We start from the raw sequence: 54,469 nt of genomic DNA on the forward strand, positions 1-54,469 counted from the left end.
TCTGCTCGATGCGGCTGGCGTCGTGTTGCGCCTCGACCTTGACCTCGGCGGGATTGCGCAGGAAACGCGCGCTGAGCTTGCGGATGTTGTCGGGATAGGTGGCCGAAAACAGCAGCGTCTGGCGCTTGGCGGGGCAGTGCGAGGCAATGGCGACGATGTCGTCATAAAAGCCCATGTCCACCATCCGGTCCGCTTCGTCCAGGACCAGCGTGTTCAGGCCCGACAGATCCAGGCTGCCGCGCTCCAGGTGGTCCTGGATGCGGCCGGGCGTGCCGACCACAAGGTGCGTGCCGCGGGCCAGCGACTCGGCCTGCGGCCGCGCCGCGGCGCCGCCGCACAGCGTCAGGATCTTCACATTGGGAATCAGGCGCGCCAGCCGCCGCAGCTCTTGCGCGACCTGGTCGGCCAGTTCGCGGGTGGGGCAGACCACCAGTCCTTGCGGAACCAGGCGATTCACGTCCAGGTTCTGAAGCACGCCCAGCCCGAACGCCGCCGTCTTGCCGCTGCCGGTCTTGGCCTGGGCGATCACGTCGCGCCGGTCCAGGATGAGCGGCAGCGCCTGCGCCTGGATCGGCGTCATCTGTTCGAAACCCAGGGTTTTCAGGTTTTCGAGCAGCGGGGGAAGGAGGGGAAGGGTGGAGAAGGCGGTGTCGGTCACGGGGGGCGGATCCGGTCAGGGATCGGAGAAAAGCTGAGTTGGGCGTAGTGTAAAGCCTGAGTGGGTATGATCTACCGACGGGTTGGCCGGCTGCGGGGCGGGTCTGTCCCGATCATCAACGCCAACTGACGTCAGGGTGGATCATGTTCGACAAGTTCAAGGCGCTGTCCGAAGGCGCGGCCGTCAAGGCGCGCGCGCTGACCAGCCGCACGGCGGGAGCGCTGGAAAATTCAAAAGCCCAGTTGGGCGATGCCGCCGCGAATGCGCGGGCCAAGGGCCTGGCGCTGGCAGGCGCCACGGCGGTGAAAGGCCGCGAGCTGGCCGGGGCCACCGCGGAAAAGGGCCGCGAACTGGCGGGCGCGACCGCCGAAAAGGGCAGCGCGCTGGTGGACCAGCATTGGCAGACCATCGAACGCGTGACGGTAGACGGCTTGCTCAGCGTCTCGGCCGAAAAGCTCAAGGACGACGCGATGGTCAAGGACGTGCTGGAGCGCGCCTACGAGGCGCTGCCGACCGTGGTGCGGCTCGTCCTGCCGCGCGACCGGTATCTGGAAATCGTCATTCAGAAAAAGCAGCCGCTGCTGGCCAAGATCGAAGGCGCGAGAAACCGCCGCCAGGAGCGGGCGCAGGCCGGCGCGGCCAGGAAGGACCCGGACGCGTGAATCGTCCGGACTAGACGGGCGCCTCGTAAGTTCCCGCCAACGCCCGGGCGGCTTCCTGCATGCGCGGCAGCCACGCCCGCGCGCCGTCGATCGACAGCCTTGCCACCGGCGCATGCAGCGCCACCGCCGCAATGGCGCGCGATCCATGCAGGATGGGCACCGCCATGCAGACGATGCCCAGCAGGAATTCCTCGCGGTCGAAGCTGGCGCCTTCTTTCTTGATGGTCCGCAGTTCTTCTTCCAGCGCCGCCGCGTCGCAGAGCGTGTTCGGCGTATAGCGCGGCAACTGGGCCGCCGCCAGCATGCGCTGGCGGGTTTCGCGGCGCATGTACGCCAGGAACAGCTTGCCGCTTGCCGAACAATGCAGCGGCACGCGCGAGCCCGATTGCAGATTGACGCGCAGCGGCCAGGCGGTTTCCACCCGATCCAGGTAGATGACCTCGTCGCCGTCGAGCATGGTGCAGTTGCAGGTCTCGCCGATTTCGTCGACCAGGCTGTCCAGGATGCGGTGGCGCTCGCCGCGTAGCGGTGAATTGAGCAAGGTGTCGCGCGCCAGCGCCCCAAGACGCGGGCCGCTGACGTAGCTTTTGCCGGCCGGTTCGCGCAGCAGCATGCCGGCGTCGACCAGGCGCGACAGGATGCGCAGGACGGACGGTTTGGGCAGGCCGGTGGCCTCGGTCAGTTCGGCCAGCGAGACGGGCTGGGACGAACGGGCAACCTGTTCCAGCAGCGTCAGCGCGCGCAGGGCGGCGGAGGATTCGTCTTTCATCTTTCAATAATTGAAGAATTGGCGATCGGCTGCCCATCGTCGCACAGAAAATGCAGAAAATGGAACGCCCGGGGGTGGGAAGGGAGGGATTTCTGGCGCAGTATCGAATCACACCGGCCAACTAGCAATCGGACGAGCGCCGGCATGCCAGGAGAGAGACCATGAGCAGCAAGCAACACATGACCCCCAGCGAAGCGTTTGTCGAAACGCTGGTCGCGCAGGGCGTCAAGGATGTTTTCGGCATCGTCGGTTCGGCCTTCATGGATGCGCTGGACCTGTTTCCCGCGGCCGGCATCCGCTTCGTGCCGACGGTGCACGAACAGGGCGCGGCGCACATGGCCGACGGCTATTCGCGCGTGACCGGCCGGCACGGCGTGTGCATTGCACAAAACGGCCCCGGCATCACCAACTTCGTGACGGGCGTGGCGGCGGCCTATTGGGCGCACAGCCCGGTGGTGGCGATCACGCCCGAGACCGGCACGTCGGGCATGGGGCTGGGCGGCTTCCAGGAGACCGAGCAGCTGCCGATCTTCTCGCGCATCACGAAGTACCAGGCGCACGTGAACCGCCCGGATCGCATGGCCGAGTTCACGGCCAAGGCGTTCGACAATGCGATGGCCGAACGCGGCCCCGCGCAGCTGAACATTCCGCGCGACTATTTCTACGGCGAAATCGACGTGGCCATCCCCGAGCCGCGCCGCATCCGGCGCGGGCCGGGCTCCGAAGAGGACCTGGAAGCCGCGGCGCGCCTGCTGGCCGAGGCCAGGTTCCCGGTCATCGTGGCGGGCGGCGGCGTGTTGTTCTCGGACGGGCAGGCGGAATGCGTGGCGCTGGCCGAGCTCTTGGGGGCGCCGGTGGTGACCAGCTATCTGCACAACGACGCGTTCCCGGCCAGCCATCCGCTGTGGTGCGGCCCGCTGGGCTACCAGGGCGCCAAGGCCGGCATGAAGCTCTTGTCGCAGGCGGACGTGGTGCTGGCGCTGGGCACCCGGCTGGGACCCTTCGGCACGCTGCCGCAACACGGGCTGGAATACTGGCCGCAGAATGCCCGCATCATCCAGGTCGACGCCGACCATCGCATGCTGGGCCTGGTGCGTCCGGTGTCCGTGGGCATCTGCGGCGACGCCAAGCCGGCGGCCGCCGCGCTGACGGCCAAGCTGCAGGGGCGCGACGTGGCCTGCGTGCGGACCAAGGATCAGCGCGCCAGCGAGATCTCTGCCCAGAAGGCCGAGTGGGAACAGGAACTGGACAGCTGGTCGCACGAGCGCGACGACTGGAGCCTGGACATCATCGAGCAGGGCGGCGGGCGCATGCACCCGCGCCGCATGCTGCGCGAGCTTGAGCGCGCGATGCCCAAGCACGTGATGGTCTCCACCGATATCGGCAACATCTGCTCGGTGTCCAACAGCTACCTGCGTTTCGACGAGCCCAACTCCATGCTGGCGGCGATGAGCTTCGGCAACTGCGGTTACGCGCTGCCGGCGTTGATCGGCGCCAAGCTTGGCCGGCCCGACCGCCCGGCGGTGGCGTATGTGGGCGATGGCGCCTGGTGCATGAGCTTCCAGGAATTGCTGACCTGCGTGCGCGAGCAGATCCCGGTGACCGCGGTGGTGTTCCACAACGGCCAGTGGGGCGCCGAGAAAAAGAACCAGGTCGACTTCTATGGGCGCCGCTTCGTGGGCAGCAACCTGCGCAATCCCAACTTCTCGGAATTGGCGCGCGCCATGGGGGCCGAAGGCATCCGCGTGGAACACGCCGACCAGGTCGGCGCCGCGCTGCAGGCCGCGTGCCAGGCGCAGCTTGAAGGCAAGACCACCGTGCTGGAAATGATGGTCAGCCAGGAGCTGGGCGATCCGTTCCGCCGGGATGCGCTCAAGCAGCCGGTGCGGTTCCTGGACAAGTACCGCAAGTACGTGAACCAGCCGTTCCAGGCCGGCGAGGTGCCGCTGTCGATCGAGCCGGTGGGACGCTGACCGGCGCGCCCGGCGCGGGCAGGGGCAGGCCGTCACGCCCTGGCTCCGCGCCGGTCAATCACCCGGCCGCCGCACGCGCGGCCGCGGCAGGAGCGAAGACATGGCATTCGACCGTTTGTTCGAGCCGCTGCGCGTTGCCGCGCTGGCGGCGGGGCGGCTGCGCACCGCGGTGGCGTATCCGCTGTGCCCCGTCAGCCTGCGCGCCGCCGTAGAGGCGAGCGAGGCAGGCTACATCGAGCCCGTGCTGGTCGGGCCCGCGGACCGCATGGCCACGCTGATGGCGCAGGAAGGCATACGCGCGGGTTCCATGGCAATCGTCGACACGCCAGACGATGAGCTTGCGGCCGCACGCGCGGCCGCGGCGCTGGCGCGTGACGGCGCGGTCCGCATGCTGATGAAGGGCAGCCTGCACACCGATCACTTCATGTCGGCGGTGGTGACGCGCGAATCGGGCCTGCGCACGGGCCGGCGCATCAGCCACGCGTTCGTGATGGCGGTGGCGGCCTACCCGAAGCTGCTGATCCTGACCGACGCGGCCGTCAACATCGCGCCCACCTTGCAGGAAAAGGCGGACATCGCGCAGAACGCCATTGATCTGGCGCGCGCCCTCGGCGTGGAACGGCCCAAGGTTGCGGTGCTGTGCGCCACCGAATCGGTCAACCCGGCGATGCCGGCCACGCTGGATGCGGCCGCGCTGTCCAAGATGGCGGACCGCCAGCAGATCCGGGACGGCGATATCGATGGGCCGCTGGCCTTCGACAACGCCATCTCGCGCGAGGCCGCCGACCAGAAAGGCATCGTGTCGCGCGTGGCAGGCGACGCCGACATCTTGCTGGTGCCCGACATCGAGGCAGGCAACATGCTCTACAAGGAGCTCACGTGGCTGGCGGGCGCCGGCGCGGCGGGCCTGGTGCTGGGCACGCGGGTGCCGGTGCTGTTGACGAGCCGGTCCGATTCGATGGAAGCGCGGGTGAACAGTTGCGCCGTCGCGGCGCTGCACGCGCACGCCATCGGCCGGTGACCGCGGGCAAGCCTGGCACCACCAAGTCTGGCGGTTTGGTACTAAGCGTGCATCCGGGGGATGACTACGCTAGACCGCAAGCCATCCATGAATGGTTCATGCCACAACATCAAAGGGGTAGCACATGCGCAGCGCAAGACTAGGCCTGGCCACGATTCTGTCGGTGTTTGCATTGGCGGGGGGCGCTAGAGCGGCTGACGCGCCCAAGGCCGGCGGCACGCTGGTCATCGGATCCACGCAGGTGCCGCGGCACCTGAACGGCGCGGTTCAATCGGGAACGGCCACCGCGCTGCCCAGCGCGCAGCTCTTTGCCAGCCCGCTGCGCTACGACGCCGACTGGAACCCGCAACCCTACCTGGCTGAGTCGTGGGAACTGGCGCCGGACGGCAAGTCGCTGACGCTGCACCTGCGCGGCGACGCGATCTTTCATGACGGCAAACCGGTGACGTCCGAGGACGTGGCGTTCTCGATCATGGCGGTCAAGCAGAACCATCCCTTCCAGACGATGTTCGCGCCCGTCGAAAGCGTGGACACGCCGGACGCGCGCACCGCCGTGCTGCGCATGAGCAAGCCGCATCCGGCAATCCTGCTGGCGCTGTCGCCAGCGCTGATGCCGGTGCTGCCCAAGCACATCTACGGCGATGGCCAGGACCTGAAGAACCATCCCCGCAACTCGGCGAACGTGGTAGGCTCGGGCCCGTTCGTCTTCAAGGAATTCAAGCCGGGACAGGAGATCGTGCTGGAACGGTTCGACAAGTTCTTCTTGAAGGGCAAGCCGCTGCTGGACCGCGTGGTGGTCAAGATCAACCCCGACGCCACCAATCTGCTGATCGGGCTGGAGCGCGGCGACATCGGCGCGCTGCCGTTCATGACCGAGCCGACCATCCTGCGGCGCGCCAAGGACAATCCGTCCATCGTCATGACGAGCAAGGGCTATGAAGGCATCGGCGCGCTCAGCTGGCTGGCGTTCAACACGGCGCGCAAGCCGCTGGACGACGTGCGGGTGCGCCAGGCCATCGCCTACGCGACGGACAAGGGCTTCATCACGAAGGCGCTGAATGCGGGCTTTGCCGCGCCGGCGCATGGCCCGATCGTGGGCACCAGCCCCTTTGCCAGCGACGACGTGAAGAAGTATCCGCTGGACTTGAAGCGCGCCGAACAGCTGCTGGACGAGGCCGGGTTCAAGAAGGACGGCAAGGGCGAGCGCATGACGCTCACGGTGGACTACATGCCGGGCAGCGACGTGCAGGGCAAGAACGTCGCCGAGTACCTGCGCAGCCAGTTGAAGAAAGTGGGCATCAACGTGCAGGTGCGCGCGTCGCCGGACTTTCCGACGTGGGCCAAGCGCATCGCCGGCAAGGATTTCGACATGACCACCGACATCGTCTTCAACTGGGGCGATCCGGTCATCGGCGTGCACCGCACGTATATGTCGTCCAACATCCGCGACATCATCTGGACCAACACGCAGTCCTACAAGAATCCGAAGGTCGATGCGCTGCTGGAGCAGGCGGGCACCGAGACCGACGCGGACAAGCGCCGCGCGCTGTACGCGGAGTTCCAGCGCCTGGTCACCGAGGACGTGCCCATCGACTTCCTGACCGTCATTCCGTACCACACGCTCTCGTCCAAGAAGGTGCAGGGCCTGCCGTCCGGCATATGGGGACTTCTGTCGCCGCTGGATGAAACGTCCGTGCAGTAGCGGGAGCCGTCATGCTGCGATATCTCTCGCGCCGCCTGGCCTACGCCGCGATCCTGCTGCTGGCCGTGGTGACGCTGAACTTCCTGCTCATCCACATTTCGCCGGGCGACCCCGTGGAGACCATCGCGGGGTCCATGGGGGGCATCAGCGAAGACCTGCGCGCCCAGCTGCGCGCGCAGTACGGGCTGGACAAACCGTTCCTCGCGCAGCTTGGCATCTATCTGGGCCAGGTCGTGCGCGGGGACCTGGGGTATTCCTACTTCTTCAACGTGCCGGTCGCCCAATTGATCTGGGACCGCGTGCCGGCCACGCTGCTGCTGGTGGTGACGTCGGTGACCGTGGCGTTCCTGACGGGCACGCTGCTGGGCACGCTGGCCGCCCGAAAGCCCAACGGCCTGCTGTCGCAGGGCATCACGCTGCTGTCGGTCGTGGGCTATTCGGCGCCCGTGTTCTGGACCGGCATCATCCTCATCATCCTGTTCGCCTCGGTGCTGCCGATCTTTCCGGTGTCGGACATGCGGTCGGCGGGCGGCCCGGAGGACGGCTGGGCGGGTGTGCTGGACGTGCTGCATCACCTGGTGCTGCCCGCGTTCACGCTGGCCTTCGTGTACCTGGCGCAATACAGCCGGCTGGCGCGCGCCAGCGTCATGGACGCGCTGTCGGCCGACTACATCCGCACCGCGCGCGCCAAAGGCCTGCCGGAGAACACGGTGCTGTACAAGCACGCGCTGCGCAACGGCGTGCTGCCGGTGGTGACCATGCTGGGGCTGCAGTTCGGCAACGTGCTGGCCGGGGCGATTCTTGTGGAGACCGTCTTCAATTGGCCGGGGCTGGGACGCCTGGCCTTCGATTCCGTGCTGCGCCGTGATTATCCGACGCTGCTGGGCATCCTGCTCTTTGCCTCGTTGCTGGTCGTGGTGATGAACCAGCTTACCGATCTGGCGTACCGCCTGATCGATCCCCGGATCAAGACATCATGAGACCCGCACCCATCGCGCTGCCCGGGCAGGCCCGCGCCGACGCCCGTCCCAAACCGCCGCCCCGGCCGTCGTACGAGGCGCTGCGCGTGTTCGCGCGCAACCCCAGCGCGCTGGCCGGCGTGCTGCTGCTGGCGGCGATCCTGGCGGTCACGATCTTCGGCCCGATGGTGATGCAGGCCGATCCCTTCGAGATCGCCGCCGCGCCGATGGAACCGCCTGGTGGCGAACTGCTGCTGGGGTCCGACTACCTGGGCCGCGACGTGCTGACCGGCATGATCTACGGCGGCCGCGCAACGCTGCTGGTGGGCGTGGTGGCGGCGGTGCTGTCCATGGCGATCGGCATCACCGTCGGCGCGCTGGCGGGCTATTACGGCGGCTGGGTCGACGAAACCCTCATGCGCATCACGGAATTCTTCCAGGTGCTGCCCACCTTGCTCTTTGCGATGGTGCTGGTGACCCTCTTTAGCCCGTCGCTGGCCACCATCGCAGTCGCCATCGGCGTGGTCAGCTGGACGGGAACCGCGCGGCTGGCCCGCGGCGAGTTCCTGCGGTTAAAGCGCCGCGAATACGTGCTGGCCGAGCGCGTGATCGGCGCAGGGGACGCCCGCATCATCTGGCGCGTCATCCTGCCCAACGCGCTGGCGCCGCTGATCGTGTCGGCCACGCTGGCCATCGGCACGGCGATCCTGTTCGAGGCAGGGTTGTCGTTCCTGGGCCTGGGCGACCCCAACGTGATGAGCTGGGGCCTGATGATCGGCAGCAACCGGCCCTACATCCTGACCGCGTGGTGGGCGGTGACCTTGCCGGGCGCGGCCATCTTCCTGACCGTGCTGGCCGTCAGCCTGATCGGCGATGGCTTGAACGATGCGCTCAATCCGACGTCGCGGGGCCGGGCATGAACGCGGCCGACCTGACTCCCGTGCTGCAAGTGGACGGCCTGAGCCTGGAATTCCGCACGCGCGGCCGCGCGGCCGAAGTGCTGAGCGACGTGAGCTTTGACCTGCGTCCCGGCGAAACGCTGTGCCTGGTCGGCGAGTCCGGCTGCGGCAAGAGCATGACGGCGCTGGCGATCATGCGCCTCATCCCGCCGCTGGCCCGCATCGGCGCGGGGCACGTGCGCCTGCGCGGCGCGGACCTTGCCATGCACGACGACGAGGCCATGCGCCGGGTGCGCGGCAACAACATTTCGATGATCTTCCAGGAGCCCATGACCGCGCTCAATCCGGTCTACACCGTGGGCGACCAGATCGGCGAGCCGTTGCGCCAGCACCAGGGGCTTTCCAAGCGCCAGGCGCGCGAGCGCGCCATCGAGATGCTCAAGTCGGTGGGCATCCCGCTGCCCGAGCGGCGTGTGGACGACTATCCGCACCAGCTGTCCGGCGGCATGCGGCAGCGGGTCATGATCGCCATTGCGCTGGCCTGCGACCCGGACGTGCTCATCGCCGACGAGCCCACGACCGCGCTGGACGTGACGGTGCAGGCGCAGATCTTCGACCTGTTGCGCGAGCAGCAGGCGCGCCGCGGCACCGCCGTGCTGCTGATCACGCATGACATGGGCGCGGTGTCGGAGATGGCGGACCGCGTGGTGGTGATGTATGGCGGGCGCGTGGTGGAGCAGGGCAGCGTCGGCCAGATCCTGGCCCAGCCCCGCCATCCGTACACGCAGGGCCTGATCGCCTGCCTGCCGGAACTGGATCGCGAGCCCGGCGACGACCGGCCTGATCTGCCTGAAATTCCCGGCGTGGTGCCTTCCGTCTGGGAGCGCGGCGCCGGCTGCCCCTTCGTTGACCGCTGCAAGCACGCGATGGCGCGGTGCAGCCGCGAGTTTCCGCCCATGACGCTGCTGGACGGCGGCCAGGGCGTGTCCTGTTGGCTGTATCCGGAGGCATCGCAATGAGTCAGTCGCACGCGTCGTCCCTGCTGTCCGTGCGAGACCTGTCGGTGCATTTCCCGGTGGGCGGGCGCGGGCGCGATGGCAAGCCGGTGGTCGTTCGGGCGGTGGACGGCGTGTCGTTCGAGCTTGAGCGCGGCCGCACCCTGGCCATCGTGGGCGAGTCCGGTTCGGGCAAGACCACCACGGCGCTGTCGGTGCTGCGCCTGGCGGACCCCACGGGCGGCAGCATCCATTTCGACGGCAACGACCTGACCGCGATGCGCGGCGCTGCGCTGCGGCGCATGCGGCGCCGGTTGCAGCTGGTGTTCCAGGATCCTTATTCATCGCTCAACCCGCGCCAGCGCGCCGAGGACATCGTGCGCACGCCGCTGGACCTGATGGGGATCGAACCGCCGGGCGGGCGCGAGGCGCGTGTGGCGTTGATGTTTGAACTGGTGGGCTTGCGGCCCGAACAGCGCCAGCTGTTTCCGCACCAGTTCTCGGGCGGGCAGCGCCAGCGGCTGAACATCGCGCGGGCGCTGGCCAGCGCGCCGGACCTGATCGTCTGCGACGAGCCCGTGTCCGCGCTGGATATCGCCATCCGCGCGCAGATCCTGAACCTGCTGCGCCGGATCCAGCGCGAGCAGGGGCAATCGTTTCTCTTCATCTCGCACGACATGGCGGTGGTGGAGCACGTGTGCGACGACATCGCCGTCATGTATCTGGGCAAGATCATCGAACGGGCCTCGCGACGCGCGTTTTTCTCGCGGCCGCTGCATCCGTACAGCGTGGCGTTGATGTCCGCCGTGCCCACCGTGAAGGGCGGGCGCGAGACGGCGGCGCGGCGGGTCAAGCTGGCCGGCGATCCGCCCAGCCCGGTCAACCCGCCGCCTGGCTGCCGCTTCGCGGGCCGCTGTCCGGCCGCTCAGGCGCTGTGCTCGACCCGGGAACCCGCCTTGCGCGAGGTTGCCCCGGCGCATCACGTGGCCTGCCATTTCGTCGAGACGCGCGGCGGCGTGACGGTGTCGCCGTTGCAGGGCTGATGCGCGCGTGCCGATATTTCCCGACTGACAAGGAATCCCGATGAAACAGCCTTCCGGCGCCACGACCCTCTACGTCGCGCGAACCATCCTCACCATGAACCCCGCGCAGCCGCGCGCGACCCACGTGGCCGTGCGCGATGGCCGCATTCTGGGCGTGGGAACGCGGGAGGATCTGGCCGGCTGGGGGCCGGCGCAGGTCGACGACCGGTACGCGGACAGCGTGCTGATGCCGGGCCTGGTCGAAGGCCATTGCCATCTGCCCGAGGGCGGCATGTGGAAGTTCGTCTACGTGGGCTTTTATGACCGGCGCGGCCCCGACGGCAAGCTGTGGCAAGGCCTGAAAAGCTTTGCGGACGTGGCGGCGCGGCTGCGCGATGCCGAGCGGTCGCTCGCACAGGGCGAGACGCTGATCGGCTGGGGTTTCGATCCCATCTTCTTTGGCGGCGACCGCATGAGCATCCATGACCTGGATGCGGTATCGGCCGAGCGCCCCGTGGTCGTGATGCACGCCAGCATGCACCTCATGAACGTCAATTCGCCCATGTTGGCGCGCGCCGGTATTGACCGCGATACCGACATCGAAGGCGTGACCCGGCTGGCGGACGGGCGGCCCAGCGGTGAACTCTGCGAGTTTGCGGCGATGTTTCCCGTCATGCGGCTGATCGGCAGCCCGTTCCGCACGGTGGGGCTGACCGAAGAAGGGCTGCGGATGTTCGGCAAGGTGGCGCAGTGGGCGGGGGTGACCACCGCGACGGACCTGGTCAACGAGCTGAACGACGAAGGATTGGCGACGCTGGCGCGGGTGACGGCGGAATCCGGCTATCCCGTGCGCATCGTGCCCGCGGCGTCGGCGCTGACCTACGCGGGCAACGCGGCTGGCTGCCTGGAAAAGCTGGCGGCGGCCCGCCGCCTGAACCACGCCAAGCTGCATCTGGGCATGGTCAAGCTGGTGGTGGACGGATCCATTCAGGGCTTCACGGCGCGGGTGCGCTGGCCCGGCTATTACAACGGCGCGCCCAACGGCATCTGGGTCATCGCGCCGTCGGAGCTGGATGCGATGGTGCAGACCTACCACGACGCCGGCGCGCAACTGCACATCCACACCAACGGCGACGAAGCCACGCAGCTGGCCATCGAGGCCGTGGACCGCGCGCTTCGGCGCACGCCGCGGCGCGACCACCGCCACACGCTGCAGCACTGCCAGATGGCCGACGCGGCCCAGTTCCGGCAGATGGCCAGCCTGGGCATGTGCGTGAACCTCTTTGCCAACCACATCTACTACTGGGGCGACGCCCACTATGCGCTGACAATGGGCCCGGACCGCGCCAACCGCATGGACGCTTGCGCGTCGGCGGCGCGGGCGGGCGTGCCCTACGCCATCCATTCCGACGCGCCCATCACGCCGCTCGGGCCGCTCTTTACGGCCTGGTGCGCCGTGAACCGGCAGACGGCCTCGGGTCGCGTGCTGGGCGAGTCCGAGCGCATCGGCGTCGATGCGGCGCTGCATGCCATCACGCTGGGCGCCGCATATACCTTGCACATGGACCATCTGGTCGGTTCGATCGAGGTCGGCAAATACGCGGACTTCTGCGTGCTGGCCGACGATCCGTCCGCTGCGGCGCCGCAGTCGCTGAAGGACCTGAAGGTGCTGGGCACGGTCATCGGCGGGCGTCCGCTGCCGCTGGAGGCGTGACATGGCGCGTATTCCGTTGACAGTCGTCGGCGGCTTCCTGGGCGCGGGCAAGACCACCTTGCTCAATCATGTGCTGACCGCCAGCCCACGCCGCGCGGCGGTGCTGGTCAACGACTTCGGTCCGGTCGACATCGACGCCAGCCTTGTCGCAGGGCGCGCCGACAACGTCATCCGGCTGTCCAATGGCTGCGTCTGCTGCTCGATGGCAGGCGGACTGGACGATGCGCTGGCCCGCGTGCTGGCGCTTGATCCGTTGCCCGAGTGGATCGTCATCGAGGCGAGCGGCGTGTCCGATCCGGGGCGCATTGCGCAGGTCGGCATGGCCGACCCCCTGTTGCAGCTGGAAGCCGTGGTGGTGCTGGCCGATGCAGGCGCGATCCGCGACGTGGCGGCCGATCCGCTGCTGGCCGACACGGTGCTGCGGCAGCTGCGCGCGGCCGATCTGCTGGTGCTGAACAAAACGGATCTGGCGGCGCCGGCTGAGCTGGCGGCGGTGCTTGACTGGCTGCGCGAGGCGAGCGGCGGGGCGCCTGTGGTGCAGACGCGCGAGGGAAAGTTGGACCTGCGGCTGCTTGGGGGCGGGGATGGCGTAACGGCGGCCAGGCACGCGGATGACGAGGCGCACGCCTGCGGACACGGCGAGGGGCAGACCGCTGCCGCCGACTGCGGCCACGGCGGCGCCGTCGACACCGGACACAACCGCCGGCGCGATGCGCCGCCCGATCCCGACCATCCGTTCCACAGCTGGCTGTGGCGCGCACCCGCGCTTGTCGATGCCGACATGCTGGGCGAGCGCCTGAAGCAGCTGCCGCGCCACGTGCTGCGGGCCAAGGGGTGGGTGTGCACCGGCCGGCATGGCTGGGTGCTGGTGCAGTTTGCGGGACGGCGCGTGCGCTTTGACACGCAGGCGCCCCTGCCGGCAGGGCAGCGCGAGCCGTCGCTGGTGGTGATCGGCATGCGCGGCGTCACGGACATGCCGGCCATCGCGGCGCGGCTGGACGGGGCGGCGCTGCCTGGCGCCGACAGCGCGCCGGAACCGTCGTGGGCCGAGCCGCTGCGCTAGTTCTGGTGCAAGCGATTCCCCGGGTCTGGTCCTACCCCCGTGCATGGCCCGCACGTACCTTGAGGGTTCAGCGTGGACGCATCTCGCGCCGCGCCAGAGAAGGAGGGTAGGCAATGCAAAAGTCCGTCACCGTGGAAATGCTGGCCGAGTTTGCGGCCGCCTGGAACCGGCACGATATCGACGCCTTGATGTCGTTCATGAGCGAAGACTGCGTGTTCGAGACCGTGGGCGGCCCGGAGCAATACGGCAGCCGTCACGCGGGTCCGGAGGCGGTGCGCGCGGCCTTTGCCGCGGCCTGGAAGAACTTTCCGGACGCGCAATGGGAAAACGGACGGCACTGGGTGGCCGGCGACCGCGGCGTTTCCGAGTCCACGTTTTGCGGCACGGCGGCGGACGGCTCGCGGGTGCAGGCCGACATGGTCGACGTGTTCACCTTCAAGGACGGCAAGATCCAGGTGAAGAACGCCTTTCGCAAGCAGCGTCCGGCCTTGCCGGCAAAGGCCTAGATTCCGTCATGGATACGCAAATGTCGGTCGGCGTTCCCCGCCCGGCGCCCGCGTCCGGCGCCGCCCTCAACGCCTACAACCCGGCCTACGATCCGCTGGTGTCCCCGCCCGGCCAGGGCCAGGACTACGCGCCGACTTACTGGGTGGCGACAGCCGGCGCGCCGCCCGAGGACGATGGGCCGATCAACGGCGATGTGGACGCCGACGTGGTGATCGTCGGTTCGGGCTTCACCGGGTTGTCGGCCGCGCTGGCGCTGGCGCGCGACTTCGGCGTGAAGGCGGTCGTGCTGGAAGCCAACCGCGCGGTCTGGGGCTGCACCAGCCGCAATGGCGGACAGGGCCAGAACGCGTCCGGACGCCTGTACCGCTCGCAGTGGATCGAACGCTGGGGTCTGGACACGGCCAAGCGCCTGGACGCCGAGATCCGCGAAGGATTCGAGTACTGGAAGAGCCTGGTGGCGCAGGTCGATTGCGATGCGCAACCCGGCGGCCACCTGTACACGGCGCATCGCCAGAAGAAAATGGCCTTCCTGCAAAACGAAGCGCGCGTGATGCGCGATGTTTTCGGCTACGACACCAGGATGCTAAGCAGCGCGGAACTGCGCGAACGTTACGTCGACGACCGCGAGGCCGTGGGCGCCATGCACGAGCCGGATGGCGTCGGCGTGCATCCGCTCAAGCTGGCGTACGGCTATCTGCGGCAGGCGCGGGCGCTGGGCGTGCGCATTCATCCGTCCAGCCCTGTGCTGGGCTGGCACGTGGAAAACGGCGTGTACCGGCTGCAGACCCCCGGCGGCACGGTGCGCGCCCGCCGTGTGGCGTTTGCCACCGGCGGCTACACCGCGCAGGGCGTGAACCGGCTGCTGGACAATCGCATCATGCCGGTGCTGTCCAACTCCATGGTCACGCGCGAGCTCTCGCCGGCCGAACGCGAGGCGGCGGGACTGAAGAGCACGGTGTTCATCACCGACACGCGCACGCTGCGCTTTTACTACCGGCTGCTGCCCGACGGCCGCATGCAGATCGGCAGCCGCAGCGCGCTGCGCGGCGCGGACGCCGAGAACCCCCGGCACCTGGCGCTCCTGCGCGAAGGCCTGGCGCGCAAGTTCCCCGCGCTGCGCGGCGTGGACGTGGCCTACTCGTGGTGGGGCTGGGTGGACGTCAGCCACGACATGATGCCGCGCGTGACGCAGCCCGATCCCGCGCAGCAGGTGTATTACGCCTTCGGCTACGGCGGCAACGGCGTGGCCTTCTCGGCCCACGCCGGCAGGCGGCTGGCGCAACGCATGATGGGCAAGGACGGCATTGCGTGGAACCTGCCGATCTACGACACGCCGTTGCCAGGGCACCTGTTCGCGCCCTTCCGCCGCATCGGACAGGGGTTGCTTTATCGCTGGTACTACCTGCGTGACGAACTGCTCTGATTGTGCGAAGGCGTCAGAGGCCAGCAGATGAGGCAGGTGTCTGACACCCTCTGAGACGGCATCGCAGGATGAAGGCGCCCTCACCAGGGTGTCAGACACCGTCAAGCACGAGAAGCCCGTAGCTGAGGCAGGTGTCTGACACCCTCTGAGACGGCATCGCAGGATGGAGGCGCCCTCACCAGGGTGTCAGACACCGTCAAGCACGAGAAGCCCGTAGCTGAGGCAGGTGTCTGACACCCTCTGAGACGGCATCGCAGGATGAAGGCGCTCTCACCAGGGTGTCAGACACCGTCAAGCACGAGATCCTGCGCCGCGCGGCGCTGTGCGTCGACCACTTTGGCCAACCGGGCGATGCCCGGCTCGATGTGCTCGGGGCGGATCGAAGTGAAGCCCACGCGCAGGAAGTTGCGGGGCGCGTTTGCGCCATCCATGAAGAACACGTCGCCCGGCTCGACCACCACGCCTTCGGCCAGCGCGGCTTCGGACAGCGCCACGGCATTGAGCCACGGCGGGCCTTGCAGCCAGCAGGACGATGATCCCGTGATGGGGATGGCCGTGAAGTCCGGCAGGTGCCGCGCCAGCGCCTGGGCCAGTTCGGCGCCGCGTTTCTGGTAAGCCTGCGACTGGCGCCGCAGCAGCGAATGGTGGTGCCCCAGCGAGATGAACAGCGAGAACGCGCGCTGGATATACGCCGACGGGTGGCGCAGCATCAGGCGGCGCAGCGCGCGCAGTTCGGCCGCCAGCTCGCGCGGCGCGACGATGTAGCCGATGCGCAGCCCCGGCGCGAACGACTTGGCAAGGCTTCCCACATAGATCACGCGCCCGTCGCGGTCCAGGCTCTTTAACGCGGGGATCGCGCCTTCGCCCCAGCGGCTTTCGCTTTCGAAGTCGTCTTCGATGATGAGGCTGTCGGCCTGCCGCGCCAGCGCCAGAAGGGCCGCGCGACGCTCCATCGACAGCGTGACGGTGGTGGGGCACTGATGGCCGGGCGTGACGAACAGGTAGTCGCATCCCAGCAGCTGCGTGCCGGTGCGCAGACCCTGTTCGTCCACGGGTAGCGGCAGCAGGTGGCGGGTGTGGCTGGCAAAGATATTGCGCGCGTCCGGATAGCCCGGGTCTTCCATGCCGACCACCGTGTCTTCGTTTACCAGCAGATCGGCAAGCAGATAAAGCGCGTGCTGCGCGCCAACCGTGATGACGATCTCTTCGGCGTCCGCCCACACGCCGCGGCGCGGCAGCACCTGCGTGCGGATCTGTTCGATGAGCGCCGGGTCGTCGTGCGTGATGAGGTCTGGCGCCCAACTGCGGATATCCAGCACCGACAGCGCCTTGATGCAGCACTCGCGCCATTCGGCGGTGGGGAACAGGTCCTGGTCGAACTGGCCGTAGACAAAAGGGTAGGGCTGCTTTTGCCAGTCGCGCGGCTTGGTGATGTTGCGTTGCCGCGTGGGGCGAAAGCGCAGGCGTTCGTCCCAGCGCACGCCGCCGGCGTGGGCGGGTTGCGCGGGCGTGGCGTCGGCGGCGGGGCCCGAGTGGCCCTCCATGACGGTATCGCTGACGAAATGGCCGCTGCGTTCGCGCGAGACAAGATAGCCTTCGCACACCAGCTGCTGGTACGCAAACACGACGGTGTTGCGTGCGATGCGCAACTGGTCTGCCAGGTAGCGGCTGGAAGGCACGGGCATGCCGGGCGGCAGGTGGCCGCTCAGGATCGCCGACACCAGCATCTGGCGCACGCGCCCCTGCAGGCTGAGGTTCGGCGCGCTGGCTTTTTCGAACAGGCGTTCCCACAACACAGGCTTGAGCATCGAGGCCTGGCTGGACATGGCTGGCTCCTTTTGACTCTCGGCACGGCCGGGCGCGGCGCTGCGGCGCCCGGTGGGTCCGAGTCTCAGAATAAAGGAGCCGGATGGGGGAAGGAATGCGGGATTGCCCTGTTAGATGCGTCCCTTCCACGGGATGGCGAAACGTTCAAGGTAGCGCACCAGCAGGTCGAACGCGAAGGCAAAAAGGCCGATCACGATGATGCCCATGATGACCGTGTCGCTTGCCAGGAACTGCGCGGCGTTCAGCACCATGAAGCCCAGGCCCCGGTCGGCCGCCACCATTTCGGCGGCCACCAGCGTCGTCCAGCCCACGCCGATGCCGATGCGCATGCCCGTGAAGATCTCGGGCATCGCCGCCTTCAGGATCACGTGCCAGACGATCTGGCGGCTGGTCCCGCCCATGGCGTAGGCCGCGTGGATCTGTTCGATGGACACCGAGCGCACCCCCGCGCGCGCGGCGATCGCCATGGGCGCGAAGATCGCCAGATAGATCAAGAGGATCTTCGGAAACTCGCCGATGCCGAACCAGATGATGATGAGCGGCAGGTAGGCCAGTGGCGGCAGCGGCCGGTAGAACTCGATGGGCGGGTCGAAGACGCCGCGCGCGTACCGGTTCACGCCCATCAGGATGCCGACCGGGATCGCGGTTACGCACGCCAGGAAGAACGCGCCGAACACGCGGCCCAGGCTGGCAAGCGCATGCTCGGTCAGCGTGGAGTTGGCCACGCCCTCGGTCATGGCGAAGACGAACTTGTCGTACACGGCAATGGGCGAGGGCAGGAACAGCGGCCGCACCCAGCCGGCGCTGGTGACCAGGAACCACAGCGCGATCAGCGCCAGGCTGGTCAGGAGGCTGATGTGGCCGCTGTAGCCCGCGCCCGGCGCGCCGTAGACCTTGCCCGGCGCGGCGGGCGTGTGGCCGGTGCGCCGCTTAGGCATGGAGGGCGTGCGGGGCGGCGGCGCGCTCGTCCCCGTAGATGATGCCGAGGACTTGTTCGCGCATGGCGATGAAGTCGGGACTGGATTTGATGCCACGGCCATCGCGGGTCTCCAGGTAGCGCCGGTTGAACGCCGGCTCGAACGTGTGCGTGATCCGGCCCGGGCGCGGCGACATGACGATCAGCCGCGATCCCAAAAAGAGCGCTTCTTCCACGCTGTGGGTGATGAAGAAAAACATCTTGTTGGTCTGCCGCCAGATGTCCAGCAGCAGTTCCTGGATGGTTTCCCGGGTCAGCGCGTCCAGCGCTGCCATGGGCTCGTCCATCAGCAGCATGGCGGGGTCGCAGGTCAGCGCGCGCGCAATGCCCACGCGCTGCTGCATGCCGCCCGACAGCTGGTAGATCATGTGGCGGTGAAAATCCTGCAGGCCCACCAGTTCCAGATTTCGGCGGGCGCGGGCGCGGCGGGTCTCCTTGTCCACGCCTTGCAGCTTCAGGCCGAACTCGGTGTTTTCCAGCACGTTCAGCCACGGCAGCAGCGCGTGCTTCTGGAATACCACGCCGCGGTCCGCGCCCGGGCCGACGATGGGCTTGCCGCCCAGCGTGATCTCGCCCTCGGTTGGCGACAGGAATCCCGCCAGCAGGCTGAGCAAGGTGGTCTTGCCGCAGCCCGACGCGCCGAGTGCGACGACGAATTCGCCCGGCTGGATCGTCAGGTTGACGTCGTGCAGCGCGATCACCGGGCCGCTGTCGTGCAGGCCGGGGTAGGTGACGCTGACGCCTTCGGCGCACAGGCGCTGCGCGGCGGATGTGGACTGCTGCATGGTCATGCTGCTCCCCCTGGTCGTTGTGGCGGGGCCGGCGGCTGCCGGGTCCGCCCTGTCGCGGCGGCCGGCGCCGGGGTGGCGCCGTGCCGGGCGGGGTGATTACTTGGCCGCCGCCTTCGCGTACTGGTCGGTGACGAACGGGCTGTAGTCGTCCAGCGCCTTGTCGATCTGCTTCTGGTCCTTCAGGAACTTGGCGCTGGCCGCGAAGGCGCGCGCCGCGCCCGAGTCCTTGCCGCCGCCGAGCCAGGTCTTGGACGCCTGCTCTTCCACGGTCGGGAACACTAGCAGGCCAAGCGCCTCGACGATGTCTTCCGGCTTGCCGCCAATGAGCTTGACGATGCCCTTGACCTGCGGCGAGTCGGCCGTCCACTTGGCGCTGTTGGCGCGGTAGTCGGCATACGACTTGGCCAGCACGCCGGTAAAGGCAGCCATGAACTTCGGATTCTTCTGCGCCCAGGCCTTATCCACGACGATGCCGTCGAACGTGGGCACGCTGGCCGCGCCGATCTGTTCGGAGTCGGCGATGATCTTGCCGGTCTTGGCGATCTCGGTCAGGGCGGGCGGCCACACGTAGGCGGCGTCGATGTCGCCACGCTGCCAGGCGGCCACGATCTGCGGCGGCTGCATGTTCAGGATGCGCACGTCGCGGGGCGGCACCTTCCAGACCTGCTCAAGCCCGACCAGCAGGTGAAAGTGCGACGTCGACACGAACGGCGTCGCGACGCGCTTGCCTTTCAGGTCGGCCGTGCTGTTGATGCCGGAACCGTTGCGCGCCACCAGCGCTTCGGATTTGCCGATGTTGTCCAGGATCCAGAAGAGCTGCATGTCCACGCCGCGCGTGGCGGCCGAGGTGATGCCCGTGGAACCCAGCACGCCCACCGGCACGTTGCCGGAGGCCAGCGCGGTCGAGATGTCGCCGCCCGAGGTGAACTGGCGCCAGTCCACCTGGTAGCCGGCCTCTTTGAGGGCCTTGTCGAAACTGCCGTCCGCGATCGAGGACAGGAAAGGCCCGACGATGAGCTGATAGCCCACCACGAGTTTGGTCTGCGCGTAGGCGGGCGCAGCCAGTAGCGCGGCGGCCAGGCCGGCCAGGGTGCAGCGGCGAATCAGGCGGTATATCGCGTTCATGGAGATCTCCGGGAGAGAACGGCCGCGCCCCGGCGCGACCGGCTTGCTGGTGCCAGTTTGCCCGGATGGGACCAGAACGCTAGGGCCAGATGTCCGGATCAGTAGGAGCCAAAAGCGGCCGGGCCCGCCGGCTGCGCCGGCAATGCCCGAACGGGCATCGTCGTCGCAGCGGGCGGGCCCGCGATATGCGCCAAAAGGATGAGGGACGTGGCAGTGACTGCACGCCGGGTGTCTGACACCCTGCAGAGCGCGCCGTCAGATTACGGCCGTGCCCCAAGGGTGTCAGACACCCTCCCGGAAAGCCGGGTCAGCGAATCAGGCTGAGAAACTCCGCACGCGTGGACGGGTTTTCATGGAATTCGCCCAGCATCACCGAGGTGACCATGGACGAATTCTGCTTTTCGACGCCGCGCATCATCATGCACATGTGCTGGGCCTCGATGACGACGGCCACGCCGGCCGCGCCGGTGACGCGTTGCACGGCTTCAGCGACCTGGCGGCTGAGGTTTTCCTGAATCTGCAGGCGGCGCGCATACATTTCGACGATGCGCGCGACCTTGGATAGGCCCAGGACCTTGCCGGCCGGCAGGTAGGCGACGTGCGCCTTGCCGATGAAGGGCAGCATGTGGTGTTCGCACAGCGAGTACAGCTCGATGTTCTTGACCAGGACGATCTCGCGCGTGTCCGAGGTGAACAAGGCGCCGTTGACGATCTCTTCCAGGTTCTGGTCGTAGCCCCGGCACAGGTGACGCATGGCCTTGGCCGCGCGGGCGGGCGTGTCGGCCAGCCCCTCGCGGGACGGATCTTCCCCTAGTGCTTCGAGAATGGCGGTGTAGTGCTTTTCCAATGACATGGGGACTCCTGGCGGCGCGCCCTCTGGCGCGCGGTGATGCGTGGGTTGATGCGGGGCGGCATCGGGGATGCGTTCGTGTCGCAAGTCTACCTCAGCGGCCAAGTCGCAATGCGCGCTTGCCCGCGGCGCGTGGGGGTATTTGCGGCATTCAGACGCCCCGGTTTTCCACCGCGTACTTGATGAGTTCGGCCTGACCGTCGATGCCCAGCTTGCGCTTGATGTTCAGGCGGTGCGTTTCGACCGTGCGCACGGACAATCCCAGCATGAGCGCGATCTGCTTGTTGGCATGGCCGTCCGCGATGTGCCGCAGCACGTCGCGCTCGCGCTGCGTGAGCAGCGTCGCCAGCGCGCTGGCCTGCGACAGCCGCACCGCCGCCGCGGCGCTGAAGTAGCTCCGGCCGGCCATGACGGCGTCGATGGCGGCGATGATCTCTTGCGCCGGTTCGTCCTTGAGCAGGTAGCCGCGGGCGCCGGCCTTCACGGCCTGGACCATGTATTCGGGGTTGTCGTGCATGGACAGCACCAGCACCGCAATCTGCGGATAGCGCTCGTGCAGGAACGCCGTCAGCTCCAGGCCGCCGACCCCGGGCATGTTCAGGTCCATCAGCGCCAGATGGGGCAGGGTGCCGCCCTGCGGGTCTTCGGCCATGCAGGCGGCCAGGAAAGCCTGGGCGGCGGCGGCGTTGCCGGCTTCGCCCACCACCCGCAACTGCGGCACGGTTTCCAGGCGCAGGCGCAGGCCGTCTCGCACCAGGGGATGGTCGTCGATCAGCAGCAGGCGGATAGCGTCGGATTTGTCGATCATGCTTGGCGAGGGGTCGAAAGCGGGGCGCCGGCGGGCGGCAGGGGAAGCCAGGCCTGCAAGGTCGTGCCTTGCGAGGTGGAATGAAAGGTCAGGGTGCCGGACAGCGCGCTCATGCGTTCGCGCATGTTGCGCAGGCCGATGCCGCGATGGGGGTCTTGCTGGACGGCGGCATCGTCAAAGCCGCAGCCGTCGTCGCTGATGGTCAGGCGCAGGTCGCGCGCCGAGTACGCCAGCGTCAGGTCCGCGCGCGTCGCGCCCGCATGGCGCATCACGTTGGTCAGCGCTTCTTGCGTCACGCGAAACAGCGCGGTCGCGTAGGCGTCGGGCAGCTTCACCGGCTGCCCGACGGTATGCAGGTCCACGGTCAGCGGCGGCGCGCCATCCTCGGCGCGGATGGCAAATTCCCGGCCCAGGTGCTCAAGCGCCGCAGGCAGGCCCATGTCGTCCAGCAGGGTGGGGCGCAGGTTGTGCGAGATGCGGCGGACTTCGCCGACGGCCGTGTTCAGCCGGTCCAGCGCGCCGCCCAGCGGCGTGTCGATGTGCGCAAGCACGCGGGGATCGTCCGGGTGCGACTGCCGCAGCCGTTCGCGAGCGGCCTCGAGCGACAGCTTGACCGACACCAGCACCTGGCTGATGCCGTCGTGCAGCTCGCGCGACAGGCGCGCGCGCTCGTCTTCCTGCGAACGCACGATCTGGCGGGCCATCAGGCGCAGCTTGGCGTCCGACTGGCGATGGTCGCTGATATTGAGCGCCAGCCCACAGGCCGCCACGCCAAGGATCGACACCGCCGCGATGCCCGCCACCCATGCAAACATGTCCCGGATATTGGCCTGCGCCGCGGCGTCGATCCGCACCAGCGCCTGCTGCACGTCGTCCAGATAGATGCCGGTGCCCAGCATCCAGCCCCAGCGCTCCAGCACCACGACGTAGCCCAACTTTTCGACGGTCTGGTTGGTGGACGGCTTTACCCAGAGGTAATGCACCACCTCGCCCTGCTGCCCGCCGCGCCGCGCCGCCGTCAGCAGATTCTGGATGACGGGCTGACCCTGCGTGTCGCGCAGGTTCCAGAGGTCTTGCCCGACCAGTTCCGGCTGCCGCGGGTGCATCAGGTTCCTGCCGTTCAGGTCGTAGACGAAGAAGTAGCCGTCGTGCCCGAACTCCATCTGCGACAGGAGTTCAAGCGCGCGCTGGCGCGTGGCGGCGTCGTCGCCCGCGGCCTGCAGGGGCGCGATGGCGCTGTAGGCCAGGTTCACGTAGTGGCGCAGTTCGCCTTCCTTGCTGGCAAGCCAGGCGGTTTCAACCACCTGCTTTTCGCGCTGCGCCAGTTGCAGTCCCTGCACGTACACGGCGACCGTGATGGCGGCGACGGCAACCAGCAGCGGGACCGCCGCAAGCAGCAAAATTTTGAGACGCAGCTTCATAAGGATTTGTATCAGCCCGGGACGGCTTTGCTGCGACGCATCAACCGACGGGGCGCCGAGGCAGGAACGCGGAAAGTTCGGGGGATTTTACGATTTCCACGGAATTTTGCTGCGGCGCATGGCGTAGTAACACGTAGCCCGCTTGCGTAGTTCCGCGCTTGTTGGCGCCGCGGGCGGGCGGCAATACTGGCGCCCGCGTCGACCCGACGCAAGCGTGGACGCGTGCGTCCGCCACCCCACAACAATGAGTCTGCCTTCCGCGGGACGAAAAAAGCGTTTCACGCCAAGAGCATGGCGGGAGGCAAGAGGAGCACTTATGCACACCAGCAGTAAGGGACTGGGTCAGCACCTGGTCTGGCTGGCGGTTGCGGTACTGGGCGCGTTTGCGCTGGGCACCGTGGCGCTGGCCAGAGGGGAGACCATCAACGCGCTATGGGTGGTGATCGCCGCCGTCTGCGTCTATCTCATCGCCTACCGTTACTACAGCCGCTTCATCGCACGCAAGGTCTTCCAGCTTGACCCCACGCGCATGACGCCGGCCTGGAAGTACAACGACGGCCTGGACTACGTGCCCACCAACAAGCATGTGCTGTTCGGCCACCACTTTGCCGCCATCGCTGGCGCGGGTCCCCTGGTCGGACCGGTGCTGGCCGCGCAAATGGGCTATCTGCCCGGCATGCTGTGGATCCTGGCCGGCGTCGTGTTCGCCGGCGCCGTGCAGGACTTCACGATCCTCTTCATCTCCACCCGCCGCGACGGCCGCTCGCTGGGCGACCTGGTCAAGTCGGAACTGGGCAAGATCCCCGGCGTGATCGCGCTGTTCGGCGCGTTCATGATCATGGTCATCATCCTGGCCGTGCTGGCGCTGATCGTCGTGAAGGCGCTGACGCATTCGCCGTGGGGCACCTTCACGGTGGCCGCGACGATCCCCATCGCGCTCTTCATGGGTGTCTACCTGCGCTACATCCGCCCGGGCAAGATCGGCGAGGTGTCCATCATCGGCTTCCTGGGCCTGATGGCGGCCATCACGTTCGGTCAGGACGTGGCCGCGCATCCGGTCATCGGCCCGATGTTCGACTTCGACGGCAAGGGCCTGACCTGGATCCTGATCGTCTACGGCTTCATCGCCTCGGTGCTGCCCGTGTGGCTGCTGCTGGCGCCTCGTGACTACCTGTCGACCTTCCTGAAGATCGGCACCATCGTGGGTCTGGCGATCGGCATCGTGGTCGTTGCCCCCGAACTGAAGATGCCCGCGCTGACCCAGTTCATCGATGGCACCGGTCCGGTGTGGTCGGGCAACCTGTTCCCGTTCCTTTTCATCACCATCGCCTGCGGCGCGGTGTCCGGTTTTCACGCCTTGATCTCCTCGGGCACCACGCCCAAGCTGATCGAAAACGAAACCCAGGCCCGCTACATCGGTTACGGCGGCATGCTGATGGAATCCTTCGTGGCCATCATGGCGCTGGTGGCGGCTTGCGTGATCGAGCCCGGCATCTACTACGCCATGAACAGCCCGGCAGCCGTCATCGGCACGACGCCGGACCAGGTCGCCCAGGTGGTGTCGAGCTGGGGCTTCGTGATCACGCCGGCCGAGCTGGTGCAGACGGCCAAGGACGTGGGCGAAAGCACGATCATCTCGCGCGCCGGCGGCGCGCCGACGCTGGCCGTGGGCATGGCCCACATCCTGCATCAGGCGCTGGGCGGCCCGGGAATGATGGCATTCTGGTACCACTTCGCCATCCTGTTCGAGGCGCTCTTCATCCTGACCGCCGTGGACGCCGGCACCCGTGCGGGCCGCTTCATGCTGCAGGATCTGCTGGGCACGTTCGCCCCGTCGCTCAAGCGCACGGATTCGCTGCCCGCCAACCTGATCGCCACCGGCCTGTGCGTGGCGGCGTGGGGCTACTTCCTGTATCAGGGCGTGGTCGATCCGCTGGGCGGCATCAACACCCTGTGGCCGCTCTTCGGCATCGCCAACCAGATGCTGGCCGCGATTGCGCTGACGCTGGGCACGGTCGTCCTGTTCAAGATGAAGCGCGACCGCTACGCCTGGGTCACAGTGCTGCCCACGCTCTGGCTGCTGGCATGCACGCTGACCGCCGGTCTGCAAAAACTGTTCCACTCGGACCCGCGCGTAAGTTTCCTGGCCCACGCCGACAAGTACAACGCCGCGATTGCCGAAGGCAAGGTGCTGGCGCCGGCGAAATCGCTGGGCGAGATGTCGCGCGTGGTGATGAACGACTACATCAACGCAGGCCTGTGCGCGATCTTCATCTTCGTGGTGGTGAGCATCGTGGTGTTCGGCTTGAAGTCGGTGCAGCGCGCCCGCAATGAAAACAAGCCGACGTCCCGCGAAACGCCGTACGAAGCGCTGCCCGCAGCCGCCGGCGCCGACTAAAGGCAACCCAGGAGAAGCCGCATGCTGTTCAGCAACATGACTTCCGCGGCCGGCGCCGCCGGCCGCTACCTGGGGCAAACGCTCCGGCTGATGGTCGGCGTGCCGGATTACGAGACGTATGTCGAGCATATGCGGCGCACGCATCCTGAGCAGGAGCCAATGAGCTACGAGGATTTCTTCCGGGAGCGCCAGGAGGCGCGATACGGAGGGAAGAAGCGGATTGGGTGCTGCTGATTTGGTGGATGGAAGGCCTTGCTGATGCAGGGCCTTTTTTTGTTTCGGACCATAGATTTTTATAGGTCTTCACGATCTTCGTAGGTCGCCCGACGCCGCGGTCACCGTGGGCACGATCGCCCACGATTGCGGTCCGGAGCCTTCGCTCCGGACTCCCCCTTCGTCATCTTCGTCCGCCTTCGGCTCCCTTCAGATTCCCTCGGGCGCATCGACGGCGCTCGCGCCCACGGTGCCCGCGACGCCGTGCTGCGAGGGTCTTTGGTATGTGGCGCTGTAAGACCTGTGGTCAGGGAAGGGGATCTGCGGGGCCGCCGAATTGCTGCCGCCCGGGCGGCGGCAATCGGCATCGGGGCGGTGGGGCGTCGTGGCAGTGTGCGCTTACGCGCTGGCGGAGGGTGGTTTGCTGATGGGCGCTCCAACGCGGGGGGGGGCGGTGATGGGCGGCGCGCGTCCACGGACAATGGCAGCCTGCCGACCTGTACGCGCGCCGCCCATCGGGCACTGGAGTTGACTTGACGATTAGTAGCGAGCGGGGCGTGTGGGCGCTTGGTATCTGAACCATCATTAGGCATGCGCTAAGCGTGATTGCCGATGGTGTCTTGCACGTCTGAAAGATGCACTTGGTATGACGGGATCTTGCCTGGGTGTCGGCCACCTGAATCAGGCTTACGAATGTGCCAGTAGTTGCTGCCGCCGGTGTCTGACACCCTCGGGAGGTGAACTTGGCATGAAGCGCATCTCACCAGGGTGTCAGACACCTTGAAGAGGAGGTCGCCACACGCGAAGCGTCATCACCTCGACGCAAGACGCCGCGTAAGCCCACGAAGGCCGCCCGCGCGGCCGCCCGGGGGCGGGCCCCGCAAGATTTTTCTCTCCCACACAACTGTGTGCAAGAACCTCAAGAACCCGAATCCCCCCGCCGCCCGAGAAGATTCAACTGCAAAGCCCGGTGTGGCGTGGGCCTGGGGTGGGCGGGGCGTTTAGATGCGCCCGACGGAATCCGAAGGCAGCCGCCGGAGGCGGCAACGAGGATGAGGATGGGGGAGTCCGGAGCGAAGGCTCCGGACCGCAATCGGAGCCCCGCCCGCCCCAGGCCCACGCCGCGCCGGGCGTCTCAAGAACCCCGCCCGACCACCAGCACCAGCACCAGCACCAGCACCCGCACCAGCAGCCGCGCCCGCACCCGCCACCAGCTACCAGCAACCGTCAGCCACCAGCATCAGCCAACCCACAATCCAACGCCCATTTCAGGCACTTTTTCGCTCACCCTCAATCCGGCCCGCATCGCTGCCCTCAAGCGGCAACCCTTCGTCGACCCAGCCGGTGATGCCGCCAGTCATCACCTTCACGGGCCGGCCCAACTGCGCCAACCGCAGTGCGCCTCGTGTGGCCCCGTTGCAGTGTGGACCCGCGCAGTACGTGACAAACAGCGTGTCGGCCGGATAGTTGACCAGCTTCGATTCGACGATCTTGCCGTGCGGCAGGTTCAGCGCGCCCGGGACATGGCTCTGGGCGAATAGCGCCGGGCTGCGCACGTCCAGCAGCACGAAGCCCGGGGTGCCCGAGGCGAGCGCGCCAGCCACGTCGGAGCAATCGGTCTCGAATTGCAGCGATGCGTGGAAGTGGGCGAGGGCGGTGGCGCTGTCGGCGGCGGGGATGGCGGTGACGGCGTTGGTCGTGGGCATGTTGGAACTCTTAAATGGAGGATTAGAGGCATCTGGAAGCAAGATCCAGAAGCCCCATTCTGGCGTCGCGCCGCCTTGCCGATAAGTGGCGTAAATGACATTTGCCGGTAACATTACGCCATGAGTAAGCACCTCGTTGTCGCGCTGGCTTACGACCGGCTCTGCACTTTCGAATTCGGCTGCGTGACCGAGCTGTTCGCGCTCGAGCGTCCGGAGCTTGACGTCGATTGGTATCGCTTCGCCGTGTGCGCCAGCGAGCCTGGCCCGCTGCGCGCCGCCGGCGGCATTACCGTGGCCGCGCCTTACACCCTCAAGTTGCTGGATCGTGCCGACACCATCGTCGTGCCCGGTTGGCGTGATGCCGACGAATTGCCGCCCGCGCCGTTGCTCAAGAAGCTTCGCGCGGCGTATCAGCGCGGGGCAAGGCTCTGTTCGATCTGTTCCGGCGTTTTTGTTCTGGCTGCCGCCGGCGTGCTCGACGGGAAGACCGTGACCACCCACTGGCGATATGCCGCAAAGCTGCAGCAGCGTTACCCGCAGGTGCGGGTTCAACCCGATGCGTTGTATGTGGATGACGGTCAGATCATCACGTCGGCCGGGTCCGCGGCCGGGCTGGACATGCTGCTTCACCTGGTGCGCCGCGACTACGGTGGGGCAGTGGCCAATCGGGTCGCGCAGCGGCTCGTGGTGGCGCCGCACCGCGAAGGAGGGCAGGCGCAGTTCGTGCCGCGGCCCATGCCTTCTGACGAAAGCGGGCGCCTGGCCAAGTTGATGGACTGGATGCGGCAGCATTGCACGTCGCCGCATACGTTGCGGTCGCTGGCGGACCGCGCCGCGATGAGTCCGCGCACGCTGCAACGGCAATTCCAGGAGGCCACCGGCATGGCCCCTTATGAATGGCTGATCCGCGAACGCGTGGCCGCGGCCCGTGAAATGCTTGAATCGCAGGCGCGTTTGTCCGTGGGCCGCATTGCCGAGCTGGCCGGATTTGGCTCCGAGGAGTCCATGCGCCGGCACTTCCGGCGTATCGTGCTGACCAGTCCGGCCGCCTACCGCGAACAGTTTGGCCATAACGCGGCAGCGTTCAAGCGCGGTTCAGGCGTCAGCGGCGATTCGCGCGATACCATCGCCGCCCCGCGCACGCGCTGAACACCAACGCCACGTTCAGCTCGCCCCGCGCCGCCGCAGTTTCTCCGAGACCATCACCAATGGTGCGGCCGCGGCCGCGCACAGCGCCATCACCAGAAAGCCGCCCGGGGCGAAGCTGCGGTACAGCGCGCCGCCGAGCTGAATGCTGGCGAACATGAACACGCCGCCCGACAGCATGGCGTACAGGGCGATTGCCGAGGTCTTGCAGGCGGCGGGCGCGCGGCGGGTGATGTACCACATGATGGCGGCATTGTTGCCGGCCAAGGTGAAGCACTGCAGCAACTGCAAGCCCGCGATCAGCGTGGGGTCGGTGGTGGCGGACAGGCCCGCCCAACGGATCGCCGTCATGACGGCCGAGGCCAGGATCAGCCACTGCGCACCCGTGCGCGCCAGGATGCGCGGCGCCAGAAAGAAGAACAGGACCTCGCTAGCGACGCCCACCACCCACAACAGCGAAATCATCGCCGTCGACAGGCCGCTCGCGGTCCAGTACAGCGTCGAATAGGAATACAGGAAGCCGTTGCTTGCCTGCACCAGCGAGGCTGCGGCGATGCACAGCAGCAACGGGCGGTCGCGCAGCACTTCGCGCATCGGCAACCGGACGCGGTCCGCCTGGGATTCTTGAGGCGCCGGCCGCGCCGCCTGCGGCAGCAGCCGCACGCAGGCCAGGCACGCGACGATCAGCAGGATCGACAGCCACATCACCCAATCCGCGTCGAACGTCTTGATCAGATACCCGCCCGCCACCGTCACCGTGGCAAAGCCCAGCGAGCCGCACGCGCGCATCACCGTGTAGGAATTGCCCTGTCCGCGCCCGCTCGCGATGGCCATGCGGTCCATCAGCGGCAGCACGGCCGGGAACACCGCGTTCAGCAAAAGCGTGATGGCCAGCAGCCAGGCTGAAGTCTGGCTGAACGGATAGCACACGAAAAGAACCAAGGACGCCGCGAGCGCCGACGCGATCAGCGCGTGGGCGCGGCCCGTCTGGTCCGCGATGTGCGCCACGATCGGCGTCGACACGATCTTGGGCAGGAACGACGTGGCGACGATCAGCCCGATCAGGGCCGGGTCCAAGCCCCGGCTGGCGAACCACAAGGGCAGGAAGGGAATGCTTACGCCCTGCAGGCCGTAATACAGGAAATAGAACCCGTGCAACGCGATGGCGCCTTGCCTGGCGTCGGGATTGCCGCGCATGGTGGGAAGAAATCAGGGGGATGCGAAGCGGCGTAGCATACTCCTTCGCGGCGCCGGGCATTGGCAAAGCGCATCCAGAGATTTACGCTGTGCCTCGCGGGCGGTTCATGCCGCGCCGCAATCGTGTTGTCCGATTCATTTCACAAAGGTGCGATCCATGGCCAAGAAACTGAATGAGAAGACCACCAAGGCGCTGAAGGTCCGCCGCAAGGCGCCGCTGGCAACGCCCACCGACCTGGCGGCCGACGCCACCCGCGACATCTCCGCTGTGCTGAATCAGGTGCTGGCCGACGTGTTCGCCCTGTACCTGAAGACCAAGAACTTTCATTGGCACGTCAGTGGGCCCCACTTCCGGGACTACCACCTGTTGCTGGACGAGCAGGGCGACCAGCTGTTCGCCATGACGGACCCCATCGCCGAGCGCATCCGCAAGATTGGAGGCACGACGCTGCGGTCCATCGGCCACATCTCCCGCTCGCAGCGTATTTCGGACAATGACGCCGACTTCGTGCAGCCGCTGGACATGCTGGCCGAGCTGCGGGAAGACAACAAGGTGCTGGCGGCCACGCTGCGCGAGGCGCACAACGTCACCGACGAGCATCGCGACATCGCCAGTTCCAGCCTGATCGAAAACTGGATCGACGAGACCGAGCGGCGCACGTGGTTCCTGTTCGAAGCCAGCCGTCAGGGCGATTCGACGGGGCACTGACCCTGTCGCCCGGCGGGGCGGTGGGTCAGTCGTACCGGTATCGTCGCGTCACTGCCGCCCGCCAGAAAGCGGGCGGGTTGGCGTCGCAGGATCAGCCGCGGTCGTCCAGCAGCGCGCTGATTTCGATTTCGGCCCAGCTGCGGCCGGGCAGGCTGGTCACGCCCACTGCGCTGCGCGCCGGGCGCGGCATATGCGGGAATGCGGCCTCAAGCACCTGCGATGCGCCATCCAGCACCGCGCTGTGGTGTTCGAATTCCGCCTCGCTGCGCAGATAGCCGCGCAGCTGCACGATGGCGCGTACGCGGTCCAGGTTGCCGCCGCTGGCCTCGCGCAGGGCGCTCAGCGCGCTCAGCGCCGCGTGCGCGCAGGCCGCCCGGGCCGCGTCCAGGTCGTCGCCCGGCCGGCATGTTCCGACGATGGGTGTGCCGTCCCGCCGGCTGGCCTGGCCGCTGACGCAGATCAGTGTTGCGCCTGACAGTGCCGCCAGGTGGTAGGGCGCATAAGCGCCACGCGGAACCGGCGCGGCGGGCAGGCGCCAGCCGGCTGCCACCAGCCGCGACTCGGCCGTACAAAGGCGGGTCAGCGCATCCATTGCGTTTCGCCGCTCAGCCAACACCCGGCGGCGTCGCCGCGCCGGCGCAACTGGATTGCCGAGGGCGATCCCATCGCCACGCCCTGGCGGACCGTGTATACCCCGTCCGCCAGCACGCTGCCCGTCTCGTGCAGGTAGCCCCACAAGGCGGCGGCCGCAATGCCGGTGGCCGCATCCTCGGGGTAGCCAGACGCCTTGGGAAATTGCCGCGCGCTGGCGCCATCCGTCGTCAGCGCATAAGGGTAGAGACCGGTCGAGCCGATGGCCTCGCAGACGTCCCGCATCGCTTCGAAGTCGGGCGTCAAGGCGTTCAGCTCGGCTACGCCCGGCAGCCGTACCAGCGTCTTCACGCGGCTGGTGCTGGCATTGATCATGTGCAGGCCGGGCAAGTCCGGATCGATGCGCAGCACCTCAGCAATCGCGCTGCATTGCGCCGGTGTGAGCGCCGAGGTGGCGGCGGCAGGCTGCGACACCCAGGCGCGATTGCCAGCGTCGTCCCATTCGATATCCACGCTGCCGCTCAGGGTCTGAACACGTGCGCGCGGCGTCGTCCAGCGTCCCCACTGCCGCAGGGCCCAGAGCGTGCCCACGGTTGCGTGTCCACACATCTCCATTTCGTGGCCGGGCACGAAGAATCGTAATTGGCACAGATGGTCATCGCCATCGGCCGGCACAACGAAGGACGACTCGTGGCCGTGGTGTGCGGCCAGGGCCTGCATGTCGCTGGCCGTCATGCCCTGCGCGTCAAGCACCAGCGGCACCGGGTTGCCGCCTTCGCGGGGCTGGGACGTATCGACGAATACGCGCAGCAGGATCGCCTGGCCGGGGGGCGGCTCGGCGGGCGCGGTAGGGAAGGCGGGCTTAGTCAAACTGGACTCCGGTCTTGGTGATGAGGTCGCCCCAGAAGGCAAGGTCGTGTGAAACGGCTTGCGTCAGGGCTTCGGACGTGCCCGGACGCCCGTCCACGCCCTTGGCGGCCAGGTCCGAGGCCACGGCCGGATCGCGCAGTGCAGCGTTGAGCGCGGCATTCATCTTTTGCACGATCGCATCGGGCGTCCGCTTGGGAAAGGCCAGGCCATACCACAGCACCTGCGTATAGGCCGGCATGCCTTGGGAGGCAAAGGTCGGCACGCCAGGCAGGATCGGCGTGGGACTTGTGGTGGCCACGGCCACCAGCTTGCCGCTCTGCACGAACGGCGCCAGCCCCACCGGGTTGTCGAACATGATGTCCACCTGCCCGCCGATCAGGTCGGTATACGCGGGGGCCGCGCCGCGATACGGCACGTGCGTGAGGTCCAGCTTCTTGTCCTTCGTGAACATTTCGCCAAGCAGATGCGACACGGTGCCCGCGCCCACCGAGGCGAACGTGCCGGTGCGGCGCGCCTTCAAGGCATCGGTCAGCGTGTCGACCGTGGCCGCCTTCAAGGCCGGTTGCACCGCCAGCACATAGGGCGAGGTGCCGATGAAGCCGATGTAGTCGAAATCCTTTTCCGGGTTGTAGGGCAGCTTCTTGTACAGGCTGGCGCTGAGCGCGGTGGTGCTGGTCGTCACCGCCAGGGCCGTGTAGCCGTCCGGCCGCGCGCGGGCAGCCTGCCCGGATCCCACCGTGCCGCCGGCGCCGCCGGTGTTCTGGATGATCACGGTCTGGCCCAGCTCGCGCGACAACGCGGGCTGCAAGGTGCGCACGACCAGGTCCGTGCCCCCGCCCGGCGGGAAAGGAACGATCAGGGTAATGGGTTTGTCGGGCCATGCGGACTCGGCCAGGGCGCCGGTGGCCGGCAAGGCCAAGACGGCGGCCGATAGCAATGCGGCGGGCAGTGCGCGGATCATCTACTTCCCCTTGTGCTGGTTTGAATGACCCAGATCGTAAGCAAGACGTCCGGACGGCAGCGAACCGCGGTGCGACATGGAATGATCCCGTACGCGACAGGGGCGGGTGTTGGCGCCCCGCCGCGCTTGCGGGAAAGCCGCCACGCGCCGATACTGGCCGAACGCCCCATTCCGCCGTTGCCAGCGTGGCCTGACTCGGCACTTGTCTTGCCCGCCGTCATGATGCGTTCCGTCCCGCTATCTTCCAAACAAGGCTTGATTGCCCAAACCGGCTTCGCGCTCGCGGCCAGCCGGCAGCCGCGCTACGCGTTTCATTGGCATGAACACGATTGCGCCATGTTGCTGTGGCCGCGCGCCGGTGCCCTGGATAGCGCCTGGCGCGACGAGGAGGGCGCGCGCCGGCGTTGCCGGCTCGTGCGCGGACAGGCCTTGCTGTTGCCATCCCACGTCCAGCACAGCACGCGCGCAGAAAGCGTGACGCAGCAGCATGGCGAGCTCTATCTGGCGCCCGAATTACTGCGAAGCTGCGGGGCGGACGGTGTGCTGCAACTGGATGGCGCGGCGCAAGCCATGCTTGATGCGCTATGGATGCCGGCGATGTCGGCGTCAGCGCTGCCGATGCTGGTTCAGGCGCTTATTGCGCAGCTTGACGCCGGCTCCCGTCTGCAGGCCCGCACGCGCGCACCGCAGCCGCCGCTGCCGCTCGCCCGGCAATGGCTGGCGCTGCTGCGCGATCGCCTGGACGCGGGGCTGCCGCTGCCTGCGATTGCGGAGTCGGCCAGCATGCTCGGCGCGACCACGCGCAGCTTGCAGCGCGCCTGCATCGAGACCTATGGGCGCTCTCCCATCACGCTGCGCCGCTTCGTGCTGGCGCAGACGGCGCGCCGGCGGCTTGCGCTTGGCGAATCCGTCGCAAGCGTCAGCGCCGACCTGGGATTTTCCAGCAGCGGGCATCTGGGACGGCTGCTGCGCGCCGTGCACGCCGGCGATGACGACTGGGACGCGGAAGCGGAGCAGGGCTAGCGCCGCCGCGCACGCAAGGACCGGGGTTCAGCCCTCGCGGCCGAACCCGCCCGCTGCCCAATCCGACGCCCGCTGCACGTTCAGCTTGTACGTCGGCGGCACGCGGATCTGGGCGAGCTGCTCGCCCAATTCGTCGTAGGCGCTGAGCGTGGCGTAGGGTTCGTCCTCGTCGGGAACGATGTCCAGCTTGACGGTCAGGCGGCCTTCGGCGGCGTCGATCTTCACGCTCTTGTGCAGCGTGGCGTGCAATTGCTGTTCGTGGCGGCGCAGGACTTCGTTGGCCGTCTTGACCAACGTGTGGAAGGCCGGCGCGTCGAGCGGCTTGGGGTTCTTCTTGTCGCGGCCCATGGTCCAGGGCCCGACCAACGCGGGCTCGGCCTGACCGTCCAGCGTCATTTCGACGGCCCAGCCGTCGTCGTCTTCGTTCTTGATGATGCGCGCGGTCCAGCCGTCGTCGCGCCAAAGCGTGGCTTGCTGTTCTTTGGGCGCGTCGGAAAGGTCGGTGTCCGGCGTGGAGGTGTCATTCACTGCGGTACGGCTCCTGCAAGGGGTGATGCGCAGCGTGTAGGAGGCTGCGGGCCTGGTTGGCGACCCTGCAATGTAGCCTAACGCGGCAGGCGAACCGGGACATCGGGATCCGCTTTCGCCGAAAGTCCGCCAGCGCTAGATCGCGCAGGAGGCAGCCCACGCGCGGAACTGCGTCAGTTCGGGCGACGGCCGCCGGTAGTCTTCGGGGGGCAGGACAAAATAATAGCTTTGCGCGCCCAGATCCACGGTCAGGTCGAAGGGCGCCACCAGCCGGCCTTCGTCCAGTTCCTTCTGCACCAGGGGCTTTTGTGCGATGGCCACGCCGTAGCCCTCCAGCGCGGCCTCGTAGGCCAGCGCGGACGATTCGTAGCGCAGGCCGCGCGTGACGTCGATCCCGGTCAGGCCGGCGGCCTGCAGCCATATTTCCCAATAGTCGGGGCGCGCCAGTGTATGCAGCAGGATCTCTCCCTTCAGATCGGCGGGCGTGCGCAGCCGCGCGCATTTGCCGGGCACGCAGACCGGCAGCAGTTCATTGACCATCAGCTTGTAGCTCACCAGGCCGCGCCAGCGGCCATCGCCCATGCAGATGCCGGCGTCGACTTCCTCGCGCTCGAAGTCCGGCGCGTCCACGGCCGTGTGCAGCTTGACGTCGATATCAGGATACTGCCGGTGAAACCCCGACAGCCGGGGCAGCAGCCAGCGCATGGCGACGCTGTGCGGCGCCTTGATGACGAATTGGCGGCGGCGAGAGCGCTCGCCCAGTTCGGACGTGGCGCGCTGCAGCCCGCCAAAGCAGCGCGCGATGTCGGCGTGGTACGCCGCACCCATGGACGTGAGCACGATGCGGCGGTGCTGGCGCAGGAACAGCTTGAGCCCCAGGTGTTCCTCCAGCAGACGGATCTGGCGGCTGATGGCGGCGGGCGTCACGCTGAGTTCCTCGGCCGCGCTGGTGATGCTGCCCAGGCGGCCGGCGACCTCGAAACAGCGCAGCGCGTTGAGCGGAGGCAAGGCGGTCATCGCGGCGTTTCAGTTAACAAAAAGTTAAGTGTGCCATAGATAAAGTCGTTTGAACCCCGCCGCGCGAACGCCCAAGATGGCACGGCCGCCGCACTTTGCGGCCAAGAACAGCCATAAGGGGAAATCCATGTTCAGAGCGTTGGTTCGACGGATCGGAATTGCCGCCTTCTGCGGCGCCGCGGTGCTGGCCGGGACCGCTTCGGCGGCCGACTATCCGCAGCGTCCCGTCAGCATCGTGGTGCCGACCACGCCGGGCGGCACCGCCGATATTCTTGCCCGCTTGATCGGCCCCCGGCTCGCGCAGCGCTGGGGGCAGGCCGTCGTGGTGGAGAACAAGCCGGGCGCGGGCACGCTTATCGGCGCCGACTACGTGGCCCGGGCCAAGCCCGATGGCTACACGTTGATGCTGACCTTCAATGAGCTGGCCACGCTGCCGGCCCTGAACCCCAATGCCAAGATCGATGTCGAGAACGGCCTTGCGCGCATCGGCAAGATCGGCAGCTTGCCCGTGCTGGTCCTGACCCGGCCGGGCATCGACGATGCCGACCTGTCCACGCTGATCAAGCGCTTTCGCGCCGAGCCGGGCAAGTACACCTACGCCTCGAACGGCTCGGGATCGTCTCTTCAGCTGTTTACCGAGATCTTCAAGCGCGAAGCCCAGGTGGACGTGATGCACGTGCCGTATCGGGGCGCGCTGGAGGCCTCGATGGCGGCCATCGGCGGCGAGGTCGACCTGCTGGTGCAGTTTGCGTCGGGCAACGTCATCAATCATGTGAAGGGCGGAAAGCTCAAGGCCTATGCCCTGGCGTCGCCGCAGCGCCTGGAGGCCCTGCCCGACGTGCCGACCGCCGCCGAGGCCGGCCTGCCCGGACTGCGCCTGGAAGCCTGGTATGGCCTGTTCGCGCCCGCCGGCCTGCCGGACGACATCAAGCAGAAGATCAACCGTGACCTGAATGAGGTCCTGGCCGAGCCCGCGATCCTGGAGCGCCTGAAGGGCATCAATCTGCAGGTGCAGCCGGGGTCGCCCGCGGATTTCGATACGTTCTTTCGCGCCGAATACGCCCGCTGGAGCGCGCTGATTCGCACCCTCGGCATCAAAAGCAGTGAATAAGACCACCGGAGCCACGCCTTGACCTACGATCCCAGCACCCACGCTGCCCTGACTTTTCATGACGCCCGCGCCGCGTTTGCCGACCGCCGCGACACGCCCCGCGACTATCTGGAACGCTGCCTGGAAGTGATTGCCGCGCGGGAGGGCCAGCTCAAGGGCTGGGTCGTCCTGAACGAGGCGGGCGCCCGGGCCGCCGCCGACGCCAGCGCCCAGCGCTATCGTGACGGCCGTCCGCTGTCCGCCATCGACGGCATGCCCGTCGGCATCAAGGACTTGATCGAAACGAGAGACATGCCCACGCAGATGGGCTGCGCCGCTTTTGACGGCAACTTTCCCAAGAACGACAGCGCCGTGGTCCGTGCGCTGCGCGATGCCGGCGCGATCATCCTGGGCAAGACAGTCACCACGGCGCTGGGGTTTCTGGACCCCGGCCCGACGACCAATCCGTTCGATCCGCGGCGCACGCCGGGCGGATCGTCCAGCGGGTCGGCCGCCGTGGTGGGCGCCAACATGGTGCCCATGGCCATTGGTTCGCAACTGGTGGGGTCGGTATTGCGGCCGGCCAGCTACAACGCCAACTGGGCCTTGAAGCCGACGTTCGGCGCGCTCAATCGCGGCGAGCGGTTGGGGCTGAGCCAGGCGCATATCGGCATCCATGCCAATTCCGTCGAAGACATGTGGACGGCGGCGGCGGAAATTGCCCTGCGGGCGGGCGGCGATCCCGGCCACCCCGGCCTCTATGGTCCGCTGCAGGCGCCGGCCGCACGCAAGCCGGCGCGGCTCGTTGCGCTGGAAACCGAGGGGTGGGCACGCGCCGAACCGCAGGCCCGCGAGGCCTTCGAGGCCACCCTGGATGCGCTCTCGCGGCAAGGCGTGTCGATCATCCGGCGCGGCGATTCGGCGCTGGTCGATGCGCTGGAGCGCGCCATCTCGCAAGCCGCGCCCCTGTCGTTGCGGCTCATTTCCTGGGAACAGCGCTGGTCGCTGGCCAACCTGGTGGCCAATCATCCCGACACGCTCGGCCCCAGCCTGGTGCGGCAACTGGAAAGCGGGCGCGCCATGACGCTGGCGGACTACCGCGAATGCCTGCTGCTGCGCGAACATGCGCGCCAATGCCTGGCGGCCCTGGCCACGCAATGCGACGCGCTGGTCAGCCTGAATGCATGCGGCGCGGCGCCCATTGCGGCGGACATCCGCGACACCCGGTATCCGACGGGCGACGTCTCGTTTGCCTGCGCGTCGTCACTGTTGGGCGCGCCCGCGATCAATGTGCCGTTGATGGCCGTCGATGGCCTGCCGCTGGGACTGCAGGTGATGGGATTGCCGCATGGCGACGCCGCGATCACCGGCATCGGCACCTGGATTTTCCAGGCGTTGCGGCATCCCGGCTGACCCGGCGCGCTGGGGCGTTCAGGCGTGCCCGGCGGCCGCGCTTTCAACGCGGCCCGCGTCAGGCGCAGCCGCCGCCCGGTGACGCGTCGCATTGTCCAGGTCTGCAATCGGCGCCAGCAGTCCCCGGTCAAAGGCCTCGTGCGGCGCGCCCGCGCGCAGCCGGGCTGGCCAGTCGGCGTGCGTGAGCGCCCCGCGCCCCAGCGACACGAAATCCGCGTCCTGGCGCGCCAGCAGGGCTTCGGCCTGGCGCGGATCGTGCAGGGATCCGTTTGCCAGCACGGGTACCCGGACATGGCGGCGCGCCAATGCCGCAAGGCTCGCGCCACTGTCGCCAAATGCGGGTCGCCAGGCCTCGAACTCAGTGGTGTGCACGTAATCGATGGGCGCCGCGCCCAGCGCGCCGAAGATCCGCGCCGCGTCGTCCTGGCCGCCTTCCCACTTGTGGGTGAAGTCATTCACCTTGCCCTGCGAGGTGCGCACGCCGACCACGAAGTGTCCCGATGTCGATTGGCGCGCCGCCTGGATCACGTCCACCGTCAGCCGCAGCCGGTTCTCCAGACTGCCGCCGTAGCCGTCCTCGCGCTGATTCGTATGGCGCGTAAGGAACTGGTCCAGCAGGTATCCGTTGGCGCCGTGTATCTCGACGCCGTCAAATCCCGCTTCCTGCGCGCGGCGGGCCGCCTGCGCAAAGCCTTCGACCACCTCGGAGATGTCGTCCAGGTTCATCGCGTGCGGCATCCGGTACGGACCCTCGCCGCGATAGAAGGTCATCTGCTGCCCGGACGGCAACACGGCCGATGGGCCTTTTGTCCCGGGCCGATGGGGATTGCCTTGCGACAGCGCACCGGCGTGCATGAGCTGGGCAAAGATCCGCCCGCCTTGCGCATGCACGCGGTCCACCACGGGCCGCCACGCATCGCGCTGCGCGTCGTCGGCCAGGCCGGGCTGAAACAGGTACCCCTGCGCATGCGCCTTGTCCGTGTAGATGCCCTCGGTGATGACCAGCCCGAATCCGCCGCGCGCAAACGCTTCGTAGTAGCCCGCCATCTGCGCCGTGGCAAGGCCATCGGCGGTGGCGCTGACCCGAGTCATGGGCGCGACGGCCAGCCGGTTGGGCAGGTCCACGCGGCCCACCCGCAGCGGCGTGAACAGGCCGGCGGGCGCGGGCTGCGCGTCTTGCCGTGGATCGGTAGCGGCGGTCATGTCAGCGGCCCTCCGTGGGGCGGACCGCGGCGATGGCCTCGATCTCGATCATCGCGGCCGGATCGTACAGCGCCTTGATCTCGGCAATCGTGTCGGCTGGGTAGGGCGCCGAAAAGAACTTGCGGCGCAAGGCAACCACGTCGTCGAAATGTCCCATGTCGGTCACAAAGATGGTGACCTTGATGACGTCCTCCAGGCGCGAGCCCCCGGCTTCCAGCGCGCGGCGCAGATTACTGAACGCCTGTTCGCCCTGCGCAAGAAATCCGCCGTCCACGATCTTCCCATCGTCGGCGGCGCCGGCCTGGCCCGAGATGAAAAGCAGATTGCCGAACTGGATGCCCTGGGACAGCAGGAAGGGCGCGTAGTTGTCGGGCTGGGTGATGACCTGTTTGAGCATGATGCGAATTCCTTCATCTATATCCGGACGGGGGTTGTCGGTTGATGTGCCGCCCAGTGACTGAACTTTAGAATTCCGGCCTGGCCGTGACAAAGGTTCGTTTGTCAGCTATAAGACGAGAAAAATTCATCTATGTGAGCCCCGCCCATGCAACGCCGGTCCCTCCCGCTTTCCGCGCTGCGCGCCTTCGAGGCCGCCGCGCGCCTGGGCAGCTTCAAGGCCGCCGCCGAGGAACTTGCCGTCACCCCCACGGCCGTCAGCCATCAGATCCGCGCGCTGGAAGCGGGAACGGGCCTGGCGCTGTTCGATCGCCAGGTGCGCAGGGTGACGCTGACCGACACCGGGGCGCAGCTTTACCCGGTGCTGCGTGATGGCTTCGACAAATTCGAGGCGACACTGGCGCGCCTGACGCAGCAGCGCACGCGCGCGCAGGTCAGCATTTCCGCAACCAACGCCTTCACCGTGAAATGGCTGGTGCCGCGCATGGCCGATTTCCGGCGCCGGCATCCGGATATCGATCTGCAGCTGCAGGCCAGCGACGACCTCGTCGACCTGCGCTCGTCCGCCGTCGACATCGCCATCCGCTATGGCCGGGGGCCGTACCCCGGGCTGGCGGTGCAGCCCTTGTTCACCGACCGGTTCGCACCGGTGGCCAATCCCCGCCTGGGCGTCGTCTCGCCCGACGATCTGGCGCGGGTGCCGCTGATCCGCTTTGACTGGAAGCGCGCGCAACCCGACAACCCGACATGGGAGCGCTGGTTCGCGATCGCCGGGCGTCCGCTGCCGCCGGAAGCCGGGCAGTTGCGGTTCTCGGATGAAGGCCATGCGATACAGGCTGCGGTGGCCGGGCACGGGATCGCGTTGGTCAGCTTGGCGCTGGTGGATGATGAGTTGCGGGCGGGGCACCTGGTGCAACCGTTCGGGCCCGAGATCGACGGGCACACGTATCACCTGGCGATGTTCGCCGGGCGGGAGGCGTCGGGGGCGGTTCAGGCGGTGGCGGGGTGGCTGAAGGGGCAGGCAAACCCTGTCAGCCCATGATCCGGTTCCGGCCGGCCCGCTTGGCTTGATAGAGCTTGGCGTCAGCCTCTTGATACATCGCTTCCCAGGATTCGAAGCGATCCGTATGCGCCACGCCCGCGCTGATCGTGACCGGCGCTTGGCCGCCCGGATCCCGCACGGCTTGCTCCACCGCGGCGCGCAGGCGTTCCGCGCAGCGCAGGGCCTCGGGCAGATCGGTGTCCGGCAGGAAGATGCCGAATTCCTCGCCGCCGATGCGCCCAAGCACGTCGTGCTTACGCACCGCTTGCTCAAGAACCTTGGCCACTTGCGTGAGCACCTTGTCCCCGCTCTGGTGCCCATGCAGATCATTGATGCGCTTGAAATTGTCCACATCGCAGACGATGAGCGCCACCGGGGCGTGTCCGTTCGATTGGAGCGCGCGCACGCGTGTTTCGAAGCCGCGCCGGTTGTAGACGCCCGTCAGCCAATCCTTGTCGCCTTCCTTGCGGACCTCGTCAATGGCGTCGGCTGCAATCGCAATCAGCAGCGTGAGCGCCAGCGCAACGCTGAACACCGCTAGAGAAAGCTGCAAGGTTTGCCAGAATGCCGAGTCGGCAAACGCAAGCGCGCCCTGTGGCGCCAGCCTGCCCATGCTCAGCAATGTGCGCGGAACAAAGTGCAGGCCGAAAAGCAGCACCACAAGGAAAAGCGCCTTGTCGATCGGGCGCTGACGCGAAGCGCCCCGCAGGCGCCACGCGGCATAGCAGAACAGCAATCCGAAGCCTGCATTAAGCACGTAAACGCGCACGAGCAGGTTGCGATCGACGTAGAAGAAGTACCAAAGCGCGGCCATGATCGCCGCGCCATAGAGGCCATACGCGGTCCAGGGCACGCGAACGCGTGCGCGTTCAAGCACGCCCTGCACGACCAGGCAAGCCGCCGCCGTGTACAGAAAACCCGAAACCAGCGCGTTGAGTCCCGTGTCGCGGGGCACGTACAGAACTTGTGAAATCGCTCCGCACGCAAACGTCGCGCAGCCTGCGGCGAGGTGCAGCAGGAAACGTTTGCGATGGAAGAAGAACCAGATGGCGAGGAAGGTAACGCCGAAGATCAATAGCAGCGCGGGCGCGATCAGCGACAGCGTTACTCGGACTTGCGAACCTGCCATCGGGTCCTCGGGTGACGTGGCGGCGCGGCCAGGACGCTCAGGTGGCCAGGAAGCGCGTGACCTCGTCCCAGTCGTTGGTCGACAGGGCGAGGTCCTCGTAGTCGTCAGCTTCTTCGTCGTAGCGCGACACACAGAAGCGCTGGCTCCGGCCGGATTCCCGGTCGGCATAGTTGGCGTAGTCGACGTACACCTTCAGTCCACGCGCCTCGTTCGTGAATGAAGGCGCTGCATCGATATAGCTCGACGAATCTGAATACCCTTCGGGAAGGGGCGGCAAGGTGGTGATGTCGAAGTCGGGGAACTCGCGACGCAGGCGATCAAGGTTCATATGAGAAGCATATTGAGGCTGGAAGCCTGACATTTTACGTTGCTCGCTGTCAGGCGCTCCGGCGTCCCCAATTTAATGCTTTGCACCCACCAGCACCGGCTTGTCGCGCCACCAATCCGGAAACGTCTTTGCCAGGTTCTCGACCTTGGGCACGTCATTGATCACGATGTACAGGCTGTTCGGATTGCGCACCAGATAATCCTGGTGATAGTCCTCGGCGGGATAGAACGCCTGCAGCGGTTCGATGGTGGTGGCCAGCGCTTTGGGATACACCCCTGTCTTGTTGAGCTGCGCGATGTACGCCTCGGCCACCTTGCGCTGGCTGTCATTGGCGGGAAAGACAGCGGATCGGTACTGCGTGCCGTGGTCGGGGCCCTGGCGGTTGAGCTGGGTGGGATCGTGAGCGACTGAAAAGTAGATCTGCAACAGCTGGCCGTAGCTGATCTGCCGGGGGTCGTACGTGATTTCCACGGCTTCCGCGTGGCCGGTGCGGCCGCTGCCGACGGCGTTGTAGTTGGCCGTGCCGGCCTGCCCGCCGGCATATCCCGATACGGCGTTGCTTACGCCCTTCACGTGCTGGAACACGGCCTGCACGCCCCAGAAGCAGCCGCCTGCGATGACGGCTTTTTCCTGCGTGGCGGTTGCCGCCGCACTGGCTGCCTGGTCCGCGGCAGGCGGCGGGATGATGAAAGCCCGTTCGGCGGCTGGCGTGGCGCTTGAAATGAGGAGGCCGCCGGCGGTGGCGAGCGCGGCGCAGAGCTGGCGCAGGGAGGGATGCTTGGACATGATGTCGGGTCCTTTCAGGGATGCAGATCGCGTATCAGGCTTGCGGGGAGAAGGTCATCGCCACGCCGTTCATGCAGTAGCGCAGGCCGGTGGGGCGCGGGCCGTCGTCGAACACGTGGCCCAGATGGCCGCCGCAGTTGGCGCAATGCACGGCGGTGCGGACCATGCCGAAGCTGCGGTCGCGCGTTTCGCCGACGGCGCTGGGCAGGGGCTGCGAGAAGCTGGGCCAGCCCGTGCCGCTGTCGAACTTGGTCGAGGAGGAGAACAAGGGGTGTTCGCAGCCGGCGCAGGCGAAGGTGCCCTTGCGGTGTTCGTCGTTGAGCGGGCTGGAGTAGGGGCGCTCGGTGCCGTCGCGGCGCAGCACCTGATACTGCTCGCGCGTCAGGCGTTCGCGCCATTGCGCGTCCGTCAGCGTGTAGGGAAACGATGCCGTGGCCGGGGCCGCCTGCGCGCTGCCGCCGCGCGCGGCCAGCAAGGGGGCAAGGCCCGCGGCGGCAGCTGCCGCGCCGCCCAGCCCCAGGAAGTGTCTGCGTTTGAGGTTCATGGCGAATTCCGTGCGGGTTCGTTCAGGCGGGGACCGGTTCACGCGGTCCCCGCGCGGGTTTACTTCTGCATGCCGTCCTTGGACATGCCATCCTTGCCCATCGCGTCCTTGGACATTGAATTCTTGGACATGGAATCCTTGGACATCGAATTCTTGGACATTGAATCCTTCGACATGGAGTCCTTGGACATCGAATCTTTCGACATCGAGCCCTTCGACATGCCGTCGCGAGACATCGAATCCTTCTTCATGCCGTCCTGGGACGGCGCCTCCTTGGACATGCCGCTCTTGCTCATGCCTTCCTTGCCCATGGTGTCGGCGGCGTGGGCGGCCGTGGCGCCGAAGGCCAGGCACAGGGACAGGGCGGCGGTGGTCAGTTTGCTCATGATGCGTTCCTTTGTTCAGGGGAAAAAAGAAGGGAATTCACCTAGCTTCCGCCGAACCAGTTGTAGCCCTGGTCCTCCCAGTAACCGCCCGGGTAGGTGTTGGTGACGAAAATTGCCTGGATGTGCTTGGGGTTCTTGTAGCCAAGCTTGGTAGGCATGCGCAGCTTCATGGGGAAGCCGTACTCGGGGGGCAGCGTCCGGCCGTCGTAGGTCAGGGCCAGGATCGTCTGCGGATGCAGCGCGGTGGGCATGTCGATGCTGGTGTAGTAGTCGTCGGCGCACTTGAAGCCGACATACTTGGCCGACAGGTCGGCGCCGACGCGCTTCAAGAAATCCGCGAACGGCACGCCGCCCCATTTGCCGATGGCGCTCCAGCCTTCGACGCAGATGTGCCGCGTGACCTGATCCACCTGCGCCATCGCGCGCAGCTCGTCCAGCCGCCAGCGGCGCTTGTCGGCCACCAGGCCGGTGACTTCCAGCCGGAACGACGCCTCGTCCACCTGCGGCACCTCGTCGATGCCGTAAAAGGCATTGAAGGGAAACGGCCGGGTGATCATGGATTCGGGATAGGTCGGCGCAAGTTTGGCGGGATCGAAGATCCAGCCCTGCACGCGGTCGTTGAAGCGGGAGACGGCCGACAGCGCCTGTTCGACGCTCTCGTCGTCGGACAGCGAGCACCCCGACAGCATGGCCAGGCCGCCCAGTGTCAGGCCACGGCGCAGGAAGGCGCGGCGGGACGGCTGCTCGACGCGCTTGTCCAGCAGTTTTCCGGCTTCGCGCAGGATGGCCGGGGCGTCCAGGCCCGGCAGAAGGCGTCGTTTATCGGTCATGGCAGGCTCTCCCTATTTGCCGCGGATCATGGTGAGCAGGCTGCGGGGCACCAGCGCCACCATTGCCAGGTGCACGGCGACAAACCCGGCCAAAAGCGCCATTGCAAAAAAGTGCACGCGCCGCGCTGCCTCGTAGCCGCCCATCAGGTCGCGCAACAGGCCGAACTGCACGGACTTCCACAGCACCAGCCCGGACAACACCAGCACGGCGATGTCCACCATCACAAAGAGGTACGCCAGGCGCTGCACCTGGTTGTAGCGGCGCGGGTCGGCGTGCGACAGCCGGCCCCGCAGCGCGGCCAGCAGGTCGCGGACCACGCCACCCGGGCTGACGGGCAGGAATTTGCGCCACAGACGGCCGCTGGCGGCGTTCAACGCCAGATAGATGAGGCCATTGGCAACCAGCAGCCACATGCCCGCAAAGTGCCACTGCAAGGCCCCGCCCAGCCAGCCGCCCAACGTGATGCCGTTGGGAAAGGTGAAATCGAAAAAGGGCGCGGCGTTGTAGATGCGCCAGCCGCTCATGGCCATGATGACCACGGCAAGGGCGTTCAGCCAATGCGTGACCCGCAACCAGCGGGGGTGTATGGCCGGCTGAGGGGCGCCCGGCGCTTGTTCGATTGCAGGTGGAGCCATCATGGCGGTCTCCGGTGAATGTCGTTGGACGCATTCTTCCCCGGCGCCAATACCGAAGTCCTCACGCAAAGTTAAATTAAATGTGAACTTTGGCCCCCGCCGATTGGCGACAATAGACGCATCGCTCACGCCCCAGGTTGCCCCATGGATACGCCCCGCCGCGTACTGATAGTTGAAGACGACGCCCACATTGCCGAACTGCTGCGCCTGCATCTGCGCGACGAGGGCTACGCGGTCGAGCATGCGGCCGACGGCAACGAGGGCATGCGCCTGCTTGAAGAAGGCGGCTGGGATGCGCTGGTGCTGGATCTGATGCTGCCGGGCATCGACGGTCTGGAAATCTGCAAGCGGGCACGCGCGATGGCGCGCTATACACCCATCATCATCACCAGCGCGCGCTCCAGCGAAGTGCACCGCATCCTGGGGCTGGAACTGGGCGCGGACGACTACCTGGCCAAGCCGTTCTCGATGCTGGAACTGGTGGCGCGCGTGCGTGCGCTGTTGCGCCGCAGCGATGCCATCGAACGCAATGCGCGCCAGGAGGCCGGCAGCCTGTCCGTTCACGGCGTGTCGATCGATCCCATCGCCAGGACGGTGGACGTGGATGCGCGCCGGCTGGATCTCACGCCGCGCGAGTTCGACCTGCTGCACTTTTTTGCGCGGCATCCGGACAAAGTGTTCTCGCGCATGGACCTGCTGAACCAGGTGTGGGGCTACCAGCACGAGGGATACGAGCACACGGTCAACACCCATATCAACCGGCTGCGCACCAAGATCGAGGCCGACCCGTCCGACCCGCAGCGCATCCTGACGGTCTGGGGCCGGGGTTACAAGTTCGCGGCCGCGCCAGGGGGACAGCCATGAAACGCTTCACCTTGACCCAGCGCCTGTCGGGCGTGTTTGCGCTGCTCTTGCTTGCCTGCTGCGGCGCGTCCGCCTGGCTGCAGATCGCGGCCAACTCGCGCTATGAACAGGAGGTCGTGCAGCGGCTGTCCAGCGGACTGGCGCAGCACATCGCCGGTTCCACCGAACTGATGGACGCCAGCGGCTGGAAGCCGGGCGCGGTCCGGTCGATGTTCGACATGCTGATGACCGTGAATCCCGCGGTTGAGGTCTATCTGCTGTCGAGCGATGGCCGCATCGTGGGCGACGCCGCGCCGCCCGGGCAAATCAAGCGCGAACGCGTTGACCTCGGTCCGGTCAAGCGTCTGCTGGCCGGGGGGATGCTGCCCATCACGGGTGACGATCCGCGCAGCGCCGATGCGCAAAAGGTGTTCAGCGCCGCGCCCGTGCGCGTGGATGGGCGCGAACAGGGCTATGTGTACGTGGTGCTGCAGGGGCAGGCGCATGATGCGCTGGTGATGGATGTGTCGCGCAGTTCGGTGCTGCGCACCACGCTCTGGTCGATCGCGCTGGTGGCCTTGCTGGGATTGGTGGCGGGGCTGGCCGCGTTTGCGCTCATCACGCGGCCGCTGCGGGGGCTGACACGCGCGGTGCGCGCGTTCGAGGGCGACGACGGCCAGGCGCTGGCCGCGCTGGAGCAGCCGGGCGACGCGGCCGCCCGCAATGGCGACGAGATCGCGGTGCTGCGGCGCACGTTTGCGCAGATGGGGCGGCGCATCTCGGAGCAATGGCGGGAGCTGACGCGCCAGGACCAGCAGCGCCGGGACCTGGTCGCCAATATTTCGCACGATCTGCGCACGCCGCTGACATCGCTGCACGGGTATCTGGAAACGCTGCGATTCAAGGACGAGACGCTTGCGCCGGCCGAGCGCCGCCGCTATCTGGACATCGCGCTGGCGCAAAGCCGCAAGGTGGGGCGGCTGGCGCAGGAACTGTTTGAACTGGCGCGGCTGGAGTCCGGACTGGTGCGCCTTGAGCCCGAGACGTTTTCGCTGCCTGAACTGGTGCAGGACGTGATGCAGAAGTTTGAACTGGCCGCCGAGGCGCGCCAGCAGCGGCTGTCCACGGACATCGCGCAAGCGCTGCCGCCGGTGCGTGCGGACCTGGGCCTGATCGAGCGTGTGCTGACGAACCTGTTGGACAACGCGATCCGCCATAGCCCGCCGGGCGGCAGGATCGAATTGCAGCTGGGGCTGGCGCGCAACCGCGTGCGCGTGCAGGTCAGCGATTCCGGCGCGGGCATTCCGGACGAATTGCGCGCCGGACTGTTCACGCGCGCCTCGGCGCTGAACCGGGGGCCTAGCGAGGGCGGCGGGTTGGGGCTGGTGATCGTGCAGCGCATCCTGCAACTGCACCAGAGCGAGATCCGGCTGGTCGACGACGCCGAGGGCGGGGCGGTGTTTCAGTTCGAACTGGCGGCGGCAACGCCCGCCTGAAGGACATATCAGCCGGGCGCTTCGCCCGTCACGCGGTGGATGATGCCGCGCACCGCGTCCACCTCCAGCACATCGCCGGTGGCGACGTCTTGCAGGATGCCGTGCACGCTGACCACGGCGGGGATGCCAAATTCGCGCGCCACGATGGCGGCGTGCGACAGATAACCGCCGACTTCCATCACCACCGCGCCCGCGCGCAAAAAGAGGGGCGTCCACGCCGGGTCGGAAGACGCCGCGACCAGGATGCCGCCGGCCGGCATCGCCAGGCCCTCGTCGGGCGTGCGCGCCACGAACGCGCGCCCACGCACGCGGCCCCCGGCCACCGGCGTGCCGCGCCAGGCGTTCATTGCGCCGGCCGCAGGCGCGCGCGCTTCCTGTTCGCGGGCTTGCGGGGTGGCGCCGGCGTGTTCGATGATGACATCCAGGTCCGGCAGGGCCGACCAGGCCTGCAATTGCGCCCGCCGGGCCGTGGTGCGCCGGCCCAGCGCCGCCGCGCCGATCCGGCTGTCCGCCAGCGCGAAGATCTCGGCCGCATTCAGGTGGAAGACGTCTTCGGGCGCGGCCAGCCCGTGCGGACCGGCGGTGCGGCGACCCAGTTCCAGCGCGCTTCGGCGGGCCACGGCCAGATATGCCACGAGCACGCTGCGCGCCGCCTCGCGCTGGTTGCCTTCCAGGCGGGAGGCGGCCAGCAGCTTGGCCGCCAGCGGCCGCTGCCAGAAGGGCAAGGCACGGCGCACGCGGCGCCATGCCGCTTGCGCGGCCTCGCGCTGCCGCGCGCGCAGGGCGGCCGGATCGGCGCCGATCAGGTTCAGCACGCTATTCAGCAAATAGCCCGGCGCCTCGCGCCAACGTGGGTTGCGCAGGTAGGTTTCGTACACGGCGCGGTGGCCGTAGCGGTCCAGGAATTCGGCAAAGGCCGTCTTGAAGGGGCTGACGCCTGGCAACGCCTCGGCCCACGCGGCGTCGTCGCGGTCCGGCGCGCGCAGCCAGGCAAGCGCTTGCGCATCCTCGGCCGCCAGTTGGGCCAGCGTCATCAGGGCGTAGCCCTGCTGCGCGGTGACGCTGGGGTCGCCGCCTGCCATCAGGGCGGCGGTCAGCGCATGGCCTTCGCCGGGCACCGCTTTCTCGACCAGTTCCAGCAGCTTGGAAAGCGCGCCGCCCCCCGAGCCCTGCAAAAAGAACAGTTCATCCGCGGCCAGCACGGTTTCGAACTGTTGGCGCAAGCTGGCGCCCAGCGCAGGGTTGGTCGCCGGCAAGGGCGCCCTGAGCCATTGCTGCGCGCGGGCCAGCAGCTGGGGCAGGTTGTCGGCGGCGTGACGGCGCAGGGGCGCGGCGCGCCGCAGATAGCGCACGATGCGCAGGCCGTGCCGCACGCGCTGGCCCAGGGTCAGCGCCTTCACGTGGATCTCGGGCTGTGCGCCGCCCAGCAGCGCGTTCATGTCGCGGGGCTTGACGCCCAGCGCGTCGTAGCCGACCCACTGGATGACCGAGGCATTGAGATAGGCACGGCCATGCAGCAACGCGGCCAGCCGCACGCCGGGCAGGGTTTCGTAGCCGCTCAGTTCGAATCCGCAGGTCAGCATGCGCTGGGCCATGACGCGCCCCGCATCCCATTCCATTGCCGACATCACCTGCGGCAACACTTCGCGCGTGTTGCCGCGCGACCAATAGTCGGGCTGGCCTTGCAGTGCGGGATACGTGTGGCGCGCGGACGCGGTGACGGGCCGGGCCTGCACGATCCAGAATCTCTCGCCGTCCCACGCCCACTCGATGTCGTAGCCGGCGCCGCTGTAGTCCAGCGCGCGGGCGGCGTCGCGAGCCATGTCGCCCAGCGTTTCGGCCTGGGCATCCGTCAGCACGGCCTGCGCGGCGCGCGCGGCGGACGTGTCGCTGCGCTGCGTTCCTCCGTTTGCGGCCGGCGTCGTGGCGAGGCGCTTGGCGCCGATGCGCCGCCGCGCGACGGGCCATGCCTGGCGCAGGTAATCCTCGCGCAGGTGGTAGGCGTCGCCGTCCGCCTCGCCGTTCACCAGCGACTCTCCCAAGCCCCAGTTCGCGTGGATGACCATCTCGTCGTGGCGGCCCGTCGCGGGATCGATGGTGAAGGCGATGCCCGAGGCCACCGCGTCGATCATCGGCATCACCACCACTGCCATGCCGCCCGCGCCGTCCGCCGGCAGGTCAAGACGCTGACGGTAAGCCTGAGCCTGGGGCGTAAACAGCGAATCCCAGATGCGCCGCAGCGCCTGGCGAACCGCCTGGGGCCCCCGCACGTTCAGGCAGGACAAGTGGATGCCGGCAAACGAGGCGCGCGCGGAGTCCTCCTGCGGCGCGGACGAGCGCAGCGCCAGAGGACGATCCAGCCAGCCGCGTTCGCACAAGGCCTCATGCAGCACGTTCAGCACGGCGTCGGGCACGTCCCGGCCCGGCTGATGGGCGTGGCTGGCGTGCGCGGCCAGCACGAAGCCGTCCGGCACCGGCACGCCGAACTGCGCCAGGCGGCCCAGTTGCCAACCCTTGCCGCCCGCGGCTTGCGGTCCGGATTCGGCCGCCGCCGCCCAGTCCAGCACCAGGGCGCTCATGCCGCGCTCCCGCCGACGCCGTCCACGAAAAGGGTGATGGCGGCGTCAAATTCCTGCTTGATCGATGCGCCAGGCTGGTCCATCCATCGCAGCAGCGCGCCCAGGTAAAGAAACTGAAGGTGGTGCGCCAGGAGGTCCGCGTCCAGGTCTGACCGGGCCTGGTTTGCCGCTTGCGCGTCCTGGATCAACGTCGCGAACACACGCTGCAGGCCGCTGCGCGGATGGCGTTCGTCGTCGCGTCCGGTGGTCTGCATGCTGGCGAAGCGGTAGCGCAGGTAAGGGCCAAGATAGGCGCGGTGCGATTCGGACCAGTGTGCCGAGGCATGCAGCAGGCGCGTCAGCCGCGCGGCAAGCGTGGGCAGCGCCTTCAGCGCCGGCCACAATTCGGCCAGGGACGCCGCCAGCTCGGCGTGAAAGCGGTGCGCCAGCAGCGCTTCCTTGACGGGAAAGTGGTTGTAGAGCGTGCCTTTGGACACGTCCGCCTGCGCGGCGATCTGCTCCATCGTGATCGCGTCGTACCCTAGGGCCTCGAAGAGCCGCCATGCGGTCTGCGTCAGATGGTCCAGCGTCTGCTGGCGCTTGCGTTCGCGGCGGCCGGCGTCGGCAGCGTCGGCGGCGGGCGAAAGAAAAGAAGAGAAGGGCATGGCGGATTCAATAATTAGACGACGTTGAAAATTATACGACGTCTAATTGTTTGTGCTGGCGGTCGGCAAGAGGCGTCAGGCCGCCGCCGCGGCGGGCTCGGGTTTCACGCGTACCGCCCGCAGAACGCCGACCATCAGGCAGCTGATGCCGACAAGCGTTAGCGGCGCCGGCATGGCGCCGCGCAGGATAAAGGCGTACGCCAGCGCGGCCAGTGTTTCAAACACGATGAGCTGACCGGCCAGCGCCGTGGGCAGGCGTTGGCTGGCTTCGTTCCAGCACAGCGTGCCCAGCCAGGACGCGAACAGCCCGATGGCGATCATGAGCCCCAGAAACACGTCGGGCCGCGGACCCAGCGGCATGTCGAAACGGCTGCCGGCGGCCGACATGCCGATCCACAGCAGCGCGTAGCCCGCCAGCGCCAGCGGCAGCGTGGCCACGCCCTGCGCGGTGGCCCACGTGCGAGGACTTCGGCCGGGATGGTCGCGCAGCCAGTCGGCGTTGCGCAGCGGATACCACGTCCAGCAGGCGACCGCGCCAAGCGCCAGCACGGCGCCGATCGCGTAGCGCGACAGGTCGGCGTCCGGCGCCTGGCGCAGCGCCTGCAGCTCCACCTGATTGACGCAGCCGATGCCGATCGCGATCAGGGCCAGCGACGGCGCCAGCCGCTTCCACGGCAGCCGCCCATCGCGCCGGGCGTTGCGCAGGTTGGCGCTGATGGCGATGACCACGGGCAGCGTGCCGATGATCATGGTCGGGACCGGGCCGCCGGCCCGCTGGATGGCGCTGGCCAGGCATAGGTAATACAGCAGGTTGCCGATGGCGGCGAGCTTGACCGCCTCGATCCAGTCACTGCGGGTCAGGCGGCGCAGGTTGCGCCGGTCCAGCCAGGCGAGCGGAAGGGCGATCAGGCCGAAGGCGAGATAGCGGGCCACGGATTGCAGGGCGGCGGGATATTCCGGCAGCAGCAGCGGCCCGATGAAGACCAGCCCCCACATCAGGCCCGCGGCCAGGGCGTAAAGGGTTCCAGCCCACATATGTTGCTCCAGGTCGTGAATGCGGGCAGTCTAGCCAGCGGCGCGGGGCAGATCTTGTACGAGATTGCGGTGGGGGAAGTAGCCGTGCGGCACTAGCCGTGCGCCACTAACCGTGCGTCACTAGCCGTGCGCCTGCCTTTGATAGCGCGCGGGGGTGACGCCGTAGCGGCGCGAGAACGCGCGGGTCAGATGGGCCTGGTCGGTCAGCCCGGCCGCGAGCGCGACCTGGGCTGGTGGCATGCCGGCGGCCAGCAGGCGCTTGGCTTCGTACAGCCGCAGCGCCATCAGCATCTGCTGCGGGGTGGCGTGATGGTGCGCCTGAAAGCTGCGCAGGAAATGGAAGGGGCTCAATCCGGCTTGCGACGCCAGTTCGTCCAGCGTCAGACGCCGCGACAGGTTCGCGCGCAGGTACTCGATGACGTGGGCGAATCGCGGCGCGCCCTGGGCGGCGGCCGGGCGAGGCACGCGGGCATGCGGCCGGAACTGGACCAGCAGCGCGTGCAGCGCGCTGTCGAACGCCAGCGGCTCGGACGCGTGCCACAGCGTATCCAGCAAGGCTGTCACGCGTTGCGCTGCGGGGGCATCATGTCCCACCGCCGCGCCGAACCACCAGCCCGATTCCCCCGTGACCCGCGCGGCAACGTCCGGGTCGATGTAGACCATGCGGTAGCGCCAGCCGCCTTCCGTTTCGGCGCGCCCGGTGTGCAGCTCGTCCGGGTTCATCAGCACCAGCGAGCCGGACGGCGCCAGATGGTCGGCGCCGCGATAACGGAATCGTTCGACGCCGGATTCGATGGCGCCCAGTCCGAAGGCCTCGTGCGTATGCGGTTCGAACGCGTGACGGATGATGTGCGCGCGGTAGAGCTCGACGCCGGGCTGGTGGGCCGGCCGGCGAAATTGCGCGCGGTCATTGGGATGGTCGAACGCCGCCGGCACGCCCGTGATTGGGGGCGCGGCCATATCGGGAGGAGCGGCGTCGAGGGGTTGCATGCGTGGGATTTAAGCACGCCGTCACGGCGGGCCTCCACCCTGAGTCTTAGAGCCCCACGCCTTAGACCCCGCGCCTCAGACCCCAGGCCTCAATTCACAGGGCCGCCGTCCGACTCCTGCGGCATCTCCTGCGCGCGCGCCAGCAGCAACGCGCGTTCGCGGGCGTTGCGCGTCATTGCCGCCGCGCGTTCGAATTCGGCGCGCGCCTCGGGGCCGCGCCCCAGTTTGGCCAGCAGATCGGCGCGCACGCTGGGCAGCCAGTGGTAGTTCGCCAGCGACGGCTCCGAAGCCAGTTGATCGACCAGGTCCAGCGCGGCCTGCGGGCCGAACGCCATGCCGATGGCGACCGCGCGGTTCAGTTCCACAACCGGCGACGGCGCAGCCTGGGCGAGCGCGTCGTACAGGGCCACGATGCGCGGCCAGTCGGTTTCCGCGGGCGTGCGGGCCTGGGCGTGGCAGGCGGCCAGCGCGGCCTGCAGCGCATAGGGACCGCGCGCGCCGCCCAGCGCATCGGCGCGCGCCAGCGCCGCCAGTCCGCGGCGGATCAGTAGCGGATCCCAGCGCCGCCGGTCCTGGTCCATCAACAGCACGGGCCGGCCCTGGCCATCGGTGCGCGCGTGCAGGCGAGATGCCTGCAATTCCATCAGCGCGGCCAGGCCGTGCACTTCGCCTTCGGCCGGCGTCAGTTCGGCCAGGATACGCGCCAGGCGCAGCGCTTCGTCGCACAGACCCGGCCGCATCCAGTCGTCGCCCGAGGTCGCGGAATACCCCTCGTTGAAGATCAGGTAGATGACCTCCAGCACGGACGCCAAACGCGGCGCGCGGTCGGCCGCCGACGGCACCTCGAACGGCACGTTGGCGGCCGACAGGGTGCGTTTGGCGCGCACGATGCGCTGCGCAATCGCCGATTCCGATGCCAGGAAGGCGCGCGCAATTTCCGCCGTGGTCAGCCCGCCCAGCAGGCGCAGCGTCAGCGCCACGCGCGCCTCGGTGGACAAGAGCGGATGGCAGGCCGTGAAGACCAGGCGCAGCAGGTCGTCGCCGATGTCGTCCTGGCGCGCCGCGTCCAGCGCGTCGACGAAGTCTGGCTCCACGTCCGCCTGCAACGCCTCGAGTTCATGGCCGATCTGCGCGTGCTTGCGGGTATGCAGTGCATCGAGCCGTAGCCGGTCGCGCGCACGGTTCTTCGCGGTGGTCATCAGCCATGCTCCGGGATTGTCCGGCACGCCCGTCTGGGGCCAGCGTTCCAGCGCGGCGACCAGCGCATCCTGCGCCAGTTCTTCGGCCAGTCCCACGTCGCGCACCAGGCGCGCCACGCCCGCGATGACGCTGGCGGATTCGATCCGCCAGACCGCTTCGATGGCGCGATGCGTGGCCGCGTTCGTCATGCGCCGGCCGCGTCGCCGGGAGCCATGTGGACGAGTTCCCAGATGTGCCCGTCCAGGTCCTCGAACCCGTGCGCGTACATGAAGCCGTGATCCTGCGGCGCCCGCGGCGCCGAGCCGCCCGCCGCCACGGCGCGCGCCACCAGGTCGTCGACCTCGGCCCGGCTCTCGCACGACAGGCAGACCAGCA

Annotated in this window: 53 protein-coding genes (2 of these 53 running past the window's edge); 22 read left to right on the forward strand and 31 right to left on the reverse strand. The window is 67.7% G+C overall.

Annotated features, from left to right (window positions below; genetic code table 11):
• Nucleotides 1–658, reverse strand: the 5' end (the start) of a protein-coding gene (gene dbpA / locus LN047_RS11745; RefSeq protein WP_056316905.1) for an ATP-dependent RNA helicase DbpA. The gene continues 731 nt to the left of window position 1, outside the view; 658 of the gene's 1,389 nt are visible here — the first part of the coding sequence; the start codon lies at nucleotides 656–658; its stop codon lies beyond the left edge, outside the window.
• A gap of 143 nt (nucleotides 659–801) precedes the next feature.
• Here dbpA and LN047_RS11750 point away from each other — a divergent pair, with 143 nt between their 5' ends.
• A complete protein-coding gene (locus tag LN047_RS11750) occupies nucleotides 802–1,320 on the forward strand; it encodes a hypothetical protein (protein ID WP_253853882.1) in 519 nt (172 codons plus the stop codon).
• A 10-nt stretch (nucleotides 1,321–1,330) separates the two neighbouring features.
• On the opposite strand, the gene LN047_RS11755 is transcribed toward LN047_RS11750, so the two are convergent.
• On the reverse strand, nucleotides 1,331–2,089 hold the full coding sequence (locus LN047_RS11755) for an IclR family transcriptional regulator (protein ID WP_062841342.1): 759 nt from the start codon (nucleotides 2,087–2,089) through the stop codon (nucleotides 1,331–1,333).
• Between the two features lie 161 nt (nucleotides 2,090–2,250).
• Here LN047_RS11755 and xsc point away from each other — a divergent pair, with 161 nt between their 5' ends.
• The 11 genes from xsc to LN047_RS11810 all read left to right on the forward strand — a co-directional run bounded on the left by xsc (nucleotide 2,251) and on the right by LN047_RS11810 (nucleotide 15,367).
• Nucleotides 2,251–4,062 carry a sulfoacetaldehyde acetyltransferase gene (gene xsc / locus LN047_RS11760; RefSeq protein WP_175211488.1) on the forward strand — a complete coding sequence of 604 codons (1,812 nt, stop codon included), beginning with the start codon at nucleotides 2,251–2,253 and terminating at the stop codon, nucleotides 4,060–4,062.
• Between the two features lie 100 nt (nucleotides 4,063–4,162).
• A complete protein-coding gene (locus LN047_RS11765; RefSeq protein ID WP_373981819.1) occupies nucleotides 4,163–5,083 on the forward strand; it encodes a bifunctional enoyl-CoA hydratase/phosphate acetyltransferase in 921 nt (306 codons plus the stop codon).
• 124 nt (nucleotides 5,084–5,207) lie between these two features.
• Nucleotides 5,208–6,785 carry an ABC transporter substrate-binding protein gene (locus LN047_RS11770; RefSeq protein WP_373981820.1) on the forward strand — a complete coding sequence of 526 codons (1,578 nt, stop codon included), beginning with the start codon at nucleotides 5,208–5,210 and terminating at the stop codon, nucleotides 6,783–6,785.
• Nucleotides 6,786–6,796: 11 nt separating this feature from the next.
• Nucleotides 6,797–7,765 (forward strand): ABC transporter permease, encoded by a 969-nt coding sequence (locus LN047_RS11775; protein ID WP_056316920.1) that lies wholly within the window; start codon nucleotides 6,797–6,799, stop codon nucleotides 7,763–7,765.
• A complete protein-coding gene (locus tag LN047_RS11780; RefSeq protein ID WP_373981821.1) occupies nucleotides 7,762–8,664 on the forward strand; it encodes an ABC transporter permease in 903 nt (300 codons plus the stop codon). The genes LN047_RS11775 and LN047_RS11780 overlap by 4 nt, the downstream gene beginning before the upstream one ends.
• Entirely contained in the window at nucleotides 8,661–9,662 is a 1,002-nt protein-coding gene (locus LN047_RS11785; protein ID WP_056316924.1) for an ABC transporter ATP-binding protein, read from the forward strand. The genes LN047_RS11780 and LN047_RS11785 overlap by 4 nt, the downstream gene beginning before the upstream one ends.
• Complete coding sequence (locus LN047_RS11790) at nucleotides 9,659–10,681, forward strand: ABC transporter ATP-binding protein (protein WP_373981822.1); 1,023 nt, start codon at nucleotides 9,659–9,661, stop codon at nucleotides 10,679–10,681. The genes LN047_RS11785 and LN047_RS11790 overlap by 4 nt, the downstream gene beginning before the upstream one ends.
• A 40-nt stretch (nucleotides 10,682–10,721) precedes the next feature.
• Nucleotides 10,722–12,374, forward strand: coding sequence for an amidohydrolase (locus tag LN047_RS11795; RefSeq protein WP_373981823.1), 1,653 nt, complete (start codon nucleotides 10,722–10,724; stop codon nucleotides 12,372–12,374).
• A 1-nt stretch (nucleotide 12,375) separates the two neighbouring features.
• Nucleotides 12,376–13,437 (forward strand): GTP-binding protein, encoded by a 1,062-nt coding sequence (locus tag LN047_RS11800; protein ID WP_373981824.1) that lies wholly within the window; start codon nucleotides 12,376–12,378, stop codon nucleotides 13,435–13,437.
• A gap of 113 nt (nucleotides 13,438–13,550) precedes the next feature.
• Entirely contained in the window at nucleotides 13,551–13,943 is a 393-nt protein-coding gene (locus LN047_RS11805) for a nuclear transport factor 2 family protein (RefSeq protein WP_142055635.1), read from the forward strand.
• An 8-nt stretch (nucleotides 13,944–13,951) separates the two neighbouring features.
• Nucleotides 13,952–15,367: an NAD(P)/FAD-dependent oxidoreductase gene (locus LN047_RS11810; RefSeq protein WP_373981825.1), complete on the forward strand. Its 1,416-nt coding sequence runs from the start codon at nucleotides 13,952–13,954 to the stop codon at nucleotides 15,365–15,367.
• A 281-nt stretch (nucleotides 15,368–15,648) separates the two neighbouring features.
• Here LN047_RS11810 and LN047_RS11815 read toward each other — a convergent pair whose 3' ends face one another.
• From LN047_RS11815 to LN047_RS11845, 7 genes are all read right to left on the reverse strand, one after another.
• Entirely contained in the window at nucleotides 15,649–17,193 is a 1,545-nt protein-coding gene (locus LN047_RS11815) for a PLP-dependent aminotransferase family protein (protein WP_373981826.1), read from the reverse strand.
• Between the two features lie 111 nt (nucleotides 17,194–17,304).
• A complete protein-coding gene (locus LN047_RS11820; protein WP_373981827.1) occupies nucleotides 17,305–18,132 on the reverse strand; it encodes an ABC transporter permease subunit in 828 nt (275 codons plus the stop codon).
• Nucleotides 18,125–18,961 (reverse strand): taurine ABC transporter ATP-binding protein, encoded by an 837-nt coding sequence (locus LN047_RS11825; protein WP_056316948.1) that lies wholly within the window; start codon nucleotides 18,959–18,961, stop codon nucleotides 18,125–18,127. Before LN047_RS11825 ends, LN047_RS11820 begins: the two co-directional genes overlap by 8 nt.
• A gap of 96 nt (nucleotides 18,962–19,057) precedes the next feature.
• Nucleotides 19,058–20,086, reverse strand: a complete 1,029-nt coding sequence (gene tauA / locus LN047_RS11830) for a taurine ABC transporter substrate-binding protein (protein WP_128828207.1) — start codon at nucleotides 20,084–20,086, stop codon at nucleotides 19,058–19,060.
• A gap of 307 nt (nucleotides 20,087–20,393) precedes the next feature.
• Complete coding sequence (folE, locus tag LN047_RS11835) at nucleotides 20,394–20,939, reverse strand: GTP cyclohydrolase I FolE (RefSeq protein WP_175157242.1); 546 nt, start codon at nucleotides 20,937–20,939, stop codon at nucleotides 20,394–20,396.
• Nucleotides 20,940–21,087: 148 nt separating this feature from the next.
• Nucleotides 21,088–21,744: a response regulator transcription factor gene (locus LN047_RS11840; RefSeq protein WP_128828209.1), complete on the reverse strand. Its 657-nt coding sequence runs from the start codon at nucleotides 21,742–21,744 to the stop codon at nucleotides 21,088–21,090.
• Nucleotides 21,741–23,165 (reverse strand): cache domain-containing protein, encoded by a 1,425-nt coding sequence (locus LN047_RS11845; protein ID WP_373981828.1) that lies wholly within the window; start codon nucleotides 23,163–23,165, stop codon nucleotides 21,741–21,743. Before LN047_RS11845 ends, LN047_RS11840 begins: the two co-directional genes overlap by 4 nt.
• Nucleotides 23,166–23,481: 316 nt before the next feature.
• Here LN047_RS11845 and LN047_RS11850 point away from each other — a divergent pair, with 316 nt between their 5' ends.
• The gene (locus LN047_RS11850; protein ID WP_062841328.1) at nucleotides 23,482–25,563 is read left to right on the forward strand and encodes a carbon starvation CstA family protein; all 2,082 of its coding nucleotides are present in this window, start codon (nucleotides 23,482–23,484) and stop codon (nucleotides 25,561–25,563) included.
• A 21-nt stretch (nucleotides 25,564–25,584) separates the two neighbouring features.
• Nucleotides 25,585–25,797 carry a YbdD/YjiX family protein gene (locus LN047_RS11855; protein ID WP_105238611.1) on the forward strand — a complete coding sequence of 71 codons (213 nt, stop codon included), beginning with the start codon at nucleotides 25,585–25,587 and terminating at the stop codon, nucleotides 25,795–25,797.
• Between the two features lie 1,247 nt (nucleotides 25,798–27,044).
• Here the strand turns inward: LN047_RS11855 and LN047_RS11860 are convergent.
• The gene (locus LN047_RS11860; protein WP_062841327.1) at nucleotides 27,045–27,482 is read right to left on the reverse strand and encodes a rhodanese-like domain-containing protein; all 438 of its coding nucleotides are present in this window, start codon (nucleotides 27,480–27,482) and stop codon (nucleotides 27,045–27,047) included.
• Between the two features lie 120 nt (nucleotides 27,483–27,602).
• Between LN047_RS11860 and ftrA the strand changes: the two genes are divergently transcribed.
• Entirely contained in the window at nucleotides 27,603–28,631 is a 1,029-nt protein-coding gene (gene ftrA / locus LN047_RS11865) for a transcriptional regulator FtrA (protein ID WP_373981829.1), read from the forward strand.
• A gap of 15 nt (nucleotides 28,632–28,646) precedes the next feature.
• Here ftrA and LN047_RS11870 read toward each other — a convergent pair whose 3' ends face one another.
• Nucleotides 28,647–29,825, reverse strand: coding sequence for an MFS transporter (locus LN047_RS11870; RefSeq protein WP_373981830.1), 1,179 nt, complete (start codon nucleotides 29,823–29,825; stop codon nucleotides 28,647–28,649).
• Nucleotides 29,826–29,982: 157 nt separating this feature from the next.
• Between LN047_RS11870 and LN047_RS11875 the strand changes: the two genes are divergently transcribed.
• Complete coding sequence (locus LN047_RS11875; protein ID WP_056316975.1) at nucleotides 29,983–30,534, forward strand: Dps family protein; 552 nt, start codon at nucleotides 29,983–29,985, stop codon at nucleotides 30,532–30,534.
• A 91-nt stretch (nucleotides 30,535–30,625) separates the two neighbouring features.
• Here the strand turns inward: LN047_RS11875 and LN047_RS11880 are convergent, their stop codons facing one another.
• From LN047_RS11880 to LN047_RS11890, 3 genes are read right to left on the reverse strand one after another with little or no spacing between them, the layout of a single operon-like run.
• Nucleotides 30,626–31,126: a RidA family protein gene (locus LN047_RS11880; protein WP_373981831.1), complete on the reverse strand. Its 501-nt coding sequence runs from the start codon at nucleotides 31,124–31,126 to the stop codon at nucleotides 30,626–30,628.
• Nucleotides 31,114–31,995, reverse strand: coding sequence for a PhzF family phenazine biosynthesis protein (locus LN047_RS11885; RefSeq protein WP_373981832.1), 882 nt, complete (start codon nucleotides 31,993–31,995; stop codon nucleotides 31,114–31,116). Before LN047_RS11885 ends, LN047_RS11880 begins: the two co-directional genes overlap by 13 nt.
• Entirely contained in the window at nucleotides 31,988–32,956 is a 969-nt protein-coding gene (locus tag LN047_RS11890; protein WP_373981833.1) for a Bug family tripartite tricarboxylate transporter substrate binding protein, read from the reverse strand. Before LN047_RS11890 ends, LN047_RS11885 begins: the two co-directional genes overlap by 8 nt.
• Before the next feature lie 255 nt (nucleotides 32,957–33,211).
• Between LN047_RS11890 and LN047_RS11895 the strand changes: the two genes are divergently transcribed.
• Nucleotides 33,212–33,979, forward strand: a complete 768-nt coding sequence (locus LN047_RS11895; protein WP_373981834.1) for a helix-turn-helix transcriptional regulator — start codon at nucleotides 33,212–33,214, stop codon at nucleotides 33,977–33,979.
• A 27-nt stretch (nucleotides 33,980–34,006) separates the two neighbouring features.
• Here the strand turns inward: LN047_RS11895 and LN047_RS11900 are convergent, their stop codons facing one another.
• Together LN047_RS11900 and gcvA are read right to left on the reverse strand one after the other, a co-directional pair.
• A complete protein-coding gene (locus LN047_RS11900; RefSeq protein WP_056316987.1) occupies nucleotides 34,007–34,507 on the reverse strand; it encodes a hypothetical protein in 501 nt (166 codons plus the stop codon).
• A 135-nt stretch (nucleotides 34,508–34,642) separates the two neighbouring features.
• Complete coding sequence (gcvA, locus tag LN047_RS11905; protein ID WP_056316990.1) at nucleotides 34,643–35,524, reverse strand: transcriptional regulator GcvA; 882 nt, start codon at nucleotides 35,522–35,524, stop codon at nucleotides 34,643–34,645.
• Nucleotides 35,525–35,651: 127 nt separating this feature from the next.
• Here gcvA and LN047_RS11910 point away from each other — a divergent pair, with 127 nt between their 5' ends.
• Together LN047_RS11910 and LN047_RS11915 are read left to right on the forward strand one after the other, a co-directional pair.
• Nucleotides 35,652–36,635 (forward strand): tripartite tricarboxylate transporter substrate binding protein, encoded by a 984-nt coding sequence (locus LN047_RS11910; protein ID WP_373981835.1) that lies wholly within the window; start codon nucleotides 35,652–35,654, stop codon nucleotides 36,633–36,635.
• Nucleotides 36,636–36,653: 18 nt separating this feature from the next.
• A complete protein-coding gene (locus LN047_RS11915; protein ID WP_373981836.1) occupies nucleotides 36,654–38,027 on the forward strand; it encodes an amidase in 1,374 nt (457 codons plus the stop codon).
• Between the two features lie 18 nt (nucleotides 38,028–38,045).
• Here the strand turns inward: LN047_RS11915 and LN047_RS11920 are convergent, their stop codons facing one another.
• Nucleotides 38,046–39,230, reverse strand: a complete 1,185-nt coding sequence (locus tag LN047_RS11920) for an NADH:flavin oxidoreductase (protein ID WP_373981837.1) — start codon at nucleotides 39,228–39,230, stop codon at nucleotides 38,046–38,048.
• Nucleotide 39,231: 1 nt separating this feature from the next.
• Entirely contained in the window at nucleotides 39,232–39,627 is a 396-nt protein-coding gene (locus LN047_RS11925; RefSeq protein ID WP_056317001.1) for a RidA family protein, read from the reverse strand.
• A gap of 147 nt (nucleotides 39,628–39,774) precedes the next feature.
• Between LN047_RS11925 and LN047_RS11930 the strand changes: the two genes are divergently transcribed.
• Nucleotides 39,775–40,668 (forward strand): LysR substrate-binding domain-containing protein, encoded by an 894-nt coding sequence (locus LN047_RS11930; RefSeq protein WP_373981838.1) that lies wholly within the window; start codon nucleotides 39,775–39,777, stop codon nucleotides 40,666–40,668.
• Here LN047_RS11930 and LN047_RS11935 read toward each other — a convergent pair.
• The 7 genes from LN047_RS11935 to LN047_RS11965 all read right to left on the reverse strand — a co-directional run bounded on the left by LN047_RS11935 (nucleotide 40,658) and on the right by LN047_RS11965 (nucleotide 45,310).
• Complete coding sequence (locus LN047_RS11935; RefSeq protein WP_373981839.1) at nucleotides 40,658–41,797, reverse strand: diguanylate cyclase domain-containing protein; 1,140 nt, start codon at nucleotides 41,795–41,797, stop codon at nucleotides 40,658–40,660. The genes LN047_RS11930 and LN047_RS11935 overlap by 11 nt on opposite strands.
• 37 nt (nucleotides 41,798–41,834) lie before the next feature.
• Nucleotides 41,835–42,125 (reverse strand): hypothetical protein, encoded by a 291-nt coding sequence (locus LN047_RS11940; protein WP_056317005.1) that lies wholly within the window; start codon nucleotides 42,123–42,125, stop codon nucleotides 41,835–41,837.
• A 72-nt stretch (nucleotides 42,126–42,197) separates the two neighbouring features.
• Nucleotides 42,198–42,911 carry a peptide-methionine (S)-S-oxide reductase MsrA gene (gene msrA / locus LN047_RS11945; protein ID WP_373981840.1) on the reverse strand — a complete coding sequence of 238 codons (714 nt, stop codon included), beginning with the start codon at nucleotides 42,909–42,911 and terminating at the stop codon, nucleotides 42,198–42,200.
• 34 nt (nucleotides 42,912–42,945) lie between these two features.
• Entirely contained in the window at nucleotides 42,946–43,455 is a 510-nt protein-coding gene (gene msrB, locus LN047_RS11950; RefSeq protein ID WP_373981841.1) for a peptide-methionine (R)-S-oxide reductase MsrB, read from the reverse strand.
• 59 nt (nucleotides 43,456–43,514) lie between these two features.
• Nucleotides 43,515–43,841, reverse strand: a complete 327-nt coding sequence (locus tag LN047_RS11955) for a pentapeptide MXKDX repeat protein (protein ID WP_226849103.1) — start codon at nucleotides 43,839–43,841, stop codon at nucleotides 43,515–43,517.
• 41 nt (nucleotides 43,842–43,882) lie between these two features.
• Nucleotides 43,883–44,671 (reverse strand): molybdopterin-dependent oxidoreductase, encoded by a 789-nt coding sequence (locus LN047_RS11960; protein WP_056317018.1) that lies wholly within the window; start codon nucleotides 44,669–44,671, stop codon nucleotides 43,883–43,885.
• Nucleotides 44,672–44,683: 12 nt separating this feature from the next.
• A complete protein-coding gene (locus LN047_RS11965) occupies nucleotides 44,684–45,310 on the reverse strand; it encodes a cytochrome b/b6 domain-containing protein (RefSeq protein ID WP_280018915.1) in 627 nt (208 codons plus the stop codon).
• 141 nt (nucleotides 45,311–45,451) lie between these two features.
• Here LN047_RS11965 and LN047_RS11970 point away from each other — a divergent pair, with 141 nt between their 5' ends.
• Together LN047_RS11970 and LN047_RS11975 are read left to right on the forward strand one after the other, a co-directional pair.
• Nucleotides 45,452–46,171, forward strand: a complete 720-nt coding sequence (locus tag LN047_RS11970) for a response regulator transcription factor (RefSeq protein WP_062841313.1) — start codon at nucleotides 45,452–45,454, stop codon at nucleotides 46,169–46,171.
• Nucleotides 46,168–47,646 (forward strand): sensor histidine kinase, encoded by a 1,479-nt coding sequence (locus LN047_RS11975; RefSeq protein WP_373981842.1) that lies wholly within the window; start codon nucleotides 46,168–46,170, stop codon nucleotides 47,644–47,646. The genes LN047_RS11970 and LN047_RS11975 overlap by 4 nt, the downstream gene beginning before the upstream one ends.
• 8 nt (nucleotides 47,647–47,654) lie before the next feature.
• On the opposite strand, the gene LN047_RS11980 is transcribed toward LN047_RS11975, so the two are convergent.
• The 6 genes from LN047_RS11980 to LN047_RS12005 form a co-directional block, all read right to left on the reverse strand.
• Nucleotides 47,655–50,225: a PEP/pyruvate-binding domain-containing protein gene (locus LN047_RS11980; protein ID WP_373981843.1), complete on the reverse strand. Its 2,571-nt coding sequence runs from the start codon at nucleotides 50,223–50,225 to the stop codon at nucleotides 47,655–47,657.
• Nucleotides 50,222–50,869 carry a TetR/AcrR family transcriptional regulator gene (locus tag LN047_RS11985; RefSeq protein ID WP_373981844.1) on the reverse strand — a complete coding sequence of 216 codons (648 nt, stop codon included), beginning with the start codon at nucleotides 50,867–50,869 and terminating at the stop codon, nucleotides 50,222–50,224. The genes LN047_RS11980 and LN047_RS11985 overlap by 4 nt, the downstream gene beginning before the upstream one ends.
• Before the next feature lie 75 nt (nucleotides 50,870–50,944).
• A complete protein-coding gene (locus LN047_RS11990; protein WP_373981845.1) occupies nucleotides 50,945–51,904 on the reverse strand; it encodes a DMT family transporter in 960 nt (319 codons plus the stop codon).
• A gap of 120 nt (nucleotides 51,905–52,024) precedes the next feature.
• Nucleotides 52,025–52,894, reverse strand: coding sequence for an AraC family ligand binding domain-containing protein (locus tag LN047_RS11995; protein ID WP_373981846.1), 870 nt, complete (start codon nucleotides 52,892–52,894; stop codon nucleotides 52,025–52,027).
• Between the two features lie 89 nt (nucleotides 52,895–52,983).
• Nucleotides 52,984–54,282 (reverse strand): RNA polymerase sigma factor, encoded by a 1,299-nt coding sequence (locus LN047_RS12000; protein WP_373981847.1) that lies wholly within the window; start codon nucleotides 54,280–54,282, stop codon nucleotides 52,984–52,986.
• Nucleotides 54,279–54,469, reverse strand: partial view of a VOC family protein gene (locus tag LN047_RS12005; protein WP_373981848.1) — the 3' end only. The gene runs 217 nt beyond the window's last position; the window shows 191 of its 408 coding nt (coding positions 218–408); the start codon falls outside the window, past its right edge; the stop codon is at nucleotides 54,279–54,281. Before LN047_RS12005 ends, LN047_RS12000 begins: the two co-directional genes overlap by 4 nt.

The sequence above is a fragment of the Achromobacter sp. JD417 genome, from assembly GCF_041879325.1.
Classification (GTDB): domain Bacteria; phylum Pseudomonadota; class Gammaproteobacteria; order Burkholderiales; family Burkholderiaceae_B; genus Achromobacter; species Achromobacter mucicolens.

What these genes read in the sequence shown, in the direction of transcription:
- LN047_RS11840 (WP_128828209.1), bottom strand. Translation starts at nt 21,744, where the DNA reads ATGATCGACAAATCCGACGCTATCCGCCTGCTGCTGATCGACGACCAT.
- LN047_RS11850 (WP_062841328.1), top strand. Translation starts at nt 23,482, where the DNA reads ATGCACACCAGCAGTAAGGGACTGGGTCAGCACCTGGTCTGGCTGGCG.
- folE (WP_175157242.1), bottom strand. Translation starts at nt 20,939, where the DNA reads ATGTCATTGGAAAAGCACTACACCGCCATTCTCGAAGCACTAGGGGAA.
- LN047_RS11795 (WP_373981823.1), top strand. Translation starts at nt 10,722, where the DNA reads ATGAAACAGCCTTCCGGCGCCACGACCCTCTACGTCGCGCGAACCATC.
- LN047_RS11940 (WP_056317005.1), bottom strand. Translation starts at nt 42,125, where the DNA reads ATGAACCTTGATCGCCTGCGTCGCGAGTTCCCCGACTTCGACATCACC.
- LN047_RS11965 (WP_280018915.1), bottom strand. Translation starts at nt 45,310, where the DNA reads ATGATGGCTCCACCTGCAATCGAACAAGCGCCGGGCGCCCCTCAGCCG.
- LN047_RS11775 (WP_056316920.1), top strand. Translation starts at nt 6,797, where the DNA reads ATGCTGCGATATCTCTCGCGCCGCCTGGCCTACGCCGCGATCCTGCTG.
- LN047_RS11860 (WP_062841327.1), bottom strand. Translation starts at nt 27,482, where the DNA reads ATGCCCACGACCAACGCCGTCACCGCCATCCCCGCCGCCGACAGCGCC.
- LN047_RS11815 (WP_373981826.1), bottom strand. Translation starts at nt 17,193, where the DNA reads ATGTCCAGCCAGGCCTCGATGCTCAAGCCTGTGTTGTGGGAACGCCTG.
- LN047_RS11910 (WP_373981835.1), top strand. Translation starts at nt 35,652, where the DNA reads ATGTTCAGAGCGTTGGTTCGACGGATCGGAATTGCCGCCTTCTGCGGC.
- LN047_RS11875 (WP_056316975.1), top strand. Translation starts at nt 29,983, where the DNA reads ATGGCCAAGAAACTGAATGAGAAGACCACCAAGGCGCTGAAGGTCCGC.
- LN047_RS11810 (WP_373981825.1), top strand. Translation starts at nt 13,952, where the DNA reads ATGGATACGCAAATGTCGGTCGGCGTTCCCCGCCCGGCGCCCGCGTCC.
- LN047_RS11845 (WP_373981828.1), bottom strand. Translation starts at nt 23,165, where the DNA reads ATGAAGCTGCGTCTCAAAATTTTGCTGCTTGCGGCGGTCCCGCTGCTG.
- LN047_RS11995 (WP_373981846.1), bottom strand. Translation starts at nt 52,894, where the DNA reads ATGCAACCCCTCGACGCCGCTCCTCCCGATATGGCCGCGCCCCCAATC.
- LN047_RS11960 (WP_056317018.1), bottom strand. Translation starts at nt 44,671, where the DNA reads ATGACCGATAAACGACGCCTTCTGCCGGGCCTGGACGCCCCGGCCATC.
- LN047_RS11985 (WP_373981844.1), bottom strand. Translation starts at nt 50,869, where the DNA reads ATGCCCTTCTCTTCTTTTCTTTCGCCCGCCGCCGACGCTGCCGACGCC.
- LN047_RS11955 (WP_226849103.1), bottom strand. Translation starts at nt 43,841, where the DNA reads ATGAGCAAACTGACCACCGCCGCCCTGTCCCTGTGCCTGGCCTTCGGC.
- LN047_RS11855 (WP_105238611.1), top strand. Translation starts at nt 25,585, where the DNA reads ATGCTGTTCAGCAACATGACTTCCGCGGCCGGCGCCGCCGGCCGCTAC.
- LN047_RS11880 (WP_373981831.1), bottom strand. Translation starts at nt 31,126, where the DNA reads ATGGATGCGCTGACCCGCCTTTGTACGGCCGAGTCGCGGCTGGTGGCA.
- gcvA (WP_056316990.1), bottom strand. Translation starts at nt 35,524, where the DNA reads ATGACCGCCTTGCCTCCGCTCAACGCGCTGCGCTGTTTCGAGGTCGCC.
- LN047_RS11800 (WP_373981824.1), top strand. Translation starts at nt 12,376, where the DNA reads ATGGCGCGTATTCCGTTGACAGTCGTCGGCGGCTTCCTGGGCGCGGGC.
- LN047_RS11975 (WP_373981842.1), top strand. Translation starts at nt 46,168, where the DNA reads ATGAAACGCTTCACCTTGACCCAGCGCCTGTCGGGCGTGTTTGCGCTG.
- LN047_RS11755 (WP_062841342.1), bottom strand. Translation starts at nt 2,089, where the DNA reads ATGAAAGACGAATCCTCCGCCGCCCTGCGCGCGCTGACGCTGCTGGAA.
- LN047_RS11980 (WP_373981843.1), bottom strand. Translation starts at nt 50,225, where the DNA reads ATGAGCGCCCTGGTGCTGGACTGGGCGGCGGCGGCCGAATCCGGACCG.
- xsc (WP_175211488.1), top strand. Translation starts at nt 2,251, where the DNA reads ATGAGCAGCAAGCAACACATGACCCCCAGCGAAGCGTTTGTCGAAACG.
- LN047_RS11890 (WP_373981833.1), bottom strand. Translation starts at nt 32,956, where the DNA reads ATGATCCGCGCACTGCCCGCCGCATTGCTATCGGCCGCCGTCTTGGCC.
- LN047_RS11870 (WP_373981830.1), bottom strand. Translation starts at nt 29,825, where the DNA reads ATGCGCGGCAATCCCGACGCCAGGCAAGGCGCCATCGCGTTGCACGGG.
- LN047_RS11750 (WP_253853882.1), top strand. Translation starts at nt 802, where the DNA reads ATGTTCGACAAGTTCAAGGCGCTGTCCGAAGGCGCGGCCGTCAAGGCG.
- LN047_RS11780 (WP_373981821.1), top strand. Translation starts at nt 7,762, where the DNA reads ATGAGACCCGCACCCATCGCGCTGCCCGGGCAGGCCCGCGCCGACGCC.
- LN047_RS11790 (WP_373981822.1), top strand. Translation starts at nt 9,659, where the DNA reads ATGAGTCAGTCGCACGCGTCGTCCCTGCTGTCCGTGCGAGACCTGTCG.
- LN047_RS11925 (WP_056317001.1), bottom strand. Translation starts at nt 39,627, where the DNA reads ATGCTCAAACAGGTCATCACCCAGCCCGACAACTACGCGCCCTTCCTG.
- LN047_RS11770 (WP_373981820.1), top strand. Translation starts at nt 5,208, where the DNA reads ATGCGCAGCGCAAGACTAGGCCTGGCCACGATTCTGTCGGTGTTTGCA.
- tauA (WP_128828207.1), bottom strand. Translation starts at nt 20,086, where the DNA reads ATGAACGCGATATACCGCCTGATTCGCCGCTGCACCCTGGCCGGCCTG.
- LN047_RS11930 (WP_373981838.1), top strand. Translation starts at nt 39,775, where the DNA reads ATGCAACGCCGGTCCCTCCCGCTTTCCGCGCTGCGCGCCTTCGAGGCC.
- LN047_RS11920 (WP_373981837.1), bottom strand. Translation starts at nt 39,230, where the DNA reads ATGACCGCCGCTACCGATCCACGGCAAGACGCGCAGCCCGCGCCCGCC.
- LN047_RS11935 (WP_373981839.1), bottom strand. Translation starts at nt 41,797, where the DNA reads ATGGCAGGTTCGCAAGTCCGAGTAACGCTGTCGCTGATCGCGCCCGCG.
- LN047_RS11785 (WP_056316924.1), top strand. Translation starts at nt 8,661, where the DNA reads ATGAACGCGGCCGACCTGACTCCCGTGCTGCAAGTGGACGGCCTGAGC.
- LN047_RS11825 (WP_056316948.1), bottom strand. Translation starts at nt 18,961, where the DNA reads ATGACCATGCAGCAGTCCACATCCGCCGCGCAGCGCCTGTGCGCCGAA.
- msrB (WP_373981841.1), bottom strand. Translation starts at nt 43,455, where the DNA reads ATGAACCTCAAACGCAGACACTTCCTGGGGCTGGGCGGCGCGGCAGCT.
- LN047_RS11805 (WP_142055635.1), top strand. Translation starts at nt 13,551, where the DNA reads ATGCAAAAGTCCGTCACCGTGGAAATGCTGGCCGAGTTTGCGGCCGCC.
- ftrA (WP_373981829.1), top strand. Translation starts at nt 27,603, where the DNA reads ATGAGTAAGCACCTCGTTGTCGCGCTGGCTTACGACCGGCTCTGCACT.
- LN047_RS12000 (WP_373981847.1), bottom strand. Translation starts at nt 54,282, where the DNA reads ATGACGAACGCGGCCACGCATCGCGCCATCGAAGCGGTCTGGCGGATC.
- LN047_RS11970 (WP_062841313.1), top strand. Translation starts at nt 45,452, where the DNA reads ATGGATACGCCCCGCCGCGTACTGATAGTTGAAGACGACGCCCACATT.
- LN047_RS11990 (WP_373981845.1), bottom strand. Translation starts at nt 51,904, where the DNA reads ATGTGGGCTGGAACCCTTTACGCCCTGGCCGCGGGCCTGATGTGGGGG.
- LN047_RS11820 (WP_373981827.1), bottom strand. Translation starts at nt 18,132, where the DNA reads ATGCCTAAGCGGCGCACCGGCCACACGCCCGCCGCGCCGGGCAAGGTC.
- msrA (WP_373981840.1), bottom strand. Translation starts at nt 42,911, where the DNA reads ATGTCCAAGCATCCCTCCCTGCGCCAGCTCTGCGCCGCGCTCGCCACC.
- LN047_RS11765 (WP_373981819.1), top strand. Translation starts at nt 4,163, where the DNA reads ATGGCATTCGACCGTTTGTTCGAGCCGCTGCGCGTTGCCGCGCTGGCG.